At 55.4% G+C, this 57,671-nt stretch carries 51 protein-coding genes (1 of these 51 running past the window's edge); 33 read left to right on the forward strand and 18 right to left on the reverse strand.

All coding sequences use genetic code 11. The features are described from left to right. Positions 1–1,399 carry the 5' portion of a hypothetical protein gene (locus tag IEW06_RS05665; protein WP_188547659.1) on the reverse strand. Its footprint begins 14 nt before the window's first position, so 1,399 of the gene's 1,413 nt are visible here — the first part of the coding sequence; it begins with the start codon at positions 1,397–1,399; its stop codon lies off the left edge, out of view. A gap of 205 nt (positions 1,400–1,604) precedes the next feature. On the opposite strand from IEW06_RS05665, the gene IEW06_RS05670 reads away from it, so the two are divergent. The 4 genes from IEW06_RS05670 (at position 1,605) to IEW06_RS05685 (ending at position 7,518) form a co-directional block, all read left to right on the forward strand. Further along, the gene (locus IEW06_RS05670) at positions 1,605–2,033 is read left to right on the forward strand and encodes a ribosome-binding factor A (protein WP_187733519.1); all 429 of its coding nucleotides are present in this window, start codon (positions 1,605–1,607) and stop codon (positions 2,031–2,033) included. A gap of 98 nt (positions 2,034–2,131) precedes the next feature. Further along, the gene (locus IEW06_RS05675; RefSeq protein WP_187733518.1) at positions 2,132–2,941 is read left to right on the forward strand and encodes a class I SAM-dependent methyltransferase; all 810 of its coding nucleotides are present in this window, start codon (positions 2,132–2,134) and stop codon (positions 2,939–2,941) included. A 215-nt stretch (positions 2,942–3,156) separates the two neighbouring features. Next, the gene (locus IEW06_RS05680) at positions 3,157–4,386 is read left to right on the forward strand and encodes an FtsX-like permease family protein (RefSeq protein WP_187733517.1); all 1,230 of its coding nucleotides are present in this window, start codon (positions 3,157–3,159) and stop codon (positions 4,384–4,386) included. 135 nt (positions 4,387–4,521) lie between these two features. After that, on the forward strand, positions 4,522–7,518 hold the full coding sequence (locus IEW06_RS05685; RefSeq protein WP_308421996.1) for a DEAD/DEAH box helicase: 2,997 nt from the start codon (positions 4,522–4,524) through the stop codon (positions 7,516–7,518). 37 nt (positions 7,519–7,555) lie between these two features. Here the strand turns inward: IEW06_RS05685 and IEW06_RS05690 are convergent, their stop codons facing one another. Together IEW06_RS05690 and chrA are read right to left on the reverse strand one after the other, a co-directional pair. Beyond that, positions 7,556–7,993, reverse strand: coding sequence for a hypothetical protein (locus IEW06_RS05690; protein WP_187733516.1), 438 nt, complete (start codon positions 7,991–7,993; stop codon positions 7,556–7,558). A gap of 249 nt (positions 7,994–8,242) precedes the next feature. Further along, complete coding sequence (chrA, locus tag IEW06_RS05695; RefSeq protein ID WP_187733515.1) at positions 8,243–9,436, reverse strand: chromate efflux transporter; 1,194 nt, start codon at positions 9,434–9,436, stop codon at positions 8,243–8,245. 261 nt (positions 9,437–9,697) lie between these two features. Between chrA and IEW06_RS05700 the strand changes: the two genes are divergently transcribed. Continuing rightward, positions 9,698–10,306, forward strand: a complete 609-nt coding sequence (locus tag IEW06_RS05700) for a TlpA family protein disulfide reductase (RefSeq protein WP_188547660.1) — start codon at positions 9,698–9,700, stop codon at positions 10,304–10,306. Between the two features lie 8 nt (positions 10,307–10,314). On the opposite strand, the gene IEW06_RS05705 is transcribed toward IEW06_RS05700, so the two are convergent. Continuing rightward, positions 10,315–10,722: a BLUF domain-containing protein gene (locus tag IEW06_RS05705; protein ID WP_187733514.1), complete on the reverse strand. Its 408-nt coding sequence runs from the start codon at positions 10,720–10,722 to the stop codon at positions 10,315–10,317. Positions 10,723–11,150: 428 nt separating this feature from the next. Between IEW06_RS05705 and IEW06_RS05710 the strand changes: the two genes are divergently transcribed. Both IEW06_RS05710 and IEW06_RS05715 read left to right on the forward strand, forming a co-directional pair. Next, positions 11,151–11,363, forward strand: a complete 213-nt coding sequence (locus tag IEW06_RS05710; protein ID WP_133274492.1) for a hypothetical protein — start codon at positions 11,151–11,153, stop codon at positions 11,361–11,363. Between the two features lie 368 nt (positions 11,364–11,731). After that, positions 11,732–12,157 (forward strand): hypothetical protein, encoded by a 426-nt coding sequence (locus IEW06_RS05715; RefSeq protein ID WP_187733513.1) that lies wholly within the window; start codon positions 11,732–11,734, stop codon positions 12,155–12,157. A gap of 19 nt (positions 12,158–12,176) precedes the next feature. Here the strand turns inward: IEW06_RS05715 and IEW06_RS05720 are convergent, their stop codons facing one another. Further along, positions 12,177–13,046 (reverse strand): TolB-like translocation protein, encoded by an 870-nt coding sequence (locus IEW06_RS05720; RefSeq protein ID WP_187733512.1) that lies wholly within the window; start codon positions 13,044–13,046, stop codon positions 12,177–12,179. A gap of 114 nt (positions 13,047–13,160) precedes the next feature. Between IEW06_RS05720 and IEW06_RS05725 the strand changes: the two genes are divergently transcribed. After that, the gene (locus IEW06_RS05725) at positions 13,161–14,690 is read left to right on the forward strand and encodes a M20/M25/M40 family metallo-hydrolase (RefSeq protein WP_188547662.1); all 1,530 of its coding nucleotides are present in this window, start codon (positions 13,161–13,163) and stop codon (positions 14,688–14,690) included. 13 nt (positions 14,691–14,703) lie between these two features. Here IEW06_RS05725 and IEW06_RS05730 read toward each other — a convergent pair whose 3' ends face one another. Beyond that, complete coding sequence (locus IEW06_RS05730; protein WP_187733511.1) at positions 14,704–15,156, reverse strand: GNAT family N-acetyltransferase; 453 nt, start codon at positions 15,154–15,156, stop codon at positions 14,704–14,706. A 102-nt stretch (positions 15,157–15,258) separates the two neighbouring features. Further along, entirely contained in the window at positions 15,259–16,899 is a 1,641-nt protein-coding gene (locus IEW06_RS05735) for a hypothetical protein (RefSeq protein WP_187733510.1), read from the reverse strand. A gap of 166 nt (positions 16,900–17,065) precedes the next feature. On the opposite strand from IEW06_RS05735, the gene IEW06_RS05740 reads away from it, so the two are divergent. The 14 genes from IEW06_RS05740 to IEW06_RS05805 all read left to right on the forward strand — a co-directional run bounded on the left by IEW06_RS05740 (position 17,066) and on the right by IEW06_RS05805 (position 28,314). Continuing rightward, positions 17,066–17,506 (forward strand): SRPBCC family protein, encoded by a 441-nt coding sequence (locus tag IEW06_RS05740; protein ID WP_188547665.1) that lies wholly within the window; start codon positions 17,066–17,068, stop codon positions 17,504–17,506. Positions 17,507–17,561: 55 nt separating this feature from the next. After that, positions 17,562–18,806 carry a class I SAM-dependent rRNA methyltransferase gene (locus IEW06_RS05745; RefSeq protein WP_188547667.1) on the forward strand — a complete coding sequence of 415 codons (1,245 nt, stop codon included), beginning with the start codon at positions 17,562–17,564 and terminating at the stop codon, positions 18,804–18,806. Between the two features lie 123 nt (positions 18,807–18,929). Further along, positions 18,930–19,280, forward strand: coding sequence for an ArsR/SmtB family transcription factor (locus IEW06_RS05750; protein WP_187733509.1), 351 nt, complete (start codon positions 18,930–18,932; stop codon positions 19,278–19,280). Between the two features lie 28 nt (positions 19,281–19,308). Further along, positions 19,309–19,776 carry a DUF6428 family protein gene (locus tag IEW06_RS05755; protein ID WP_187733508.1) on the forward strand — a complete coding sequence of 156 codons (468 nt, stop codon included), beginning with the start codon at positions 19,309–19,311 and terminating at the stop codon, positions 19,774–19,776. A 96-nt stretch (positions 19,777–19,872) separates the two neighbouring features. Then, positions 19,873–20,976 carry an ACR3 family arsenite efflux transporter gene (gene arsB, locus IEW06_RS05760; RefSeq protein WP_188547669.1) on the forward strand — a complete coding sequence of 368 codons (1,104 nt, stop codon included), beginning with the start codon at positions 19,873–19,875 and terminating at the stop codon, positions 20,974–20,976. 39 nt (positions 20,977–21,015) lie between these two features. After that, positions 21,016–21,810 (forward strand): cation efflux transmembrane domain-containing protein, encoded by a 795-nt coding sequence (locus IEW06_RS05765; protein ID WP_187733507.1) that lies wholly within the window; start codon positions 21,016–21,018, stop codon positions 21,808–21,810. A 45-nt stretch (positions 21,811–21,855) separates the two neighbouring features. Next, positions 21,856–22,281 carry an arsenate reductase ArsC gene (locus tag IEW06_RS05770; RefSeq protein WP_187733506.1) on the forward strand — a complete coding sequence of 142 codons (426 nt, stop codon included), beginning with the start codon at positions 21,856–21,858 and terminating at the stop codon, positions 22,279–22,281. Between the two features lie 23 nt (positions 22,282–22,304). Then, on the forward strand, positions 22,305–23,372 hold the full coding sequence (locus IEW06_RS05775) for an ArsO family NAD(P)H-dependent flavin-containing monooxygenase (RefSeq protein WP_187733505.1): 1,068 nt from the start codon (positions 22,305–22,307) through the stop codon (positions 23,370–23,372). Between the two features lie 12 nt (positions 23,373–23,384). Continuing rightward, positions 23,385–23,960 carry a sigma-70 family RNA polymerase sigma factor gene (locus IEW06_RS05780; RefSeq protein WP_187733504.1) on the forward strand — a complete coding sequence of 192 codons (576 nt, stop codon included), beginning with the start codon at positions 23,385–23,387 and terminating at the stop codon, positions 23,958–23,960. Between the two features lie 73 nt (positions 23,961–24,033). Further along, positions 24,034–24,459 (forward strand): ArsI/CadI family heavy metal resistance metalloenzyme, encoded by a 426-nt coding sequence (locus tag IEW06_RS05785; protein WP_187733503.1) that lies wholly within the window; start codon positions 24,034–24,036, stop codon positions 24,457–24,459. A 215-nt stretch (positions 24,460–24,674) separates the two neighbouring features. Then, positions 24,675–26,186: a 1-hydroxycarotenoid 3,4-desaturase CrtD gene (gene crtD, locus IEW06_RS05790; RefSeq protein ID WP_229743052.1), complete on the forward strand. Its 1,512-nt coding sequence runs from the start codon at positions 24,675–24,677 to the stop codon at positions 26,184–26,186. Positions 26,187–26,276: 90 nt separating this feature from the next. Beyond that, complete coding sequence (locus IEW06_RS05795) at positions 26,277–26,966, forward strand: carotenoid biosynthesis protein (RefSeq protein ID WP_187733502.1); 690 nt, start codon at positions 26,277–26,279, stop codon at positions 26,964–26,966. Positions 26,967–27,041: 75 nt separating this feature from the next. Then, positions 27,042–27,653 carry a TetR/AcrR family transcriptional regulator gene (locus tag IEW06_RS05800; RefSeq protein WP_187733501.1) on the forward strand — a complete coding sequence of 204 codons (612 nt, stop codon included), beginning with the start codon at positions 27,042–27,044 and terminating at the stop codon, positions 27,651–27,653. A gap of 67 nt (positions 27,654–27,720) precedes the next feature. Continuing rightward, positions 27,721–28,314 (forward strand): arylesterase, encoded by a 594-nt coding sequence (locus IEW06_RS05805; protein ID WP_187733500.1) that lies wholly within the window; start codon positions 27,721–27,723, stop codon positions 28,312–28,314. Between the two features lie 125 nt (positions 28,315–28,439). On the opposite strand, the gene glgP is transcribed toward IEW06_RS05805, so the two are convergent. Both glgP and IEW06_RS05815 read right to left on the reverse strand, forming a co-directional pair. Next, positions 28,440–30,089, reverse strand: coding sequence for an alpha-glucan family phosphorylase (gene glgP, locus IEW06_RS05810; RefSeq protein ID WP_188547671.1), 1,650 nt, complete (start codon positions 30,087–30,089; stop codon positions 28,440–28,442). A 147-nt stretch (positions 30,090–30,236) separates the two neighbouring features. Next, the gene (locus IEW06_RS05815; RefSeq protein WP_187733499.1) at positions 30,237–30,689 is read right to left on the reverse strand and encodes a ferritin-like domain-containing protein; all 453 of its coding nucleotides are present in this window, start codon (positions 30,687–30,689) and stop codon (positions 30,237–30,239) included. 360 nt (positions 30,690–31,049) lie between these two features. On the opposite strand from IEW06_RS05815, the gene IEW06_RS05820 reads away from it, so the two are divergent. From IEW06_RS05820 to IEW06_RS05840, 5 genes are all read left to right on the forward strand, one after another. After that, positions 31,050–32,960: a glycoside hydrolase family 13 protein gene (locus IEW06_RS05820; protein WP_188547673.1), complete on the forward strand. Its 1,911-nt coding sequence runs from the start codon at positions 31,050–31,052 to the stop codon at positions 32,958–32,960. A 168-nt stretch (positions 32,961–33,128) separates the two neighbouring features. Then, positions 33,129–33,836, forward strand: a complete 708-nt coding sequence (locus IEW06_RS05825) for an SDR family oxidoreductase (RefSeq protein ID WP_187733498.1) — start codon at positions 33,129–33,131, stop codon at positions 33,834–33,836. 104 nt (positions 33,837–33,940) lie between these two features. Then, positions 33,941–35,779 carry an alpha-amylase family glycosyl hydrolase gene (locus tag IEW06_RS05830; protein ID WP_188547675.1) on the forward strand — a complete coding sequence of 613 codons (1,839 nt, stop codon included), beginning with the start codon at positions 33,941–33,943 and terminating at the stop codon, positions 35,777–35,779. A gap of 89 nt (positions 35,780–35,868) precedes the next feature. Further along, positions 35,869–37,287: an MFS transporter gene (locus IEW06_RS05835; RefSeq protein WP_229743053.1), complete on the forward strand. Its 1,419-nt coding sequence runs from the start codon at positions 35,869–35,871 to the stop codon at positions 37,285–37,287. A 256-nt stretch (positions 37,288–37,543) separates the two neighbouring features. Next, positions 37,544–38,641, forward strand: coding sequence for a glycosyltransferase (locus IEW06_RS05840; RefSeq protein WP_187733497.1), 1,098 nt, complete (start codon positions 37,544–37,546; stop codon positions 38,639–38,641). Positions 38,642–38,712: 71 nt separating this feature from the next. On the opposite strand, the gene IEW06_RS05845 is transcribed toward IEW06_RS05840, so the two are convergent. Next, a complete protein-coding gene (locus IEW06_RS05845; RefSeq protein WP_187733496.1) occupies positions 38,713–39,135 on the reverse strand; it encodes a hypothetical protein in 423 nt (140 codons plus the stop codon). A gap of 314 nt (positions 39,136–39,449) precedes the next feature. Between IEW06_RS05845 and IEW06_RS05850 the strand changes: the two genes are divergently transcribed. Beyond that, on the forward strand, positions 39,450–42,476 hold the full coding sequence (locus IEW06_RS05850; protein WP_187733495.1) for a M16 family metallopeptidase: 3,027 nt from the start codon (positions 39,450–39,452) through the stop codon (positions 42,474–42,476). A 108-nt stretch (positions 42,477–42,584) separates the two neighbouring features. Here IEW06_RS05850 and IEW06_RS05855 read toward each other — a convergent pair whose 3' ends face one another. The 5 genes from IEW06_RS05855 to thrA all read right to left on the reverse strand — a co-directional run bounded on the left by IEW06_RS05855 (position 42,585) and on the right by thrA (position 49,505). Then, positions 42,585–43,847, reverse strand: coding sequence for a protoporphyrinogen/coproporphyrinogen oxidase (locus IEW06_RS05855; protein ID WP_188547677.1), 1,263 nt, complete (start codon positions 43,845–43,847; stop codon positions 42,585–42,587). A 36-nt stretch (positions 43,848–43,883) separates the two neighbouring features. Continuing rightward, on the reverse strand, positions 43,884–44,573 hold the full coding sequence (locus tag IEW06_RS05860; protein WP_187733494.1) for a c-type heme family protein: 690 nt from the start codon (positions 44,571–44,573) through the stop codon (positions 43,884–43,886). Between the two features lie 86 nt (positions 44,574–44,659). Beyond that, complete coding sequence (gene thrC / locus IEW06_RS05865; RefSeq protein WP_187733493.1) at positions 44,660–45,952, reverse strand: threonine synthase; 1,293 nt, start codon at positions 45,950–45,952, stop codon at positions 44,660–44,662. Positions 45,953–46,010: 58 nt separating this feature from the next. Beyond that, positions 46,011–46,934, reverse strand: a complete 924-nt coding sequence (locus IEW06_RS05870; protein ID WP_187733492.1) for a homoserine kinase — start codon at positions 46,932–46,934, stop codon at positions 46,011–46,013. A gap of 123 nt (positions 46,935–47,057) precedes the next feature. Beyond that, positions 47,058–49,505, reverse strand: a complete 2,448-nt coding sequence (gene thrA, locus IEW06_RS05875) for a bifunctional aspartate kinase/homoserine dehydrogenase I (RefSeq protein WP_188547680.1) — start codon at positions 49,503–49,505, stop codon at positions 47,058–47,060. Between the two features lie 408 nt (positions 49,506–49,913). Here thrA and prfA point away from each other — a divergent pair, with 408 nt between their 5' ends. The 3 genes from prfA (at position 49,914) to IEW06_RS05890 (ending at position 53,041) form a co-directional block, all read left to right on the forward strand. Further along, positions 49,914–50,984, forward strand: coding sequence for a peptide chain release factor 1 (gene prfA, locus IEW06_RS05880; RefSeq protein ID WP_166073832.1), 1,071 nt, complete (start codon positions 49,914–49,916; stop codon positions 50,982–50,984). Positions 50,985–51,092: 108 nt separating this feature from the next. Next, a complete protein-coding gene (locus IEW06_RS05885) occupies positions 51,093–52,601 on the forward strand; it encodes a right-handed parallel beta-helix repeat-containing protein (protein ID WP_187733491.1) in 1,509 nt (502 codons plus the stop codon). A gap of 8 nt (positions 52,602–52,609) precedes the next feature. Further along, positions 52,610–53,041, forward strand: a complete 432-nt coding sequence (locus IEW06_RS05890; RefSeq protein ID WP_223284773.1) for a secondary thiamine-phosphate synthase enzyme YjbQ — start codon at positions 52,610–52,612, stop codon at positions 53,039–53,041. A gap of 90 nt (positions 53,042–53,131) precedes the next feature. Here the strand turns inward: IEW06_RS05890 and IEW06_RS05895 are convergent, their stop codons facing one another. From IEW06_RS05895 to gpmI, 3 genes are all read right to left on the reverse strand, one after another. After that, positions 53,132–54,265 (reverse strand): glycoside hydrolase family 43 protein, encoded by a 1,134-nt coding sequence (locus tag IEW06_RS05895; protein WP_187733490.1) that lies wholly within the window; start codon positions 54,263–54,265, stop codon positions 53,132–53,134. Between the two features lie 169 nt (positions 54,266–54,434). Beyond that, the gene (locus IEW06_RS05900; protein ID WP_229743054.1) at positions 54,435–54,914 is read right to left on the reverse strand and encodes a hypothetical protein; all 480 of its coding nucleotides are present in this window, start codon (positions 54,912–54,914) and stop codon (positions 54,435–54,437) included. 91 nt (positions 54,915–55,005) lie between these two features. Beyond that, positions 55,006–56,556, reverse strand: a complete 1,551-nt coding sequence (gpmI, locus tag IEW06_RS05905; protein ID WP_187733488.1) for a 2,3-bisphosphoglycerate-independent phosphoglycerate mutase — start codon at positions 56,554–56,556, stop codon at positions 55,006–55,008. 155 nt (positions 56,557–56,711) lie between these two features. On the opposite strand from gpmI, the gene IEW06_RS05910 reads away from it, so the two are divergent. Both IEW06_RS05910 and IEW06_RS05915 read left to right on the forward strand, forming a co-directional pair. Continuing rightward, positions 56,712–57,110, forward strand: coding sequence for a DUF4783 domain-containing protein (locus IEW06_RS05910; protein WP_188547683.1), 399 nt, complete (start codon positions 56,712–56,714; stop codon positions 57,108–57,110). Positions 57,111–57,155: 45 nt separating this feature from the next. Then, entirely contained in the window at positions 57,156–57,554 is a 399-nt protein-coding gene (locus tag IEW06_RS05915) for a DUF4783 domain-containing protein (RefSeq protein WP_187733486.1), read from the forward strand. Positions 57,555–57,671 lie beyond the last annotated feature (117 nt).

Here is a 57,671-nt window from a genome sequence, read left to right on the forward strand (position 1 = left end):
ACACGCGCGGCGTGCTAGTGGGCTGGTAGCGGCCAAAGATGGCGGGCAGCTTGTAGCGTAGCTCCGGCAGCAGGCCAACCTCATCGATAAGGTATGTTGGTGGCTGGGGGGCAAAATTCTGCGACAAGCGGAAGATGGCGGCATATTCGTTGAGGTGGCCGAAATCAGCCTGTGCTAAGCGCCAGTCGAGGTAGGGCGAGGCGAGGCTGTTTTGCACATACGGGCGCCGGTCGGGGCCAAGCACCAGGAGGCGCTGCCCCTGCACGGCCGTGTATGCCGGGTGCGGCCGCATGGCATAGGTGCTTTCAGCCGGAATCTGAACCAGCTGCTCCAGCTCCAGTACGGCCCGGTAGCGGATTACTAAAATGCCCCCCAGCACGACCAGCAGCAGCACATCGGGCACCCAGGGGCGGGGGGCTTTTTGCCACAGAAATAACCCGAAATAGGTGAGCGGCGGCAAAGCCAGTACCAGCGTGCCGGGAGCTACCCCACCGCCAATGGCCATCATCAGCCCCGAGGCCAGCAGCCAAACCAGCATCAGCTGCCGGAATTTTACCTGAAATACCAGCCCCAGCGACGTGGTGAAGGCCCGCCCCAGCGCGAGCAGCAGAATAGCGCCGGGCAGAATCAGCAGCCGCAACTGCACCCACAGGGGTAGCCCATCGGTGCCGGCTACCAAACCCTGCAGCGTAGGCCGCAGATGAAACTGCACGAAGCCGGGAAGGCTTTCGGTGTAAAGGAAAAAGGTGGCGACGACAACATACGGAAAGAAAAACCCGCACAGCAACAGCAAAAAGCTTCGGAAGGAATTGGCAGCGAAGATGATAACGGCGAACAGGCCAACCAGCAGAAACAGCGCCAGCGGCAAATAGCACAGCGCCGCCAGCCCGGTCAGAAATCCGGCCCGAAACAGTCGGCGATTGTCGTAGCCCTCGCGGGTGGTGGGCAGCAAAGCACTCAGCGCCGTCACAATAAAGGTGTGGCCCAGCAGCAGCGGCGAAAGCGTATCAAGCTCGGCCGTAACGCTGGCTACGAGCAGATAAGTCAGGGCCGCTACATAGCCCCGCTCCGGATGCACATCGGCGCGGTTGAGCACCAGGTTAAGCCGCAACGCCTGAAATAGAAGGAGCGCCAACGCCAGAATTCGGTACAGCCACAGCGGCCGACTGGCAATTAAATCGAGGGCAGCGAAAACGACGGCTGACAGAGGCGCGGTGCTGTCGTAGAGGTCGTGGTAGAGCAGGGCGCCCGCGTGCATGCGCTCCCCAATCAGCAAAGCCCGCAGCTCGGCGGCCGTAAGCGGCACGCCCAGCCAGAGCAACGGCAGCCGAACGGCCAGCACCAGCACCAGCAGCGTGATCAGTCGGGTAGAAAGCGGACTTTTAAAAAAACGCAGCAAGGCGAAGCGTGGGCAAAAAGTTTAGTTAAAAGGCAGCCAAAAGCGACGATCAGAATACTCAATCTGTTTTGGCTGCGTAAAGCTAAAACGAAAGCGCGGGAAGGCTTCATCTGAGCCCATTGGCGTTGATTATCGCCCTCGGGTTTGAAGTCTGCTTACGGAGTGTGAACTACTGATTGCCTAAATCTTACCTTTGTCGGCTATTATGGAAAGTAAACGTCAGCAAAAATTCGCCAGCTTGTTGCAACAGGATCTGGCCGCCGTCTTTCAACGCGACCTGCCTCACCTGTTCCCAGGTTTGCCCCCCGGCATCAGCACCGTGCGCGTATCCCCCGATCTGGGCGTGGCCCGCGTGTATCTGAGTCTGCTATTGGTTAAAGACAGTGAGGCCGTATTGCGCGACATCCGCGACAATGGCAAAGCCATTCGTCAGGCCTTAGCCAAACGGATTCGCAAGCAGGTGCGCGTCATCCCGGAGTTGAATTTCTTTCTCGATGACAGCGCATCGTACGCTGCCCGGATGGATGAGGTGATCAATACCCTGCATATTCCGCCTGCGCCGGCTCCCGACGACGAAGCGGATACGCCGCCCGAGAGCAAGCGTCCCAAGCTATTTGCCGACGAAGACGAGTAAAGTCCGGGATAGGCAAGCGTGAAGCCTTATGCTTCACCGAAAAAGCCCCCAAACTACTCTAAGCCGGCAACCGACTATTCACAACAGGTAACAGAACTTTGTATTACGACCCGATTAAAAAGTCGCTGGGGGAGGTGTTTAACCGCACGCCCTGGCTGCGCCGCCTCTTCTATTATCTGCTCGATTTATTGTTGCTGCGCACCTGGCACGTGCACCGCGAGTTGCGGCAGTGGGCCAAAGGTCGCACCGATGAGGCTCTGAATATTCTTGATGCGGGCTCCGGTTACGGGCAATATACCTACTGGCTTTCGGGCTTGAGCAAGAAATGGCAGATTCTCGCCGTCGATGTGAAAGACGAGCAGATTGCCGATTCCAACCGCTTCTTTCGCCAAATCGGGCGGGTGAATGTGCAGTTCGCGGTGCAGGACTTGGTGCTTTATCAGGAGCCGAACACATTTGATCTGGCGTTGTCGGTGGATGTGATGGAGCATATTCTGGAAGACGTGGAAGTGTTCACGAACATTCACGCCTCGCTGAAAGACGGCGGTATGTTGCTGATCTCTACCCCTTCTGACCAAGGTGGCTCCGACGTACACGGCGACGACGAAACCAGCTTTATTGAGGAGCACGTGCGCGATGGCTACAACATCCACGAGATTCAGCAGAAGCTGCGCACCGCCGGCTTCGACCGCATTGAGGCCCAGTACAGCTACGGCGAGCCCGGCCAGATTTCGTGGCGCCTGAGCATGAAGTACCCGATTCTGATGCTGGGCGCGTCCAAATGGTTCTTTGTGGTATTGCCGTTCTATTATCTCATCACGTTTCCGTTCTGCTTGCTTCTAAACTGGATTGATGCCAGCTCCAAGCACGATTCCGGCACCGGCCTCATCGTGAAAGCCTGGAAATAGCCCCCCAGCGCATCGCCTTTCCGCGAAGCCGCGTATCTTGCCTAACTTCTTTGCTTTCGCCGTCTCGTCTGCTCCGGTTTGTAATGCCTGATAAAAACGACTTCTCTGAGCTTTCACACAACCACGAAGAGCGTCTGCGCCGCTTGGATGAATTTATGCGTTGCGCCAGTTAAATCCGTGATAAGCCCCGTTGTCATTCCCCGTTTGCGCCCCGCATGAACGTTTCGTTGCTCATAGCCCGGCGTTACTTTTCGTCTAAGAAAAAGCGCAACATCATCAGCATCATCTCCAACATCTCCATGATTGGGGTGGCGGTGGGTACCATGTCGTTGATTATTGTGCTGTCCGTGTTCAATGGGCTCGAAGATTTGGTGCGCACCCTCTACGGCAAATCTGACCCCGATTTGTTGATCACGGCGGTGGAAGGCAAGTCATTTGAGGTAAACAATACCCTGCTCAATCGTCTGCGTACCGCGCCCGGTGTGAGTCTGGTGACCGAAGTAATCGAAGATAACGCCTTGCTCCAGTACCACGACCGGCAGATGGTGGTAAAGATGAAGGGCGTAACCGGCAACTACTTCGCCCAAACCAATATCGACTCGTCCATTGTGGAGGGCGACCATCGGCTGCGCCGCGGCGGCGAAGCGTATGCGCTCATCGGGGCCGGCGTGCAGCACGAGCTGAGCATCGCCCTCGACAACCGCTTCTCGCCCTTGCGCTTACTGTACCCGCGCAATACCGGCAAACGCACGCTGTCCATGAACCCCGAAAATGCCTTTTCTGAGCAGTCTATTTTGGCGGGGGGCGTTTTTCTGATTGAGCAGCAAATTGATAATAGCTATGTGTTTGTGCCCCTGGATTTTGCCGAGGAGTTGCTGCAGTACGGCAACCGGCGCACGGCGCTGGAAGTGCGCGTAGCCGAGGACCATCCGGTGGAGGAAACCCAAGCCGATATTCAGCGCCTCATTGGCCCCAAGTTTAAAGTGCTGAACTCCGATGAGCAGCACGTAAGCCTGCTGAAAGCCATCAAAGTGGAGAAGATGTTCGTGTTCATCACCTTCGCCTTCATCCTGCTTATTGCCTCGCTCAATATTTTCTTCTCGCTGTCTATGCTGGTCATCGACAAGCGAAAAGACATTGCCATTCTGATGGCGATGGGGGCCACCAACCGCACCGTGCGCAATGTGTTCTTGCTGGAAGGCGCCATTGTCGCCTTTGTCGGGGCTATTGTCGGGCTCATTCTGGGCATGACAATTTGCTGGCTTCAGCAAACATTTGGCTTAGTTTCCATGGGTATGGCCACCAGCGTTGTCGATTCGTACCCAGTGAAAATGCAATCTTCTGACATTGTACTGACGAGTATTGCCATCATCATTATCACCATTTCGGTTTCTATCCGACCCGCGCTGAATGCCTCGCGCCTCGATGTGCGCGAAAATCTGTAACGCCAGAGCCCTTATCGGAGTATGCATGCTATAAACCCGCCGGAGTGCTATAACCGGTGGAACGGTAGTCTGTGCTCATCTTAATTAGTGACAGATTATACTTTGCTTTTCGCCAGAAAAGTTAATATTTGATGTTTGTCATTGATTTCCACGCCGTTGCCGGCGCTGATTATGAAGGTCTCTACGTCGCAGCCATTTCAAATTGTTTATTCGCTGCTCGAACACGAATACTTAGGTTATTTATTTGAGTCTTACGTAGTTCAGCGCAATCCGCGCGGACAGCTTACCCTTCAGCATCAGACTGTTTCGGTTAAGAACGCTCCTGAGTTTGCCGCCGGCCTCGACGCAATCGATTTCGAGCTGATTGCCCTCACCGACCAGATTCAGCAAGACTGCGTCATCAAAGAGTTTTGGCCCAAAAAAACCACGCCGGCCGATTTTTTCTTTAAAATATATGACCCTGAAAAGGGCGATAAAAGCTTACAGGAGCAGATAGCCCGCTACGTGCAGGAGCGCATGGGGCAAATTCTGGCGCGTCTGGGGGGCAAATGTGTCTTCATTATGGGCAAAGACGGCGAGCCCACCTGGCGCGAGATCAGTATGGCCGATGAGCCAGCCTCGGTGCTCTTTCACTTCCGTCGCAATGAGGATAATACCCACTATTTCCCCACCATTCAGTACAAGGGACAAAAGCTTGATTTTCAATTCAAAAACGCGGTAGTCGTATGTGCCCAGCCCGCGTGGCTGCTGGTGAGCGACGTGCTCTACAGCTTCCGCAATGACGTGGACGGCAAGAAGCTGCAACCCTTTCTGAATAAGAAGTTTATCGTTATTCCACGGCAGGTAGAAGACAGCTACTTTCAACGCTTTGTGGCCCCGCTGGTCGAGTCGTTCGACGTGCATGCACGCGGCTTTGATATTCGCTCGGAGCGCTACGTGGCCCGGCCCCAGCTTACCTTCTCTGATGTGCCCGGCGCACTGGTCGTGACCGAAGACGCAGCGCCCCGCGCTGGCGCTCGCAACGGAAATTTGCCCCCCAGCGCCTCCACTACCGTTTCGTCCGGCCACATTCACTTCGATCTGTCGTTCCGCTACGGCGACCACACCGTGCCCAACAGCTTCGATAAGCGGGTGAGCGTAAAGCTGGAAAAAACGGCCGACAGCTACATTTTTCATCGCCTCATTCGCAATATCGACCACGAGGAGGCCATGATTCAGGAACTGGCCGATCGGGCGCTGGAAGTGCGCAACGGCCGCGCGGTGCTCGAAAAAGCCACCGCTTTTCGCTGGCTCCACAGCCATGCTGAAGATCTGTCGCGTCTGGGCTTTACGGTGCAGCAGAGCACTACTTCGGGCAAAGACTACTTTATCGGTGCCATTACGGTAGAAGTCGGCATCACCGAGTCCAACGACTGGTTTGATGTGCATGGCACCGTGCGCTTTGGCGAGTTTGAAATCCCGTTTGTGAAGCTGCGCTCCTACATTCTGGGGCGCCGCCACGAATATCGGTTGCCTAACGGCCAGATTGCCATTATTCCGGAAGAGTGGTTTTCGCAGTATTTGGAGCTGTTCGCGTTTTCGGAGGAAACCGATAATACGCTTACGCTGCGCAAACACCATTTGGCCTTGGTCTCGGACTTGCAAAATGGCAACTTGGCTACCGTTACCATGTCGCGGAAGCTGGAAAAGCTGCGCGGCTTCGAAACAGTGGAAGAACAGGCTATGCCAGCCGGGTTTAAGGGCAAATTGCGACCCTATCAGAAGGCGGGCTACGATTGGCTGCACTTCGTGAAAGACTATGGCTTCGGTGGCTGCCTGGCCGATGACATGGGCCTTGGTAAAACCATTCAAACCCTGGCTTTGCTGCTTCAGCGCAAAGAAAGCGGCGATAGTTCTGGCTCGGCTTCTTTGCTTGTGATGCCTACCTCGTTGGTTTTCAACTGGATGAGCGAAGCCTTTAAGTTTGCGCCCAGTTTGCGGCTTCTTATCTACACGGGCACCTACCGCGACAAAAACGTAGAGCAGTTCTCGGATTACGATGTGGTGCTGACCAGTTACGGCATCGTACGCCTCGACGCGGAGCTGCTCAAAACCTACAAGTTCGACTACGTGATTCTGGATGAGTCGCAGGCCATTAAAAACCCTTCCTCTACCACGTCGCAGGCCGTGCGGGGGCTGCACTCTCGCCATCGTCTTATTCTAACTGGTACGCCTGTTGAGAACAGCACCATGGATTTGTGGTCGCAGATGTCGTTCATCAACCCCGGCTTGCTGGGTTCACAAGCATTTTTCCGCAAGGAATTTCTTAAGCCCATTGAAAAAGGTAAGGACGAAACCCGCACCCGGAAACTTCATGCGCTCATCAAACCCTTTATTCTGCGTCGCCATAAGGCGCAAGTAGCTAAAGAGCTGCCGGACAAAATAGAGCACCTTAGCTACTGCTCCATGACAGACGAGCAGACGCAGTGCTACGAGGAAACCAAGAGCTTTTACCGCAACAAGATTCTGCGCAATATTGAGGAGCACGGCACGGCCAGCACGCAGTTTATGCTGTTGCAGGGCCTGACGAAATTGCGCCAGATTGCCAATCATCCGCGCATGGCCGACGAAACCTACGAAGCGGAGTCGGGCAAGCTGCGCGAAGTTGTTCGCATGATTCGCAGCGTGGTAGCCGAGGGGCACAAAGTTTTGGTATTCAGCCAGTTCGTGAAGCACCTGGATATTGTGCGGGCTTCCCTCGACGAAAAGCAAATCGAGTACGCTTACCTCGACGGCAACACGCGCGACCGGCACAAGGAAGTTGCCCGTTTCCAGGAAACCGAGGACTTGCGGGTATTTCTGATTTCATTGAAAGCCGGCGGCGTAGGGCTTAATTTGACCGCTGCTGACTATGTGTTTATCCTTGATCCGTGGTGGAACCCTGCCGTGGAAGCGCAGGCCGTTGACCGCGCCCACCGCATAGGCCAGCAGCGCACGGTATTTACCTATAAGTTTATCTCGAAGAACACGGTAGAAGAGAAGATTCTGGCGCTGCAGAATAAGAAGATTCAGCTTGTCACGGACTTAATCTCAACCGACGAGACAATTATCAAAAGTCTGACGAAAGAGGATATTGAGGAGCTGCTGGGCTAGGCGCAGCAGTACAACTGGTTATTTTGCCCCCCACGAGTTACTGTTTGGCAGCTTGCCAGGCTTGATGCGGCTGATCGGTGGTTAAGCCACTAAAATCTCCTCGCAAGGCTTTAAGTGCATATTTCTCCGTGTCAATTTCCCGGCGGCTTCGGTAGCCTAGCTTGCGAAAAACGGGTAGCGGCGGGCACCAGCCTTGGATTGCGTGCCACAGTAAAAACGATGCAACAACCCCGGGTAAGGCAATCCAGCGCCGATCAACGGTACGGCTGGCGGCAAAGCCCAGCAACGATAGCACAGAGGCATTCGCCATTAGTGTGCGGTCGATGTCCCACTCTTGATCCAACTCCTGTATTCGTCTTTCCAAAGCGGCAGGTCCGGCTTGTGCACAAGCCCGCACCCGTCCGGCTGCGTCCCGGTCTAGTTCAGCGTTGATTTCATCAGAGGTACTGCGGCGGCTAGGGTCGTGGCTAGACATAAAGTGGGAGCGTATAGAAGTGAAATAGCGCCTTCCGTTCTACGCCCCAACTTTTAATCTGTTACTAAAAGCTAATTGTTTGATACTGAGACTATCGATTAATGTAGCCTGATGGCCTAAAAAGCCCCCCATCAGCATGGAAAGCCGCACAGCTACCAAATGGCTTTTTCGGTTGGCGATGAGTACCCGCGACTATTCTTCGCTGTACGCGTCTATGTTATTAGCAATCAGGTTATTACTCATTGTACTTTATCCTGCCAAAGATAACGCTTGCAGGCCATAGCCAACTACGGCCCCACCCAGCACCAGCCACGCCGAGTTGACCTTATACCGGAGCAGCAGCACCGCGCTGACCACGACAAGCATTACGGTAGGCGCATCCACAACCGCGGTACGGGCAAGCGTGAATGAAACGGCGGCCATAAGTGCCCAAGAGGCGGCATTAAGGCCGTCGAGGAAGGCACCGGCTAAGGGCGACTGTCGCAAACGCTTCAACAGTGGGATACTGAAACCAACAAAGAAGAAAGCGGGCAGAAAAATGCCTCCCGTAGCCACCAATGCCCCCGCCCAGCCCAACAGCACGTAGCCTACGAAGGTAGCCGTCGTAAATACCGGCCCTGGCGTGACCTGTCCGACCACTACTGAGTCGAGCAGCTGCACCTGCGAAAGCCAGTGGAAGCGTTGTACTAAGTCGGCATCGAGGAAGGCGAGCAGCACGTAGCCGCTGCCGTAAAGCACGGAGCCAATTTTGACGAACACCAAAAAAAGTGGCCCCAAACCGAGCGGCGCGCTACCGGCCGCGTCGCTGGGCTTTAGTCCGAAGACCATTGGTAACAACGCCAGCGCTGCCACGGCGCCCATCAATAACAGTAGCGCCGGGGGCACGCGTTTGGTTTCCAGCGTTGGCCAGCGCAGGGCGCCCGTCGCTATGCCGGCACCAAACAGGAGCAGCAACTCATCCACTCCCAATAGCGCCAATGCCAGTCCAGCGCCAGCCAACAGCTGCAATGTTCTGGTTTTGAGCGCCGAGCGCCCCAGACTCCAGAGTGCCTGTGCTACCACCGCCACAATAACCGGCTTCACGCCATAAAGCACGCCGCTCATGGCTGGTAAGGTGCCGAAACGCACGTAGGCCCAGGCAAAGGCCATAACAATGAGCATTGCCGGCAGAATAAAGCAGATGCCCGCCACCAGCAGCCCCGCCCAGCCGCGCCGCTCATAACCAATATGGATGGCCAGCTCAGTGGAGTTGGGGCCAGGAATGAGGTTGGCCGCGCTAAGCAAATCCAGAAACCGCTCCTGCGTAAGCCAGCCCCGTCGGCGCACTACTTCTTCCTCCATCATGGCAATGTGCGCCGCGGGTCCGCCGAAGGCAGTAGAGCCCAGGCGCAAAAACAGCAGCGCCAGTTCGCCGAGTGAGGTAGTCGTATCTGTCCTATCCATGAGCTCCCCGTTATAAGCGCTCACAGAATCTATCGTTGAGCAGCACGGCTATGCTGATATGAGTGTTGGTAGTAGCGTGGTAAGGCTGGAGCATGCGTTGCAATAACGTAAATGATCAGAGGAGAGGCACCATTTCCCTGCATTCTGATGAGCTGATGGCGACGGCAAGCTGGCTTCCTGTGCAAACCAAGCCTCAGCCCGTTGGAGCATAAAGCGGCAGCTTTTTCTGTTCCTCGCCGTTTTCTTCTTAACTATCCGTCCATGAATCGTAAAAATCTGCTGCAATGGCTGCCTTTCGCCATTCTGGCCCTCGTTCTGCTCACCGACCTGCGTCCGATTGTATTGGGAGGCATGCAGCGCGGGTTGCTGGCCACCGGGCTATGGAAGCCTGATCTGCCGACGTTAGCTACTGGCGCGCCAAAAGATAAAACAACGACCACCGGCGGCGGGGCTTACCCCCACAATCTGACTCTGGTTACGCTGGGGGGCAAAAGTATGAACCTGAGTGAGCTGAAAGGGAAAGTAGTATTTGTGAATATGTGGGCGAGCTGGTGCCCGCCCTGCGTGGCCGAAATGCCGGGCATACACGCCTTGTATGAGAAGGTAGATAAGACGAAAGTCGCGTTTGTGATGATTTCGCTCGACGAAAAACCGGCAAAGGCACAGGCGCTGCTCAAGCGTCGGGGCTATATTTTCCCGGTGTATTTTCCTACGGGTCCGCTGCCGGCACCCTTCAATTCCAGCGCCATTCCTTCTACCGTCATCCTTGGCCCAGATGGGCAGGTAGCGGCCCGCCACGACGGCATGGCCGAGTACGATACCCCGGAGTTTAAAGCAGCGCTGGAAAACTTATTTGTTCCTAATGGCTGAGCATAGCACTACAGCCGTGGACTATGCGCCACAAAGGGCTCCAGCCGGACGCGCAACGACCGGGGCGCGAACTGCTCCGGCTCGTCTGGCAGACACTTTACCAATTCGGCAAACTGTGCGCTCGCCAGCAGGTGCCCGGCCATACCCCAATGCGGGTATTCACGCCGGGGCCGGCGGGAGCGCGTAACCACGGTTACCTGCCGGTGCCGGGTATCGGCTTGAATGCGGGCAAATAAGTTTTCTACCTCTGCTTCCGCTCCTTCCAATATCTGAGCAAAGTGCTCACCATCGTAAAATAAAACCCCCGTGATATGATGGATAGAGTTGAAGTTGCGGGCTTGCGTAACCAAGGACTGCATAGCCTCTGCACTTAGCGGTGCTACAGCTCGGCTGACATAGATTAGTTGATAGAACATAGCGGCCCGCGCGCAACAGGGCTTCGCCGCTAACCACGGCTGGGGTTGCGCTTGGGTAAGAGAAGATACACAATTAGCGGCACTTTATGCTCCTGCAAAAACACCGGAAAGAACGCCGCTGACAGGAATTTGAACGGCTGGCGGCGGTAAATAAGAAAAAAACCCGGACCTTGTATATTACGTTGACGTGTTGCAGGGAGCAGATTTGCCCCCCACGATCAGGCAAACGAAGTACATTACTATCTGAGCCACACCCTATAGCGTTGATGGTATTCTACCGGTGCAGGGGTAATGATGACCACGTAAGGTGTGCCCTTACACGGATCACAAATCGGGTTGTACGCCCTTAGAAGCGCTACTATTCGTAGAAATGAAAATTTAAATTAACCAGACTGACCCTTTTTGGCCAGTCTTGACGTTAGCTGTTTATGTCCACTTCAGTTAAGCGCCCACGGGCGCGCAAACCCATCGAAACTACTGGCCCCGCAATGTCGCATGCCGATCACCTGCTTTCCCTGCACACGCGTGAGCAAGGCAAAACGGTAATGTACAAACAAGACGCCTGGGGCCATGTTGAAACGCGCTTCGTGCGCACTCAAAACGTGCCCGTTTGGGAAGCTAAAGGCTTCACAGTTCGTTAATACTTAACTCCCCTTCCAACTTCGCTTCCTGATTCTATAGCTGATCAATAGCTGAACCAGTAAAGCCTTGTCTGATAGCCTGCACTCCCAAAGTGCGGGCTTTGTCATGTTAGGCTGTTTAGAAATTGTGTAGTGCCTTGGTTATCACAAGGCAAAAACCATAGGCTGGGGGGCTTTTTTTATCATCCACAGTTGCTCAACCGCACGTTGCCGGTGCGCGCTCAGCAGGAGCAGATTCTGGTAAAATGCGGGCTCAGCCAGCACCTACGCCTTTCGGCCCAATTTCTGTTTCTTGCGTTGGGGCCGCGACGGCGATGCTACACTCTCTGGTTCCACTTGTGATTATCCGCAGCATTCCCCACTTCTGTTTGCAATACGACCAAGTGCTGAGTGTGCTGCGCCTGGAGTGGATAAATGGCCCCGATATGAGCGGGCTTCATACCAGCTCTCAGCAGCTGCTGGGTCTGATCCGAATGTTGCAGGTGCGCCACCTGCTGATCGATATGAACACCGTACCCGACTTATCCCTGGCCGACCAGGTATGGCTCGGCGACCATTGGATGCCCGAGCTGGTAACACTGACCCTCGAGCGGCTGGTGCTGGTAATCGATAGTTTTCGGGTGCACAATCAGCTGGCTATCGACGCCTTACACGATCTGGTGCAGCCAGGTATCCGCTTCGACGCGCAGTACTTCACCGACTCAGAGGCGGCTTTGCACTGGCTTACTGATGGATCACGCCGTCTGCCCGCGCTGGCAGCCGAGTGGGACGCGCGCCACAGGCTGGCCCGCTGAAGCCAGTGGCGCGCGTCGTTCATTCACTGACCACGACAGCCATCTGATTATTGGCCGCATTAATGGCCAGCCGACTAACTTTATTCAGGCCGGGTGCTGTTCCCGTCATCTTTACCGGCTTCCAGCCATCGCGGTGCCCAGGCCGGCAGGCGTAAATCTGCTGTCCATTGCTCATTAGCATCAAACCATTTTTTGTCCAGGCCAGATCTTCGGACCCCTCCAGCGCCGGCCCCAGAATGCTGATAGCTTGGGTGTTGGTATCAAACCGCTTAATCAGCCACTTGCCTTCCGGCGTTTTCTCCAGAAAACTAAGGGCCGTCTGATTGGGGATTTGTTTCAGCGAGCGGCCAATGTTGCGGGCAATGATGGTGTCGCTGTTGGTTGTCAGGTTGAGGTAGTGCAGCTCGCTGCTGGGCGTTGCTAGCGCGTACACCAGCAGGCGAGATTGGTCAATCCAGACATGATATCCCACTTTCAACTTGTCCACCAAAATAATAGGCGGGCCACCCTTCAGGGGGTATTTGCCTAAGTCCTGCTGCCCATTGTCGCGCTGGATAATGCAGGAGAGAAACTGTTGATCGGCCGTGAGCAGGGGCGAATATTCCCGCTCACGCGTAGCCGTAATCTGCTGCGTTTGGGCAGTTTTATAGTTGTAGGATTTCAGGTCGGTGCGGCTGCTATCCGTGCTAGACGAGTAGTAGAGCAGGGGCAAAGCGGGGTGGAAAAAAGGCTGGTTATCGTAGCCTTTGTGCGGAGTAATGTTGCGCGGATTAGATAGTACCACCGTATTGCCTTTCACCGACAAGTCAACTAGATAAATGTCGGTGTCTGCCTGCGCCGAGGCCAGGAAAGGGAAAAGGCAGCAGAGAAGGAGGGCTAGTCGGTTCATCAGGGGAGGGGGCTACGAAAAGTGAAAGTAAGACTAGTTCATGAAATATGGCTTTTTGCCTGGAGCCGCTTACCTTGTTCGTGGCTGCGCCCACTTTGTGCCCGGCTAGTTGTTATGAAAAAACAATACGCGGCGAGTCTGATTTTGCTCCTGGCACTGGTAGGATTTGCGGGCCCCGATTCGGGAGTGCATAAGGTGCGGCGCTACCGCCAAACCCATGAACTGACTCTCTTAACGGAGTATATGCAGTTTCTGGCCATCCCAAATGTGGCCGCGGATAGCGCCAATCTGCGCCAGACGGCCAGCTTTATTCTGGGCATGATGCAGAAACGGGGTATTAAAGGGCAGCTATTGCCAGCGAAGACCCCAGGCGTGCCGCCCGCCGTGTATGGCGAGGTGCGTACGCCCGGTGCCAAGCGCACCATTGTATTTTATGCGCACTACGATGGTCAGCCGGTCAATGCGGCGCAGTGGGCCAGTGGGCTAAGTCCTTTTAAGCCCCAGCTAACCAGCGCTGCCTTGACTCATGGGGGGCAATTTATCCCGATGATGCAGGCTGGGGAAACGTCCGGGCCCGACTGGCGCCTCTACGCCCGTAGCAGCTCCGATGACAAAGCCGGCGTGATGGCCATTCTGGCGGGCTATGAAGCTTTGGTGCAAAGCAAGCAGCGGCCCGGTGTCAACATCAAATTCTTTTTCGAAGGCGAAGAAGAGAAAGGCTCGCCGCACCTAAGCGAGATTGTGGAAGGTAACCGCGCCCTGCTCGCCTCCGACCTCTGGATTATTTGTGATGGGCCGGTACATCAGTCGGGGCAGAAGCAGGTGGTGTTCGGCGCTCGGGGCGACGTAAATGTGGGCCTCACCGTGTATGGTCCGAAGCGGCCTCTGCACAGCGGGCACTACGGCAACTGGGCCCCCAATCCGGCGCTGGCGCTGGCACAATTGCTTGCTTCTATGAAGGATAGCACCGGCCGCGTGACCATCGAGGGCTTTTACGACGACGTAATTCCCCTTACTGCCAAGGAGCAGCAGGCCCTGAGCCGCGTGCCTAACCTCGACGCGGCTATCCAGAAGGAGCTCAGCTTTGCCCGGGCCGATGGTGGGGGGCAAAATTTAAGCGAATTAATCAATCAGCCTTCGCTGAACATAAACGGTATGCGCAGCGCAAATGTGGGTGCGCAGGCGGCCAACGTGATTCCCACCACCGCCGAGGCAACCCTGGATCTGCGTCTGGTGCTGGGCAACGACTGGGAGCGGCAGGTAGCCAAAGTAGTAAGCCACATTCGGCGCCAAGGCTTTTTCGTGACAACTCAAGAACCCACTGACGCCGAGCGGGCCCGCTATCCGCGCATCGTGCGCCTAACGCCTCACACCGGCTACAATGCCGAACGCACTTCCATGGATCTGCCTCTGGCTCAGGAAGTAGTGGTAGCCGTGCAGCGCACAAGCACGCAGCCGGTGGTGCAGGTACCTACCTCAGGCGGTAGCCTGCCGCTGCACGTGTTCAAGAAAATAAACGCGACCACGCTCACCGTACCCGTGGCGAACTACGACAACAACCAGCACGCCGAAAACGAGAATATCCGATTGGGCAACCTCTGGGACGGGATGGAAACCATGGCCGCGATTATGCAGCTGAAGTAGCGCGGTTTCATAACTATATCAGCCCTTTCTGCATACACACGCTGTTTTCACCGCCCACATATTGTCCATAATTGGGGATGCGCTGATAACCACTTCTTTCGTAAAGGCGGATGGCTTCTGGTTGCTTCATTCCGGTTTCCAGTACACAGCCTCTGTAGTGTAACTCTCGGGCCCATTGCTCCAACTCCGTCAGGACTGACGCTGCGACGCCCTGGCCGCGCAAGGCTGGCTGCATATACATGCGCTTGATTTCCACCAATTCGCCGGTAAATTCCTTGAAAGTTCCGCAGCCCACTGGCTCGTCGTGCTGATAGGCTACCACTGTGTGCTTAATTGCTTCAACCTTATTGAACTGGGCGTAAAAGGCATGGTCGGCGCCGTCGCGCGCTCCCAACTCGTGGTCGAGCAATTGTACTAGCGCCCGAAAGTCGGGGTTGTCGGAGCTTGTTCGGATGAGGCGTAGCATGGAAGTTTAGGTTGCTATCGGGCGAAGCAGTTGTATCAAAGATTCTCCCCCAGCTACAAAATACCATGTGATTAGGATTTTACTTGTTTTTATTTTTGAATACTAAAAAATATTTACACCATATCCTTCTCTTCCTTCGGCGCAAGTGCTTATATCTGATGATAGATTTGTAGTGAAATACGCTTTAGCATCTTCAAAGTTTTTTAGTATAAAGTATTTTTCAGTTTGGTTGTTATATATTATTAAATATTGATTATAAGCATAAAAATTCTTTTTTCCATATGTGATAGTTGTTAATCCTTTTTCGTTATAACTTAATCTGTTTGTCCGGACATCCGCTTTTATATAGGTATTTTTATAAATTTTTTGTAACGCTCCAGCTAGATCCCACTCACAATCAAATATAGGAGCAGGACCTACATATGGGCATATGCCGTCTAATATTAATGTGTTTTTTGTGGTGAGTTCTGGACCCCTTCTCTGTAGAGAATCAAGTATCTTTAGTTGGCTAATGTACGACCTTGAAAAGAATGTGCTGATTGCGTAGTTAGCAATGTATCCGGATCCACACAAAACGGAAACGGGAAAAGCAAAAATGAAAGTTTTGATGTTTTTATTCCTTATATGAAAAGATGCTAATCCAATTGATCCAAAAAAGCATGCTGATACTCCTATTGCAGCCGCAGTTGTAACCCTGTTGTTAATTCCAGTAGGAGTAGGTGACAGATTATTGGCAGTTAAGAATATAGAATACCCCATTAAGTAAATCACTGCTCCTGATAAAATTGTAAGCAGCCAAAACCTTCTTGTATAAGCCTGAATTTTAAATTGGATAAGGTACAAAAATATTATTAAAGAAAGAGAAAGGGCAATAAAATATGTATTTCCGCTAGTGCGAGTTTGAAACAAATGCCATATGTGCTTAGGTAATTTAAATCCATATGTATAAAAGTCATTTATGGCAGCCGATTTAAAAGCTTGTGTAATACTTATTAAATAATTAGAATTATATCCACCTATTCGCGTAGAGTAATGAACTTTGAATAAAATACACAATAAATATATTAGAACGCTTAAAGAAATTATACCTGCGCATTTTAAACCCTTGCTACGGCATTTCCACCATGTTATTAAAAAATTCAACACGAATAGTGGTACTATAACTTCATACGCCAATATTGAAATTGCTAGGCTAGCTAAGCTTGTCAATAGCCATTGCCAGCTACTCTTGCCTTTTTCTAATGATTCTATATATTTCATATTAGCATATATGTTAATAAAGAAAAAGCATGTACTAACATTAATAGTAAAACTTGCTACCCACATTCTAGTTGTAGAGTAATGAGGTAATAAAGTGTATATAAGAGGTATTGTGAACGCTGCAATACGCGGAGCATTTAATTTGTTTAAACTTAAGTAAAAATATATAACTAAAAGGGATAAGAAAAACAAATTACTAATATGATAGCCAAGCGGCGATGTGTCAAAAAACCAATATAATGAAGACAATTGTATGACTTGGATGGGGCGAGTTATAAGTATGTCTTTATATATTATAAAAAAATCGTATATGAACGTCAATAATCCGCTCGATTTAATATTTGATAATACTCCCAAGAATGCCCAGTCATCACTATAAAACCCTAGGTCAAACAAAAAATAAATTTGTAACGAAATTGTGGCTGCTAATAAGAAAGCTATGTCAATAAGCCGATGATTTTTAGTGATAAAGTATTTTTGCATTTAAGTGGCTTTAATTTAATTGTGACTGTGATTTTAATGATAATCTCATATGCAAACTACATCTTTGTGCGCTCTAAAATACATACTTTTTTTGCATAAAAAACTAACACTAATCTTACTGGTAAAGCTGCAAGACAACTAACCGCGCAGCTACCTGTTTGATGCTATGCACCTTACTCTCCGCACCCACGTAGCCCAGTCGCCGGCTCAGGTCATGGCCGGCTTCACCCGGGAGCTATTCATGCAGCTGGCGCCGCCTTTCCCCCGAATGCGCCTGCACCGCTTCGACGGCAGCCGCCGCGGCGACCAGGTGGAGATTGAATTAGTGGTAGGACCCATTAGCCAGAGCTGGACCAGCCTGATTACCGATGATGGCGTACTGCCCAACGGCACTCATTTTTTCGTGGATGAGGGCCAAAAGCTCCCCGGCCCATTGCGCTTCTGGCGCCATCGCCACCTGATGCAGCCCAGCCCCGATGGCGGCACTGATATCATCGATGCCGTAGAATACCGAACGGTTTCGCCGGTGCTGGATGCGCTGCTCTATCCGGTGATGTGGGCGCAGTTTGCGTGGCGCCGGCCTATTTATCGTCGGCTGTTTCGGTGAGGGGGCGCGGATTGGCGTACTTTTGCTCCCCAGTTCCCTTTTATTCCTTGCCGCTATGCCCGCCATCGTCACCCTCAAACCTGGTAAAGATCAATCCTTACGCCGCCTGCACCCATGGGTGTTTTCGGGGGCTATTGCCCGTATGCAGGGCCAGCCGCAGGAAGGTGAGGTGGTGATTGTACAGGCCTCCAACGGCGAACAGCTGGGCATGGGCCATTATGCGCCGGGCTCCATTGCCGTGCGTATGCTGGGTTTTGGCCCGGAGGCTACAGAACCAGATGCCGCCTTTTGGCAGGGAAAGCTGCGCAACGCCTACCAGTTGCGCCAGCGCTTAGGCCTGACAACGCAGAAAACAAATGCGGAGCAGCCAACTAGGAAAAAAGCCCCCCAGTCGGCCGACAGCCATGCTACCGACGTTTACCGCCTGATCCATGCCGAGGGCGACGGCCTGCCGGGTCTGATTGTGGACGTGTACGGCGACGTGGCCGTATTGCAAGCGCACAGCGCCGGTATGTATCTGGCCCGCCCGCAAATTGCGGAAGCTTTAAAAGCCGTGCTGGGTGATAAGCTACGGGCCATCTACGATAAAAGCGCTGAAACCGTACCCGCAAAAGCCGCCCCCGACGCGCAGAACGGCTACTTGCTGGGTTCTTCCACCGGCACCGAGCATCTGGTACACGAAAATGCTCACCCATTTGCCGTTGATTGGGAAACCGGCCAGAAAACCGGCTTTTTCATCGATCAGCGCGACAACCGCGATCTGCTGGCCCGCTACTCCGCCGGCCGCCGCGTGCTGAACACGTTTTGCTACACGGGGGGCTTTTCGGTGTACGCCCTGCAAGCCGGCGCTACGCTGGTGCACTCCGTGGACAGCTCCAAGCGCGCCATCGAGCTAACTGAACGCAACGCGGCCCTCACCGGCCTGGAAGACAAGCACGCGGCCTATGCCCAGGATGTGTTCACGTTTATGAAAGCCAGCGAAGAGCAGTACGACCTTATCGTGCTCGATCCGCCGGCCTTCGCTAAGCACCTCTCAGCCCGGCACAATGCCCTGATGGGCTACAAGCGCCTGAACGCGGCCGGCCTACGCCGCATCGCGCCGGGGGGCATTTTATTCACCTTCAGCTGCTCGCAGGTAGTTAGCCGTGAGCTGTTTCAGGGTGCCGTGTTGGCTGCCGCTATCGAGGCTGGCCGGCAGGTGCGGGTGCTCCATCATCTCACCCAGCCCGCCGACCATCCGGTAAGCTTGTTCCATCCCGAAGGCGAGTACCTGAAGGGTTTAGTGCTGGCGGTAGAGTAAGGCAACGCTGTTTTTACAGCTCTGACCAAGGCTAAGCGCATCACCTCGTAGATAAAAATTATCTGTGTCGTAAACATATGTCATACTATGTCGTATATTTACGTTATACTTCATAGTTAGTGTATGACCTACGCCAAAACCACCGCCTTTACCGAGGAGCAGCAACAGCTGGCCCGCGTGGCCAAAGCCCTGGCTCACCCGGCGCGGGTGGCTATTATTCAGTTGCTGGCCTCCAAAAGAACCTGCATTTCCGGCGACATCGCGGCGGAGCTGCCACTTTCGCGCACCACGGTTTCCCAGCACTTGCAGGAGCTGAAGGCCCTGGACCTCATTCGGGGCGAGATTGACGGACTGACCGTTTGCTACTGCCTAAATACTGCCCTGCTGCAACAGGTACATCAGCAGTTTACCGGCTTTTTTAATGAGGCTACCACCGGCGCCGCATGCGGACCGGAAGATGGGTGCGCCTGCTAGTATTTTTCACCTCACAAAGTAAGAAAACATGAAAATCTCTGAAATGAAGCAGTCTTTGACAGGGCTGGAGGCTATTAATTTCCGTCTGCCCAACGGTGAATATCTCCCCTCGCATTTCCACGTGACGGAAGTGGGTTTGGTAACCAAGCATTTTATTGATTGCGGCGGTGTAGAGCGCAAGGAAACGGTGGCGAACTTCCAGCTCTGGGAAGCCGGCGACTACGACCACCGACTCGCGCCGCAGAAGTTTCTGCACATTCTCAACCTCTCGGAGAAGATTCTGGGCCGCGACGATCTGGATATCGAAGTGGAGTATCAGCAGGATACCATTGGCAAGTTCGGGTTGACATTCGATGGCCAGGATTTTATTCTGACGGCCAAACAGACTGCTTGCCTGGCTCAGGATGCCTGCGGTATTCCGGCGGCCCAGCAGTTTGCGCTGCCCCAACTGCAAGTAGCCGGCTCCTGCTGCGCGCCCGGCGGCGGTTGCTGCTAAGGCGGTATCTGTGTTAGCTTACTCCAGCTTCTGCTTGTTCGCTTGTAGCCGGCTGACTCTGGGGGGCTTTTTTAAACTTCTGCTTAGCGTCACCCCATGACCCCAACTCACCCGATTCATCCGAGTCCACCGCCCGAGGCCATAGCCCAAAAAAAGCTCTCCGGCCTCGATAGAGGACTGACGCTTTGGATATTCCTGGCCATGGGTCTGGGTGTGGCCTTGGGCTACTTCGTGCCGGGCGTGGAGCGGGCCGTCGATTACTTTACGGTTGGTACCGTGAATGTGCCCATTGCCATTGGCCTCATTCTGATGATGTATCCGCCCCTGGCTAAGGTAAAGTACGAGCAACTGCCCACGGTTTTTAAGAACACCCGCATCATCGGGCTGTCGCTGGTGCTGAACTGGCTGGTGGGGCCGCTGCTCATGTTTTTTCTGGCCATCTGGCTACTGCCCGATAAGCCGGAATACATGATGGGCCTGATTCTGATTGGTATTGCCCGCTGCATTGCCATGGTGCTGGTGTGGAACGACTTAGCCGATGGCAGCCGCGAGTACGCCGCCGGACTGGTGGCGCTGAACTCCATTTTTCAGGTGCTTTTCTACTCCGTGCTGGCCTGGCTGTTTATCACCGTGCTGCCGCCGTATTTCGGCCTGAGAGGCTACGCCGTAAACATCGGCATCTGGGATATTGCCCAGAGCGTGCTCGTGTATCTGGGAATTCCGTTTCTGGGGGGCTTTTTATCGCGCCTGATACTGCGTCGCCTTAAGGGTGACGCCTGGTATGAGCAGGTATTTATCCCCGCCATCAGCCCGATTACCTTGATTGCCTTGCTGCTGACTATTGTGGTCATGTTCAGTTTGAAGGGCGAGCTGATCGTGCGGATTCCGCTGGATGTGCTGCGCATAGCGCTACCGTTGGCTTTGTACTTCGGCATTATGTTCGTCGTCAGCTTTGCGGCCGGCAAGTGGCTGGGGGCCGATTATGCCGAAAATGCTTCCATCGCCTTCACTGCCACCGGCAACAATTTTGAGCTGGCTATTGCCGTGGCCATCGGTGTATTTGGCCTGAACTCAGGCCAGGCATTTGCCGGTGTCATCGGCCCGCTGATTGAGGTGCCGGCCCTGATTGCGCTGGTTAATGTGGCGTTTTGGTTTCGCCGCCGCTGGTACGCCGGCCGAACGGTAGCCCCGCAAGCTTAATGTTCGTGTTGCGGAGCAGAAGATTTTTCACCATTCGCAATGAACAAATCCATATTCCACATCGCCAACATGGACTGTTCCGCCGAAGAGCAGCTCATTCGGATGAAGCTCGTGGGAAATGAAGCCGTGGAAGGGCTACACTTTGACTTGCCGGGCCGGCAACTGACCATTTTTCACACTGGCGCCGTGGAGCCTTTGGCTAAGACGTTGGAAGGGCTTCGGTTAAACAGCACACTAATCGCGACGGCCGACGCCGGCCTAGCCGAGCTGACCGAAGACGCGCCCGCTGACCGACGGTTGCTTTGGACGGTGTTGGGCATCAACTTCTTCTTTTTTGTGCTGGAAGCCCTGACGGGCTTTCTGGCCCACTCCATAGGCTTGCTGGCCGACGCCCTTGATATGCTGGCCGATGCACTGGTATATGGCTTGGCCTTGTACGCTGTCAGCCGGATTGTAAGCACGCAAAAACGGGTGGCCAAGCTCAGCGGATATTTTCAGCTCGCCCTAGCCGTGGGTGGGTTGGTCGAGGTCCTGCGACGCTTCGCAGTCGGGGAGCAAGAGCCGGACTTTGGCTTAATGATGGGCATCTCGGCGCTGGCGCTGGTGGGCAACTCGGCCTCGCTGTACCTGCTACAAAAGTCGCGCAGCCAGCAGGTGCATATGCAAGCCAGCCAAGTGTTTACTTCCAACGATGTAATTGCCAACATGGGGGTAATCGTGGCTGGCGGGCTCGTGTATGTTACTGGCTCTGCCTGGCCCGATCTACTCATCGGACTTGTGGTATTCGCGCTGGTCGCGCGCGGGGCCTTCCGTATTTTTCAACTCGCCAAGTAGGCTGAATATCAGTAGTTTATTTGTTCTATTTCAACCAAAGCCACGATGCCTGATAAGAAAAACGTGCTGGTGCTGTGCACCGGCAATTCCTGCCGTAGTCAACTCATGCACGGCTACCTGACCAAGTATCTGGGCGAGCAAGCCAACGTGTACAGTGCCGGTATCGAAACGCACGGCGTCAATCCCAAAGCCATTCAGGTGATGCAGGAAGATGGCGTGGATATCAGCCACCACACCAGCAACTATGTAGACGAGTACGCGGACGTGCCGTTCGACTACGTCATCACCGTCTGCGACAACGCCCGCGAGGCTTGCCCGGTGTTTCCATCTTCCGCCACTACGCTGCACCACAACTTCCCCGACCCTGCCAAAGCCACCGGCACTCCTGAGGAAATCCTGAACCAGTTTCGGGCCGTGCGCGACCAGGTGAAAACGTACGCTCAGGATTTCACGCAGCGCTATTTCAGCTAAGCAATAGTATTCAGTAACCCTCTATGGACCCACTTTTTCGCGACGTACTGGTAATTGGAGCAGGGCAGAGCGGCCTGTCGGTGGGCTATTATCTGCGCCGAACCGGCTACTCATTTGTACTGCTCGACGACCAGCCGCAGCCAGGCGGTGCTTGGCCCCACGGCTGGGACTCGCTGCGGCTGTTTTCGCCGGCCGACGTCAGTTCGCTGCCGGGCTGGCTGATGCCGCGCCCCGCTGATAACAGCTATCCTACCCGCGACGCTGTAATTGATTACCTGACTCAGTACGAGCAACGCTATGAGCTGCCGGTACATCGCCCGGTGCGGGTAATTGCCGTGCGACGCGACGCAGAAGGGTTTGCAGTAGAAACTGATAAGGACACCTGGCACACGCGGGCAGTGGTCTGTGCCACCGGATCGTGGTCTAACCCTTACATTCCGAGCTGTCAGGGGCAGTCAGATTTTCGTGGGCTGCAACTGCACTCGGCCCACTACCACACACCAGCGCCTTTTGCCGGAAAGCGGGTGATGGTGGTAGGTGGCGGCAACTCGGGTGCGCAAATCTTAGCCGAAGTCTCGCAGGTTGCCCAAACCAAGTGGGTGACAGAGTATGAGCCCCGATTTCTGCCGGACGACGTAGACGGCCGGGTATTGTTCACGCAGGCCACCCAGCGCTACCAAGCCCAGGGCGGGGCCGCAGCAGCGCCCGCTCCTTCCTTAGGGGACGTGGTAATGGTTGATCCGGTCAAAGAGGCCCGAAAACGGGGAGTGCTGCAGGCAGTGCGGCCGTTTGTTCGATTCACCCCGAGTGGCGTTATCTGGTCTACCGGCGAAGCCGAAGCTTTCGATGCTGTGATCTGGTGCACCGGTTTCCGCCCGGCGCTGGCGTTTCTGGCGCCGCTGGGCGTGCTGCAGCCCGATGGGCGCGTGGCTACCGAAGGCACCCAGGCCACCGCGCTGCCGGGGCTGTGGCTGGTAGGTTATGGCAGCTGGACGGGCTTTGCCTCCGCCACGCTAATTGGTGTGGGGCGTTCGGCCCGGGCCACCGTGACTGAGATTCAGCACTTTTTGTCTACTAGTACTCCTTCCTAATTCCTGGCTGCTATGAATTGCGACGTACCTGCTCTCTGGCTGGCGCATAAGGATGCGCTCCGCAACTACATCCGCAAACGTGTGCCCGATGAGGCGCAAGCCGCTGACTTATTGCAGGATGTATTGCTGAAAGTGTACGGCTTCTGTCAGGCCCGCTCCGGGGTGGCCAATATCCGCTCGTGGCTGTTTCAAATTGCCCATAATGCCATTGTGGACGCCGCACGCAAAAACCGTCGGCTGCGGCCGCTGGATGAAGGCTTTGATGTAGAAGCCGAATCGGAAAGCGAAGCCTATCAGGAAGCCGCAGATTACATTCTGCCAATGATTCAGCTGCTGCCTCCGGCTTATGCCGAGCCCCTGCGCCTAGCTGATGTGGAAGGCGTTAAGCAGCAGGATATTGCCCGGCAGCTAGGCCTGGGCTTGTCGGCCACGAAGTCGCGGATTCAGCGGGGGCGGGAGATGCTACGGGACTTATTTACTGAGTGCTGTTTGCTCGAAACGGATGCGCAGGGGCACTTGCTGGGATTCGCGATTCGGAGTGATTGTGGCTCCTTGCAGACCTACAAACAGACGTTAGAAAAAAAGTAAAAAAGTCTGCGTCTTTTGAGCGGGCTGGTCGTCATGACGGGGAATTTAACCTCTAACCCCACATAAACCGACCATGAAACGCTTCCACGTCAACGTCCGCATCAAAGACCTCACTGAATCGGTAGCCTTCTACACAGCGCTTTTTGGCACGGCGCCCACCGTGTTGAAGGAAGATTACGCCAAGTGGATGCTCGAAGATCCACGCATCAACTTCGCTATTTCACTCCACCCCGAGAATGCTGGCATTGAGCACCTTGGCATTCAAGCCGAAAGTCCCGAGGAGTTAGCCGAAGTATATGGTCGCCTCAAAAATGCCAAGGCCGCTGTCCGCGAAGAAGGCAAGTGCACCTGCTGCTACGCCAAATCGGAGAAAAGCTGGATTACGGACCCACAGGGCGTCGACTGGGAGGCTTTTTATACGTTCGGTTCGGCTACGGTGTACGGTGAGGGCCAGAACGCCCGATCCACTGCCCAGCCGCAAAATGCTTCAGCAGAGTAAAAAAGCCCCCCAGCCGACTTTGTGCGCCACCAGATGCACTTTGGTGAACCCAAAGGCCAGAGTGTTGAGTTAAGATGGGTGTATTTAGTTCTGCTCACCAACAATTCTGGTGCAGTAGCGGTAGAGTTCAGCAGCGTGCCCCGCCAACGTAGGCGGAGCGTGCTGCTGAACAGCTATTTTTAGGCCCATCAGGGCTACGTACACACCCAATTGGCGTGAAGCAAACCAGCATAAAAAAGCGCACCTCCGCTTCTTCTCTCAAGCAACCCGCTGCCATTATCGGGGCGGGCATTGCCGGTATTGCTACAGCCGTGCGACTGGCGCTCAAGGGGCATGCCGTCACGGTATTTGAGGCCCAGGAGTCGTTTGGGGGCAAAATGTACCAGTTTGAACTGCCCGGCGCCTACCGTTTCGATGCTGGTCCGTCGCTGTTCACCTTGCCCCAACTCGTCGACGACCTGTTTCGGCTAGCTGGCCGCGACCCGCAGGACCACTTTCGCTACGAGCGCCTCGACCCCATTACGCACTACTTTTTTGCCGACGGCACGCGCCTGAAAGCCTGGGCCGATGAAGAAAGGTTTGCCGCCGAAGTAGAAGAAAAAATGGGTGTGCCGGCTGCCGACGTACTGAGCTTTCTGCGCCGCAGCGCCTCTGCCTACGAGGCCACGGAAAGTACATTTCTGCATAAATCGCTGCACAAAGCCGCTACGTATCTCAGCCCCGAAGTGCTGCGGGCGGTAGCGGCGCTGCCGGGGCTGGGCCTTACGGGCACCATGCACCAGCGCCACGCCAAGGCCTTCAACGACCCGCGCCTGGTGCAGCTTTTTGACCGCTTCGCCACCTACAACGGCTCCGACCCTTATCAGGCGCCCGCCACCCTTAGCCTGATTCCGCATCTGGAGCACGGAATTGGGGCTTTTTATCCCGTGGGGGGCATTTATAGCATTGCCCAAAGCCTCGTGGGGCTGGCCGAAGAGTTGGGAGTGGAGTTTCGCTACAATGAGCCCGTAGAGGAAATTCTGACTGCCACGGGCCGCGTTACCGGCGTGCGTACGCCCCAGGATGTGTACGACTTCGGCCTGGTAATCAGCAATATGGATGTGGTGCCGACGTATCGCCGGCTGCTACCGAAGCAGCCCGCGCCCGAGCGCACGCTCAGCCAGCCGCGCTCTTCCTCGGCCCTTATTTTTTACTGGGGAATCGCCCACGAGTTTGCCGAGTTGGACCTGCACAACATCTTCTTCTCCCAGGATTATCAGCAGGAATTTAAAGCCATTTTCGAGCACAAAACCGTCAGCGCCGACCCGACGGTGTACGTGAACGTGACGTCCAAAAAAACGCCCCCCGACGCCCCCGCCGGCCATGAAAACTGGTTTGTGATGGTGAATGTACCTCACCACCAAGGGCAAGATTGGGATGCGCTTATTGCTCAAACTCGCCAGGCTGTGCTTGATAAAATAACCCGCACCTTGGGCGTTGCCGTAGAACCTCTCATTCGGGCCGAGCGGGTCTGGGACCCGCGTGGAATTGAGGAGCGCACGTCATCTTTTGGGGGCGCTTTGTACGGCAGCAGCTCCAATAATGCGCTGGCCGCTTTTCTGCGTCATCCTAACTTTTCACGCCAACTGGAGGGCTTGTACTTTTGCGGCGGCAGCGTGCACCCCGGCGGCGGCATTCCGCTTTGTTTGCTCTCAGCCAAAATAGCTGCTGAGCTAATCAAGGGCTGATGGAAGCAGTACGCATTGTTTCTGCTTCTACTACACAACCAAGGCCTGCCAATCGCCGCTATTAGGTTTTAATTGATAATATCTTCCTCTGTGTCTTTTTCCGAATCCACGCAAAGCTTGCCCATCGCGCCGCCTACGGGCACCGATCCAGGGCAACGCCGTTTGCGCATAGCTCAGGGCATTCTGCTCCTGTTTCACGTCACGGGCTTTCTGGGCTTGGCGCTTTCCCAGGATCCCAGCTTTTTCCTGCAGTTCACGCCTCTCAACTTAATACTGACAGCGGCGTTGCTGCTGGCTTTTCACCCCGACCATAGCCCCACATTTATCTGGTTTAGCTTGGTAGTGATGGTGGTGGGCTTTTTTGTGGAAGTGGTGGGCATCAACACGGGCTACATATTTGGGCAGTATACCTACGGCGATACGCTAGGCATAAAGGTATTGGGCGTGCCGCTGCTGATTGGCGTAAACTGGTGGATATTAACGTATTGCACTGGCGTGTTGGCCCGTTACCTGCCGCTGCCTAGCATTGGACGTGCAGTGGTGGCCGCTCTGCTTATGGTGGGCCTCGATGCCTGTATTGAGCCCATGGCCGGCCCGCTGGATTTCTGGCAATGGCAATACGACCTGATTCCGCTACTCAATTTTAAGGGCTGGTTTATCATTTCATTTATTTTACAGATTTATTTCAACCGCACACAGTTCACTAAACGTAATGCACTCGTGCCGTTTGTGTACCTATTGCAGCTACTATTCTTCTTCGGATTAGGGTTGGTGAAATAGAAGGATAAAAAATTAGAAATCATCTTGTTAATGAAGGAATGCGCGCGTATTGCGCGCTTTTCCTGTGGCTATAGTATGTTACAGACTTTTAAGAGCAATCTGCTAAAAGAGGCCCAGTTAGTGTTTGCCCGCTACGGCGTCACCCGATTATCGGAAAGCGAGTTGATAGAGGCTCTGCACGTAGCACCAGCTACTTTCTATGGCATGTTTCGCGACAAAAACGACTTAGTCGTGCAGGCCATGGCCTACGATTTGGAGCGGCAAAAACAGGAGCACCAGGAATTGTTCGCTAATTTCTCGACACCCATCGAGCGTCTATTAGCAGTGTGTACGCACGGCTATAATGAGATCAGTAAGGTGACGGGCAGTTCCCTGCTCGAGGTTCAGCACCTGCATCCCAAAGCCTGGAATATGATGCAAGATCATTTGAAAAACTACGGCTTTCTGATGCTCCGCGACCTCATACAGGAAGGAGTAATTCAGCAGCAGCTGCGCCACGATATTGATATTGGGCTGGTAACCAAGATATTAATGGAGATGCTGAATATGGCTTTAAACCATGAGCTTTTCCCTCCCGACCAATACACCCGCTCAGAAGTGATGCGTAGCGGGTTCTTCTATTACATGCGGGGCCTGTGCACCGATTCGGGCCTGCGCCTGGTGTCTAAGCATTTTGCTAAGCTGTAAAAAGCCCCCCAGCCAATAGCGGGCAGTGGTGCAAACGCTCAAGTAATCAGCGCCTTAACCCGGTTGTATGCAAAACATTATCTTCTTCGGTGATAGCCTCACGGCTGGCTACCAACTACGCGCCAGCGAAGCTTTCCCCGCCCTGATTCAGCAGCGCCTTGATACGTTGAAGCTGCCTTATAAAGCGCTGAACTATGGCGTGAGTGGCGATACCACGGCGGGTGGCCGGCACCGCGTAGCCAGCGTGCTGGCCCGCCAGCCCGTCGATGTGTTTGTGCTGGCGTTGGGCGCGAATGATGGTCTGCGCGGCATTCCGGTTCGCGAAACCACCCAGAACTTGCAGGAAATAATGGACGCTGTGAAGCTTAAGTACCCCGAGGCCAAGATCGTGCTGGTGGGCCTGGAGTTTCCCTTCGACTTAAGTGCCTTTGGCAGCCACCAATACGGCCGCTACGCCGCCGAATTCAAAGCGTCTTTCCGCACGCTGGCCGACAAAAACAGCGTGGCCTTTGTGCCGTTTCTGCTGCAAAATGTGCTCGGCGTGCGCGCCCTGAATCTGCCGGATGGCGTACACCCCAATGCGGAGGGACATAAAATTCTGGCGAATAATGTATGGGCTGTATTGCAAACGGTTATTCAAACTGCAGATCAAGCGAGCTAGTCACAGCAAGGCGCAAAATCGAATTCAATAGACGGTCATGCTTCGCTGCGCTCTGCATGACAGCCTTATGTGAAAAAAGCCCCCCAGATTAGTTCTGGGGGGCTTTTTTGTCAAGCATCGATGAATTACGCTTTGTACATCAACTCGTAGTACTCCGTAGCCATGCGGTGCGATTCGAACGTGGGTTCAACTTCGCGCATACCAGTTTTTACTACTTCCAGAAATTTCTTGGGCTGGTCGTAGTAGAGGGGCACTATTTCATTTTCCAATACCGTCAGCAGGCTGTCGGCTTCGAAGTCGTCCTTGTCGTGCTCGGGGCGGTTGAGCTCGGCGTGGGGGATGATAAAGCCGTTTTCGCCGTGGCGCACAAACTCCGGTATCCAGCCGTCGGCGATGCTGAGGCTGGCGCTGGCGTTCATGGCGGCCGTCATGCCGCTGGTACCCGATGCCTCACGGGGGAAGCGGGGCGTGTTCAGCCAGATATCCGAGCCCTTCTTCATAGCCGCGGATAAAGCCAGCTCGTAGCCGGTGAGCACCGCGCAGTTTTTGAACGGGCGGGTTTGTCGGATGATGTCGTTGAAGAGGTTGATGGCGCCGTAGTCTTTCGGATACGGCTTGCCGGCCCAAATCACCTGCACCGGCCGATCAGGATTGGAAACCAGCTTCTTAAAGCGCTCAAAGTGACGCAGAATCAGGTCGGCGCGCTTGTAGCCGGCAAAGCGCCGGGCCCACACCACCGTCAGCGCGTCGGGGTCGAGCAAGGTGCCGGTTTGGTCGGCTACGATGTCAAACAGCTGCTTTTTCAGCTCGCGCTTACGGGCTTTCAGTGCCACGTCGTCGTTGGCGGCCAAGGCCTCATGCAGCTCCTGGTCGCGCCAGTAAGTGCCGTTTTGGGAGTTGGTGATGGGAATGATAGGGCAGATGCCGGCATTTTCGCCCCACATCTGATTGGCCACAATGCCGTGCACTTTCGATACGGCATTGGCTTTGCGCGAGAAGCGCAGAGCCGTCAGCGTGTAGTTCAGGCGGTCATTTTCTACGCCGGCCACGCGGGTTACTTCCTCGGCGGGCACGTTACCGAAAAAGCTCATTTTGGCGAGCAGCTTCATGTCGTGCTCCTCGTTGCCGGCCAGCTCGGGCGTGTGCGTGGTGAATACTAAGCGCTTCTGTACTTCTTCCAGCTTGCGGCCGTGCTTGTCGTAGAGGTAAAAAGCCAGCGGCAGACCATGACCTTCATTAAGGTGATAGGTGTCAACCTTCACGCCTAGCTCATCCAGCAGCTTGCCGCCGCCCACACCCAGCAGAATGGACTGGGCCACGCGGGCGGCCGTATCGGCGTCGTAGAGGTGATGGGAAATGGTGCGTGAGATGAAGTCGTTCTCCGGAATATCGGTGGTGAGGAAGAACATGGGCGCCGTGCCGAAGGTGTCGGGGGCCAAATACATGGCCTTCACTTTCACTTCTACATCGTGAATAATGATGGGAAACACGAGGCCGGTGTCTTCCAGGAAGGAATAATGCTTCTGGCGGAAGTCGGCGCGCATGGTTTGGTCCTCGTTGCGGCCTTGGTCGTAGTAGCCGAACGACCATAGAATGCCGATGCCAACCAGGTTCTGCTTCAGCTCATAGGCCGAGCGCATGTGGGAGCCGGCCAGGAAGCCAAGGCCACCGGAGTAGGTTTTAAGGGCTTGGTCCAGACCAAACTCCATAGAGAAATACGCGGCCTGGGGGGCAAATTCGGGGGCGGGCGTGTACGGGTTGAATTTGAATGCCATAAGGGGAAAATCGGAATGAAATGGTAGGGGGCGGGCCAAGCTCGGCCTTAGCGGCGGCCAAGGTCAGCATTTCGTTTCAAAAAAAGCGGGAGCCGAACCAATTGTTCGGCTCCCGCTGGTAAGGCAGGATCGGGAGGATGATATGATTTAGGAGTGACTGTGCTCTAGCTTTTTGAGCTTTTTGTGGGTCTTTTCCGAAATATGCAGTTGGCGCTCCACCGCCGTACGGATGGCAGCGGGCAGGGTTTTGTCGTCGAGGGCATCCTGGTAAGCTTTCAGGGCCCATTCTTCGCCGTACACGTTGGAGCCCAGAATGGCTTTCTCGTCGGAGCCGGTGATGAGGGCTTTGGCGTCCATCCAGCCGCGGTAGAATTTGCCCTTGAGCGTGGTGCCGGTTTCGGGCTCGCCGCCCAGCTTGCGTAGATGACCGTTCAGCTCACTGGCAAACTGCTGGCTCTGACTCACCAGCTGTTTATAATAGCCTTGCAGCTCGTGGTCCTTGGTTTCCTCTACCGCTCTTTTGTAGCCTTCGATTCGGTCGTTTACGAAGAGCAGCAGTTCATGCAGCGTGTCGATGGGGTCGGTGGTTTCGGTAGCCATAGTGTTGAGTAGTAAGGGTAAAGAATAAGTTAATGCCCAACGAAGCAGGTAGAAATAGCAAACGGAGACGGGCAGAAAGAGTTGGCATGGTGAGCAGGGCTCTGGCAGGAAGTTGTCTTCCTGACCGGCTCATAAACAGAAGGTAGTACCCAATACCCGACCGCGGGATTAGGAATGCTTCCCGGGGGCCAGCTACCCCACAGGAGCACAGCGTTTTAGAGAACTCAAAAAAGCCCCCCAGCCCAGGTGGGGGGCTTTTTTCTTACCTTAATAGTGCCCATAAGGACAGCCGCTAGCACTAGCGTACTTTCCGAATGTGCTTACCTTGCTGCCCCACTCACGCCTATTCCTGCCAACCATATGAAATTTATTCGCGTTTTGCTTCTGCTCACCTCTGGTTTGCTGGCAGCTACCTCAGCCGCTGCCATCGCCGGGCCCGAGGTAGCCTCAACCACTGAATCGAAGAAAAAAGCTGGCCCCATCACCCGCATCGACCCCACGTTTTGGTGGGTGGGCATGAAGAATCCGAAGCTGCAGCTGCTGGTATATGGCCCCAAAATCGGCGCCAGCAAAGTAAGTTTGAAGTACGACGGCGTGACTCTGGATGGCACCCAAAAGCTGGAGAATCCGAACTATCTGCTCGTTAATCTGACCATAAGTGCCAACACCAAGCCGGGCAAGCTACCACTGGAGTTTCAGGGCGAGAGAAAGATTAAATACGAGTACGAGCTGCGCGCCCGCAGCACCGAAGCTGGTCGTGTACAAGGCGTTACCAGCGCCGACTTCGTGTACCTGCTCATGCCCGACCGCTTTGCCAACGGCGACCCCAAGAATGACGTGGTGAAAGGCACCATGGTAAACCGCGTGTCGCGCGACTCTATGTACGCCCGCCACGGCGGCGACCTAAAAGGTATCGAAGACCACTTCGATTACCTTAAAGAACTGGGCGTCACGGCTATCTGGCCCACGCCCATCGTCGAGAATGACATGCCCAAGGCCAGCTACCACGGCTATGCCCTCACCGACTACTACGCCGTGGACCCCCGCTACGGCACCAATGAAGACTACGTGAACTTCGTGCGCAATGCCCACCGCAACGGCCTGAAGGTGATTCATGATGTGGTGCTCAACCACATGGGCAGCAAAAACTACCTCTACCTGGACCAGCCGGCCAAAGACTGGTTTCATCAGTGGCCCACTTTCACGCGCGGTAACTACCGCGACGGCACCGTGAACGACCCCTACGCGTCGGCCGAGGACCGCAAGCTGTTCAATACCACTTGGTTTGACACCACCATGCCCGATCCGGCCCAGGAAAATCCGCTGGTGGCCACCTACCTCATCCAGAACTTCCTGTGGTGGGTAGAGTACACCGGCCTCGACGGCTACCGCATCGACACATACCCTTATTCGGAGCCTGGCTTTTTGATGAAATGGGGTAAAGCCATTCAGGACGAGTACCCGCAGCTGGGCATGTTTGGCGAAACCTGGGTGCAAGCCGCCGAAGGCGTAGCCCAGCAAGCCTACTGGTCGCGCAATGCTTTTCCGGCCGTCAATGGCTTCAAGAGCAACCTGAACGGCGTCACTGACTTCATGCTGTATTATGCCATTCAGGATGCGCTGAACAAGGAGGCCGGCTGGTCGGAGGGCATTTCCAAGATCTACTACACGCTACAGAGCGACTGGCTGTATGAGAATCCGAACCGCAATGTGGTCTTTCTCGACAACCACGACCTGAGCCGAATCTTCTCGGTGCTGGGCGAAGACGTGAGCAAGCAGAAAATGGCTCTGACCTGGCTGCTTACCTGTCGCGGCATTCCGCAGCTGTATTACGGCACTGAGATTCTGATGAAAAACTTCTCCAACCCCGACGGCCTCGTGCGCGCCGACTTTCCGGGGGGCTTTCCGGGGGATAATGTGAATAAATTCACGGCCGCCGGCCGCACAGCGCCTGAGCAAGAGGTGTTTACGCTGGTAAGCAAGCTGGCCAACTACCGTAAGGCCCACCCGGCTTTGCACAGCGGTAAGCTCATGCACTACATCCCGGAGGATGGCGTGTACACCTACTTCCGCTACAACGATAAGGGCGAAACAATCATGGTGATGATGAACGCCAACAAGCAGGATAAAACCGTGGCTGGGGGGCGTTTTGCCGAGCGCCTGACCGGTTTTACCTCCGCAACCAACGTGGTTTCGGGGGCTACTATACCAGACTTGAAAACGCTGCGTATTCCGGCCCAGACGGCTTGGGTGCTGGAGTTGAAGCGGTAAGTTCTGATGTTTTTAGCCCGCAGAGGACGCTGAGATTTATATGATTGATAGCTAAGAATATAGCTTAATGATCTGTATCTTGAAACTCCCATATTGCGAAAGGTCAAGAGGTTACAACAATAGCCTTTGTCTCAGGCGCCTTCTGCGAGCTAAACCTAACAGAACGATATGACCGACCTCACCGATAAAGTTGCCATCGTCACGGGGGCCAGCCGGGGCATCGGCCGGGCTATTGCGTTGCTGCTGGCCATGCAGGGGGCAAAAGTGGTGTGCGTGGCCCGCTCTGCCGACGATCTGCTCGATGTCGCCCACAAAATCAACGGCCTGGCCGTGCCCGCCGACATATCGGATGAGGACGATGCCCAGAACATCGTGGAAGTGGCCCTGCGCCACTACGGCCGCCTCGATATGATTATCTGCAACGCGGGCGTCGGCAGCTTCGACCTGCTCGAAGACGTGGATGCTGCTGAGTGGGACCGCATCTTCAGCGTAAATGTGAAGGGTACTTTTCTGGTGTGCAAAGCGGCCGCGCCTCACTTTAAGCTGCAAGGCCACGGTCATATTGTGGGCATCGCCTCCGATGTCTCAAAGCGCACCTTTGCCACCGGTGTAGCTTATGGCGCCAGCAAATACGCTCAGGATGCCGTACTCAGCGCCCTACGTAAGGAAATGCGTCCGCATGGCGTCAAGGTTAGCACCGTCTATCCGGGGCTGGTCGATACGTATTTCAACGGTTCTCAGCCCGACGGACCCGAAGCTGAGAAAACCCACCTCCGGCCTATCGATGTAGCCCAAGCGGTACGCTACATCTTGGAAGCGCCGCCCCATGTAGTAGTTGATGAGCTCATGCTCCACCCTCTCACGCAGGACTACTAAATGATTGATAGTCAAAGATGTAATTTGATCAGATAACAGTTGCTTTCTCCGCTACAAGGGCTGTTGTATAGCATCAACTATCTATCTTCCTATCTTGCCTCTCTATGCACAAACTTCTACCTATTGCCGCTTGCGCGCTGGCATTAGCCGCGTTCCAGCTTTCTCCTTCGACATCTTCCATTTCCGTGACCGATACTACTACGCTGCCGGACCCCAATACCACCGACGAAACTCCGCAGGATAACAAACTCGTTATCTACCAGTTACTGCCCCGCTTGTTCGGCAATAAGAAGACCGTGAACAAGCCCTACGGCACCAGCGCCGAAAACGGCACCGGCAAATTCAATGACATCACGGCGCCCGCGCTTCAGGCCATTCGCGATATGGGTGTTTCGCACGTGTGGTACACGGGCGTTATCGAGCATGCTACCATGTCCGATTTCACCAAGTTCGGCATCCCGCTCGACGACGCTGACGTGGTAAAAGGCCGCGCCGGCTCGCCCTACGCTATCAAGGACTACTACGACGTGGACCCCGATCTGGCTGTGGACGTGAAAAACCGGATGAAGGAGTTCGAAGCTCTGGTGAAGCGCACCCACGATAACAAGCTCAAGCTCATTATCGACTTCATTCCCAACCACGTAGCCCGCACCTATAAGTCGGATGCCAAGCCGGCGGGCGTGGTGGACCTGGGCGAAAAAGACGATAAAACGAAAGGATTTGCCCCCCAGAACAACTTCTATTACCTGCCCGGCAAATCCTTGGTCGTGCCGGCTTCCTACAACCCGCTGGGCGCAGCAGCAGGGCCAAAAGAAGATAAGAAGTTTGCGGAGAACCCGGCCAAAGTCACCGGCAACGACGTGTTTTCGGCCACGCCCAGCGTCGATGACTGGTTCGAGACCATCAAGCTCAACTACGGCGTCGATTACCAGAATGAGCGTCAGAAGCACTTCGAGCCCATACCCGATACGTGGAAGAAGATGCGCGACATCCTGATTTTCTGGGCAAAGAAAGATGTGGACGGCTTCCGGTGCGACATGGCCGAAATGGTGCCCATCGAGTTCTGGGCCTGGGTAATTCCGGAGGTGAAAAAGGTGAAACCCGACCTGGTGTTCATTGCCGAAGCCTATGACCCCAAAGTGTACAAGCAGTACATCGCGCAGGGCAAGTTCGACTTCCTCTACGATAAGGTAGGCCTGTACGACGGCTTGCGCCGCCTCATGCGCGGCGAAGGCACCACCGACGATATCACCAAAGTCTGGAAGGAAGAAAGCCGCGGCTTTAGCTCTCATATGCTGCGCTTCCTGGAAAACCACGACGAGCAGCGCATCGCCTCCCGCGACTTTGCCACTGACCCCCGCACGGCCATTCCGGCCATGACGGTATCCGCCACGCTGGCCACAGGGCCCGTCATGATTTACTCCGGGCAGGAAGTGGGCGAGCCGGGCCGGGGCGCGGAGGGCTTCAGCAGCGAGGATGGCCGCACCACCATATTCGACTATTGGGGCGTGCCGGAGCACCAGAAATGGATGAACGGCGGCAAGTTCGACGGCGGCCGCCTCAGCGCCGAGCAGCGCCAGCTGCGTGCGTTCTACTCGCGCCTGCTCAACCTCACGGCCACCTCCGACGCCATTCGGCGCGGCACATTCTATGAGTTGCAGGATGCCAACAACCTCAGCAAAGAGTACGACCAAAAGCAGATCTACAGCTTCCTGCGCTACACCAACAAGCAGAAACTACTGATTGTCGTTAACTTCAGTCGCGACAAAACCATGCAGCCTACCATCCTTATTCCCAAAGAAGCGATGGCGGCTATGGGCCTGAATACGCAGCAGCAGTTCACCTATACCGACTTGCTCAACGAAGCTCCTCCAACCGACAATCTCTACCTGACTTTGGCCCCGCTCAGCGCCTATGTGTTTGAGATTAAGCTCAAGCAGTAGCAATATCTTTCCTTTGTGATGAGGACAAAGAAAGGAGAACCAGGAGTTTCTGAACTAACTAATACGCCCCACCACAATTCCCACCCATCATGGCAAGCAGCCCCGTTGTAGCCACCGCTAGTGCCCGCGACAAACCCCGCCTGAGCTTCTGGCAAATCTGGAATATGAGCTTCGGCTTTCTGGGCATTCAGTTTGGCTTTGCGCTCCAGAATGCCAACGTAAGCCGCATCTTCGAGACGATGGGGGCCGACGCCGACAACATTGCTTTTCTGTGGCTGGCTGCCCCTGTTACGGGCATGCTGGTGCAGCCCATTATTGGCTACCTCTCCGACCGTACCTGGAGCCCACGTTGGGGCCGACGGCGGCCATTCTTCCTGATAGGGGCCATTTTGGCCTCGCTGGCGCTGCTGGCCATGCCCAACGTAACCGCCCTGTGGATGGCCGCTGGTATGCTCTGGATAATGGACTCCAGCATCAATATCAGCATGGAGCCCTTCCGCGCTTTGGTTGGCGACTTGCTGCCTTCGGAGCAGCGCACGACTGGTTTTGCGGCTCAAACCTTTTTTATCGGCGTAGGAGCCGTGGTGGCCTCGTCCTTACCGTGGATGTTTACCAATTGGTTTGACGTACCGAATACTGCCCCCGCCGGCCAGATTCCGCAGTCGGTGAAGTATGCGTTTTATATGGGTGGGGCGGCTTTTTTCCTGGCTGTGCTCTGGACGGTGCTGCGTACGCGGGAGTATCCACCCGAAAATATGGCGGAGTTTGAGGAAGAAAAACGACGCAACGCTGGCTTTTTCAATGGCGTGCGGGAGTCATTCGCAGGCATTTTTGCCATGCCCAAAACCATGCGTCAGCTAGCGCTGGTGCAGTTTTTCTCCTGGCTGGCTTTGTTTTCCATGTGGATTTATACCACGCCCGCCGTTACCAGCCACATCTACGGCACCACCGATGCCACCTCCAAGCTCTACAACGAAGGCGCCGACTGGGTGGGCATTTGCTTTGCCGTGTATAATGGCGTTTCGGCCATTGCGGCCCTGTTGCTTCCTTACCTGGCTCGCGCTACCAGCCGCCGCTTCACGCATATGCTGTGCCTGGTAGCCGGCGGATTAGGGCTGATTTCGATCTATTTTATTCAGGACCCAAATATGCTGCTGCTCTCCATGCTGGGAGTAGGTGTGGCGTGGGCCAGCATTTTGTCGGTGCCTTACGCCATGCTGGCCGGTGCGCTGCCGGCCAACAAAATGGGCTATTATATGGGCGTGTTCAACTTCTTTATTGTGATTCCGCAGGTGGTAGCCGGCCTGATTCTGGGATTTTTCACCAAGAATGTATTTGACGGCGAATCCGTCTATACCCTCATTCTGGGGGGCATTTCCATGATTATCTCCGGCCTGCTCACCCTGCGCGTGGATGATGCCGATGACGTCCGTATTCCGGCTAAGGAGCCCGTTGTACTGGGTACTCCCGCTTACGACGCCCCAGTGGAAACGGATCCGCGTTTGTAAGAGCGTCTGCTCAACTTCATAAAAAAGCCCCCCAGCATGCGTAAAGCGGTGCTGGGGGCTTTTTTATGACAGCTGAGCTAATCGAAGCAGTACCATCTGATGTGCGGCTCCGTATTAGTACGTGAATATCAGGCATTAAAATCAGCATTTACCCAGCAACACTGCCCCCAAAACTGACCGTATTCCTTTAATCTATCCGGCCGCATTCCTGCCCTGTGCAGTTGAGCGCGGCCTGTTTTTATTAAAAGGGTCGTTTATGGTAATTGCTGCGGTTTTCTTTGGGTTGTTTTTCAGTTTATGTGCGCTCATTCTGCTCCGCGTGCTGCGCGTGCAGCCCATTGCCCCCATAAGTACGGCGCGTCCGAAAGTGAGTATTCTGATTGCCGCCCGCAACGAGGAAGCTATTATTGAGCGCTGCCTCACCTCCCTTACCCGCCTCAATTACCCACCCGAGCAGCTCGAAATCCTGATCGGCGACGATGCTTCTACCGACAACACCATGGGCGTCGTGCAGCGTTTTATTGCGGATAAGCCACAGTTTAAGCTACTTCCAATCCGGCACCGATTGGGTACGGCCAAGGGCAAAAGCAACGTGCTGGCTCACCTGAGCCGGGCTGCCACCGCCGATATTTTCCTCATTACCGACGCCGACATGGCCCTGGCACCTGACTGGGTCCAGACCATGCTGGCGGCGGCTCCCGCCGGCGTAGGTGTAGTGACCGGTGCTACTACGGCTGATGGCAGCTTATTTGGTCGTTTGCAAGGCCTCGACTGGCTGTTTGGCTTGAATATCATTCGTCTGCTCACCGAAATGGGCCAGCCCGTAACCGCTGTGGGCAACAATATGCTCGTCACCCGTGAGGCTTACGAATCAATTGGCGGCTACGAGGCGCTGGCGTTCAGCATCACGGAGGATTTACAGTTGTTTGCCCAAATCGTAGGGCAGGGGTGGGGCTACCGCAACCTCATGGACCCGCGCACGCTGGGCGTATCAGTGCCTCAGCCGACGGTCATGCACCTGCTGAGGCAGCGTAAGCGCTGGATGAAGGGTGCCACGCGCCTGCCCTGGCAGCTGTCAGCGCTGTTTAATTTGTACGGCCTGTTTTATATGGTCCTGTACTGGCCCGGCTTCCTTGCTCCCGCATTGATTGCCAGCCTGTTTACTGCCAAGCTTGTGCTACAGACGCTATTCCTGCACATCACCTTGCGCCAGGTCGGACGCCGCGAAACGTTGGCGGTGTTGCTGCTCTACGAGCTGTACCTATCCGTGATGTCGGTGGCTGTGCTGACTTATACACTGTGGCCGAGCTACATACAGTGGAAAGAGCGGCGCTACCGGTGGGCTGAAGGTTAGGCCTCACTCCAATCAAATGGCGCGGATTACACGTTTGAAAACCGCGCTGGGGGGCAAAATCCGGCCTTGGCTTAGACGCCGCCCATATGCAGCCATTGCTGCGCGGGGTGCTCTTCGGTAAACACTTGAATAACAGCGCCCTGCTGTAAGGCCAACGGAAAAGTTGGCTCCAGCAAAGCCAGGCGCTCCCGGATAAGCTCGCTATGATAAGGCGTTACCAGATAAGCAATGCGGCGCGGAACATGCGGCAATGCCGCTCCCATTCGGCTCCGGAACTCCGTTAAAACCCAAGAAAATTCTTCGGCCGAGGCCAGGCCCCGGCTGCGCAAATCAATCAGCCACCGCCCCGCACTGGCCGAACGCGCCAGGTGCAGCGCGGCCGTATAGCCATGCTGATGCTCGGCGGTAGACACGGGCCGCGTCCACCGCAGAAAAAGCAGCTGTAAATCGGGCCGGTAAGAGAGACGGAGAAAGTCGAGGTCGAGGGAAAGCATAGCGCCAGATAGCCTGCGAAGATACCGGCATATCCGCGCTTGTCGGCTCTTAGCGGCCACAATCCACCAAAATATTATGGCCTCTGCGCCTGCATATCGCCGCTCCGGCTTTTACGCAATAAGCTCATCCGAAGCGGCTGAAATAGAGCTTGGCCTACAGAAAGTTATGAGCAAAAAGCCCCCCAGAATAGTGTCATTTGGGGAATATGGTAAAAAACAGGTAATCTTGGATCAGAGTACGTGCGTCCTTCCGGCACGGCACTGTGTCTTTGCTCACCCATCCTTTTTCTCACACGCAGTAGAAAGTACTTTTTATGACCCCAAAATCATTTTGGCTGCTGGGCCTGGGCCTCACACTGGCGATAAACCCAGTGGTGGCCCAACAAACCCCGGCACCTAAGAAAATCACCAAGCCCGCGGCCGCAACCGGTGGCACCAAGCTGGTGGAAAAAGTAACCCGCAAAGGGAGTGAGCTGGTAATTCCCTACGAGAAGTACCTGCTGCCGAATGGCTTAACGCTGCTCGTGCACGAAGATCACAGCGATCCGCTGGTACACGTCGACGTAACCTACCACGTAGGTTCGGGACGGGAAGAGATCGGCAAGTCGGGCTTTGCCCACTTCTTCGAGCACATGATGTTTCAGGGCTCCGACAACGTAGCCGACGAGCAGCACTTTAAAACCGTGACGGCTTCGGGCGGCACGCTCAACGGCTCTACCAACCGCGACCGGACCAACTATTACGAAACCGTACCCAGCAATCAGCTCGAAACGGCCCTCTGGCTGGAGGCCGACCGCATGGGCTTCCTGCTCGATGCTGTAACCCAGCAAAAGTTTGAGGTACAGCGCTCTACCGTAAAAAATGAGCGCGGCCAGAACTACGACAACCGCCCTTACGGCTTGGCCGGCGAGAACGTATCCAAGAACCTGTACCCGTATGGCCACCCTTATTCCTGGATGACCATCGGCTACCTGGAAGACCTGGACCGCTCAGACGTAAACGACCTCAAGAACTTCTTCCTGCGCTGGTACGGCCCCAATAACGCCACTATTACCGTGGGCGGCGACGTGAAGCCGGCGGAGGTAGTGAAATTAGTGGAGAAGTATTTTGGCTCTATCGGCCGGGGACCGGCTGTGGAAAATATGAAGCTGCCTGCGCCCAAGCTCACCGCCGACCGCTACGTGAGCTATCAGGACAACGTGCGCTTCCCGATGCTGCAAATGGTATTCCCGAGCGTGCCGCAGTACCACCCCGACGAAGTTGCCCTCGATGCTTTGGCCGAAATCATGGGCCAGGGCAAAAACTCGTTGATTTATAAGAACCTGGTAAAGACCCAGAAAGCGGTGCAGGCTTCGGCTTCCAACCGTTCTTCGGAGCTGGCTGGCGAATTCAACATCACAGCCCTGAGCTTTCCTGGCAAAGGTCTCGACAGCACGGAAGTACTGGTGCGCCAGACCCTGGCAGAGTTTGAAAAGACCGGCGTAACCGACGAGCAGGTGCAGCGCTTTAAGTCGAGCACTGAGGCCAGCGTAGTGAATAGCCTGGCGAGCGTGAGCGGCAAAGTGTCGCAGCTGGCGGCTTACCAAACCTATACCGGCAACCCGAACCGTTTGACCGAGGAACTGAAGCGTCTGCGTGCGCTGACCAAGGCCGATGTCGTGCGGGTATACAACCAGTACATCAAAGGTAAAAAAGCGGTAATTCTGAGCGTAGTGCCCAAAACGGCCCCCAACCTGCTGGCGAAGGCTGATAACTACACCATCTCCAAAGAAGGCTATACGGCCCCGGCTGACATCTACAAAGGCCTGACCTACGTGAAAGCGAAGGACACCTTCGACCGCAGCCAGCAGCCCAAGAGTAGCACAAACCCAGTCGTGCAGGTGCCCGCCGTATGGCAGGAGCAGTTTAAGAATGGTCTGCGCGTGATGGGTACGCGCAACACTGAAATTCCGTCGGTGACCATGCTGCTCACGATTCGGGGTGGCCACCGCCTGGAGCAAGCCGACCGCACCAAGGCGGGTATCGCGTCTTTGACGGCCGCCATGCTCAACGAAGGCTCGCAGAAATACACGGGTGAAGAGTTTAGCGCCGCCCTCGACCGCTTAGGCAGCACCGTGCAGGTAAGCGCCGGCGCTGACAACACGACGGTATACATACAGTCGCTGACCAAAAACCTGGACCAGACCATGGCCCTGGTGGAAGAGCGCCTGCTGCGCCCACGCTTTGATGCGGCCGACTTCGCCCGCATCAAAAAGCAGACCCTGGAAGGCATTGCCAATCAGAACACCCAGCCCGTGGTCATTGCCGACAAGACCTATAGCCGCTTGCTCTACGGTAACGATGATATCATGAGCATCCCGGTGAGCGGCACGCAAAACTCGGTGCAGAACATCACCCTGGAGGACGTCAAGCAGTTTTACGCCAAAAACTACGCGCCTAATATCTCCCACCTGGTGGCGGTAGGCGATGTGGACCAGAAAGCGTTGATGCCCAAGCTGAGCTTCTTGGAGAACTGGAGCCGCAAGGAAGTAAACCTGCCGGCGGTTACCGTAGCTTCCAAGCCCGACAAGACCAAGCTCTATTTTGTGAATAAGGATGGCGCGGCCCAATCGGAGATCCGCATTGGCTATTTGGCCTTGCCTTACGATGCGACCGGTGACTACTATAAGGCGTATCTGTCGAACTACATTCTGGGCGGCGCTTTCAACTCGCGCATCAACCTGAATTTGCGCGAAGACAAAGGGTACACTTATGGGGCCCGTTCAGGCTACTCGGGTAGCCGCTATGCCGGGCCGTTTACGGCTTCTGCTGGCGTGCGCGCTGATGCTACAGCCGCCTCGGTGAAGGAGTTTGTGAAAGAAATTGACGACTACCGCAAAAAAGGCATTACCGACGAAGAGCTGGAATTCCTGAAGTCGTCGGTGGGCCAGAACGATGCCCTGCGCTACGAAACGGGCCAGCAGAAAGCCGCTTTCCTCGGCCGCTTGCTCGAGTACGATCTGACGCCGGATTACTTGAAAAAGCAGACGGATATCTTGAAGGGTCTGACCAAGGAGGATGTGAAAGCCAGCGCAGAGAAGTATCTGCCCCTGGAAAGCATGGTACTCGTGGTAACCGGCGACAAGACGCAACTGCCTGAGCTACAGAAGCTGGGCTACGAAGTAGTGGAGCTGGACCTGGACGGTAATCCCGTGAAAGCGGATATGTCGGCTTCCTACAATGTGGTAGCACCTGCTGACCCTGAAGCAGCTCCCGCCACCGACAAAAAGTCGAAGCGGAAGATGAAATCGGAGGATGGCAAGAAGATGAAAATCAAGGAGAAGCGCGAGAAGGCTGAATAAGCACGCAGCATCTTCCATTATCAAAAAGCCCGGTTTCGTATGGAACCGGGCTTTTTTATTGGGGTAATGTTAGATCGAGTAGCTCGTCACCGGGAACTGGCAAGCAGACTATTGAACGGCCAAAATCATCTCAGCCACTTGCCGACCCGTAGCCAGCGCCGCGTTCTGCGAAGGATAGGCGGCGTAATCGCCACAGCGATACAGCCCTTCCGCTACCCGCAGCTCCTGCTGTGGCGCCTGACCTGCCGCATATACCGGCAGCGCATACGGAATTTGATAGGTCCGCAAATGCTGCCATTGGGCCGCATCGGGGCCAAACCAAGCGGCTAGCTCCTGACGCAGGCGCTCGGTAAGTGTATTCTCATCGAGGCCGTGCTCGCCGTGGGTGCTTACCGATACCAGCGTGCGGCCGTGGGGGGCAATTTCGGGCGCTATATCGCTCGGGAAGCTGACATTGTGCGCCAAAGAATTGGAAGCCGCATTCAGCCGCAGCAGACCGTCGCCGCGGCCGGGGGAGTGGTCGGCGGCAAAGTAAGTACAGGTGGTGCGCCGCCAGGCTACAGCTGGAGCGCTGTGCTGGCTAGGGGGCAAAAGTCGGGCAGCGGCCTCGCCATCGGTGGCTACTACTACGGCGCTGGCTTTCAGAGTTTCACCGCCCCTGAGTTGCACAAAATTGCCCCCCACGGCCTCCACCAGCGTATTCAGGCGCACGCTGGCCGCGGGCAGGCGAGCGGCCAGCTGCTCCGGGATTTGCTGAATGCCCAGGGCCGGCACCACGGCTTCGCCAATGACGAATTGCTGAAACACGAACTCAAAGAAATTGCTGGCCGTGCTCAAAGAGCGGTCGAGGAACACTCCACCGAAAAAGGGCCGGAAAAACGAGTCGATTATCTGCTCGCTCCACCCATAGCGCCGCAGAAAAGTAAGCGTGTCGGTGGCGGGCTGGCTTAATAGCTGCTGGCTGGTTTGAGAGCGCACCTGTAGCACCAGCTGCATAATCCGCAGCTTATCGGTGAGGGAGCCAATGGGCGAAGTAAGAGCGGTAAAAGCGGCAAGCGGCTGCTGCAAAGGGTTTTGCAGCGTGGTTTCACGCCCATCGGCCAAGCGAATGACTGCCCCGGAGCGGAAGGCCCTTAAGTCGGCCGCGCCGTAATCGAGCAGGCGCTCTACTTCCGGATAGCGCGTCAGCAGCACCTGAAAGCCCCGATCAAGCCGGAAGCCTTCGGGCGTGACATCGGTGCGGACCCGGCCACCTACCGCATCGGCCCCATCCAGTACAAGCACCGGCCGACCAGCGCGGTGCAGATAATTGGCGCAAGCCAAGCCGGCCAGGCCAGCTCCAATAATGACAATAGGGTCGGAGGTTAACATAAGTTGCTGAAAAGTAAGGCTGGGGGGCAAATTTGGCTAAAACAGCTTGGGACGCGGCTTCATGATCTTGCGGGTTTTCATGGTATAAAACTCCGCGACGCCGGTGCGCTGTAGCTGCACCCGCCAAACGCCCATCGGCTCACCCAGCCGGAATCCCGTGGACTTATCAGCCGGATACCGCTGCTTAATCAGGGCATAATCGGTGGCGCTCAGGTCTTTGCCTAGTTCGCCGTGGCAGCGCAGACACATTTGGTCAGTCAGGATAAGGGGTCGCTGGTAGCTAAACTGCTCCGTATTAAGCCGACTCACCAGCCGCGCGGTGTCGGGCCGCAGCTGGCTGGGGGGCAAATCTGCCTGATTTTGCGGGTTGCGCGGCCGCTGGCTTAGGCGGCGCGGCATAGCTTCCAGCACTTTCGCCACCGAATCGACGGAAGCAAACGTTTCGGGGCGGCAGTAGGGCAGGGCCGCGGCTATGCCGCCGCTGTCGAGCTTTTCGGTTAGCACGCGGCGCAATTCGCGGTCGGCGTGGGCCGTGAGCGAGTCGCCGGCCCAGCGCGTGGCGCGCAGTAGGTCGGCGGGCATAATGCGCTTCACCGCCATGTTTTCCAGCTTAATAGCGATTTTCTTTCCGTCTTTGATGTGCTCAATCTGATCGGAGCTACAGGCGCTCAGCAGTCCGAAAAGTAGCAAAAGAGCCCCGGTAAGCGGGCAAAAACCGTAGCGCATGAGGAAAGGGTAAGTAGGCACCGCAAAGAAAGGATAACCAGCGCACTAACTACCCGCTACCCCGCCTCCAGGTTTCGCCGGCAGCTTTATCTAAGCAAAAACTCCTGCAAGGCAGCGTACTCAGGCTCCAGAAGAATGCTGTGCTTGGTTCGGCTCAGCAAGCCCTGCACGGCCTCCGGCACCGGCACCATCCGCCCGATTACGGGCTCTACCACTTCCGGAAACTTTACCGGGTGCGCGGTTTCCAGAAAAATGCCCTGATCGGTAGGATGGTCAGCCAGATAATCTTCCAGGGCCTTGAACGCCACCGCGCCGTGGGGATCCAGCAGATAGCCTGTTGCCTGATGCACGCGCCGGATGGTTTCCTTCGTCTGCTGGTCGGAAATAATAGCCCCACTCACGAGCTGGCTGACACCAGAATGGCTTTGCCCAAACAACTCCAGAATGCGGCCGAAGTTGCTGGGGTTGCCTACGTCCATGGCATTAGAAAGCGTAACGACGGCCGTGCGGGCGCTAAACGTGCCCGTGCGCAGATAGTCGGCTACGGCTGAGTTGGCATTGCAGGCCGCCACAAAGTGCCCGATGGGCAGCCCCGACGCGTGGGCGAGCAGGCCGGCGCAGATGTTGCCGAAGTTGCCGCTAGGCACCGCTACCACTGGGGGGCTTTTTTGCGTCCATTGTTGCAGGGCGTAGCAGTAATAAAACTGCTGAGGCAGCCAGCGGGCCACATTGATGGAATTGGCAGAGGTAAGCTGCCGGTGCGCCGCTATGTGCGGATCGAGGAAAGCCTGCTTCACCAAACGCTGGCAATCGTCGAAGTTGCCGCGTACTTCCAGCGCCGTAATGTTCTGGCCTAGGGTGGTCAGCTGCAGTTCCTGCAACGGACTTACTTTGCCCGACGGATACAGAATAACGACTTCCACGCCTTCTACGCCCAGAAATCCGTCGGCTACGGCCCCACCGGTGTCACCGGAGGTTGCCACCAGCACCGTGACGGGCTCTTTTTGCTGCCGCGAAAAGTAGCCCAGGCAGCGGCTCATAAACCGGGCGCCCACATCCTTAAACGCCAGCGTAGGGCCATGAAACAGCTCCAGCGCGGCAATTCGCTCGGTTACGGGCACCAGCGGAAACTCAAAATCCACCGTTTCTGCGCAGATTTTTTGCAGCACATCTTCCGGAATCGTATTGCCCACGTAGGGCCGGATAACCTCGAAGGCCACTTCCGCCCGCGGCATGGTGCTGAGATTATGGAGCAGATTGGGGGAGAACTTTGGTATCCGTTCCGGGAAATAAAGCCCCCCATCCGGTGCCTGGCCGGCAATGGTGGCCGTTTGAAAATCAACGGCCGGCGCTTGCTTATTAAGGCTATAGTAACGCATACTGAAGGAAGAAATCGGTGGGAGTGAGCGGCGCTGAAACCGCTTCTGAAGCAATTTGCTAGTGCTTGAATCGCACGCCGACGGGGTTAATGGTACTGACGTGGATACGAAAGTCAACGCCCAGCTTCTCGTATACCGTCCGCATGGCAGTGGCCACGGCCTGGGCTGTGGCCTCAGTTTCGCTCAGCATAAAAATGGACGGACCAGAGCCCGAAATTCCCCCACCCAAAGCACCCGCTTCCAGACTACACGACTTCACGGCCGCGAACCCCGGAATGAGAATGCTGCGGACTGGCTCTACTACAACGTCTTCCAGGGAGCGGCCAATCAGCTGATAATCTGCTTGTAAGAGCCCGGCCACTAAGCCGCCCACATTGGCCCACTGCCGGATGGCGGACTTCAGCGGCACCTCCTGCTTCAGAATCTGGCGGGCATCGGCGGTGCGTATCTCGATCTGCGGGTGCACGACCGTAGCGTGTAGCGGCGGCGCCGACAGCGGCACGATATCCAGCGGGTCGGTGGAGCGAATAAGCGTGACGCCGCCGTAAATGGCGGGCGCGATATTATCGGCGTGCTGAGCGCCCGAGGCCACTTCTTCCCCAAACATAGCGAACCGAACCAGCTCTTCCGGCGAAAAAAAGCCCCCCAGCAGCTTGTTGGCTCCTACCACAGCCCCCGCCGCGCTGGCCGCGCTACTCCCAATTCCGCTGCCCGGCAGGATAGCTTTGTTGATGCGCACCTCGAAGCCCGTGCCCGCTGGCGCGGCTTTCAGCAAAGCCAGTAAAGCGGCCCCGGCCACATTGCGCGCTGGTTCGGTGGGCAGATGAAAGTCATCCTCGTGCACAATCTGCACGCCCGGCTCATCGGTGAGGCGCATGTGCATGGTGTCGTAAGGAGCTTCCAGGGCAAAGCCCAGAACATCGAACCCGCACACCATATTGGCAACAGTAGCCGGCGAATACAGCGTCAGAAAATCAGCCATAAGAGAGTTGTAAAGACGCGCATGTGGTTTCACCGACCTTCGGTTCGCATCTGGTCGTTGCTGAGGTTAGTTGTGAGAAATGCGCGGTGTTGGTTGTTCAGCGTAAGACGCAAATATGCGTCTCTATGCCCGGGCGGCCCGGATGATGTCAGCGAAAACGCCCGAGGCCGTGACATCGGCGCCAGCGCCGGCGCCTTTCACTACCAGCGGCTGCTCCGAATACCGATTGGTGAAGAACAGCACCGCGTTGTCTTTGCCCTGCAACACGTAGAAATCGTGGCCCGGCGCCACGCCCTGGAGCCCCACACTGGCCTGCCCGTCGGCGTAGCGAGCCACGAACTTCAGGCGCTGGCCCTGGGCCGCTGCCGCATCATACAAACCACGGAAATGGGCTTCGTGCACGGCCAGCTGCTGGTAGAACGCTTCCACGTCGCCTTCCAGGCAAGAGGCCGGCAGGAAGGATTCGTTGTGAATATCAGCCAGCTCCATTTTCTGACCGGCTTCACGGGCCAAGATCAGAATTTTGCGTGCTACGTCGGTGCCGCTGAGGTCGAGGCGCGGGTCGGGTTCGGTGTAGCCTTCGGCTTGCGCTTGGCGAACCACATCGGCGAAAGGAACGGAGCCATCGTAGTGGTTAAAAACGAAGTTGAGCGTGCCAGACAGCACTGCTTCGATGCGCCGCACCTCGTCGCCGCTGCGCAGCAGGTCGTTGAGCGAGCCAATGATGGGCAGGCCCGCGCCTACATTGGTTTCAAACAAAAACTCCGCATTGAACTCCCGCGCTAACTCTTTCAGCTGGGCGTAACTCGCATAGTCTGAGGAGCAAGCCACCTTATTGCAGGCTACCACCGCCACGCTTTTCTCCAGCAGCGCAGCATAAATCTGAGCTACGTCGGCGCTGGCTGTTACATCCACAAAAACAGTATTGCGCAGATTCAGCTCGTGCAGTTGCCGGACAAGCTCCGATAAATCAAGCGGCTGCCCTTGCTCCAGCGACGCCTGCCACCCGTCGAGCGCAATACCGCCGTTCTCGGTCAATGCAAAGCGCTGGCTATTAGCTAGCCCTACCACGCGCAAGTTCAGCCGCAGCTTCTCGCGCAGCCATTCCTGTTGGCGAGCCAGCTGCTCTAATAATTTGCCCCCCACATTGCCTACACCCGCTACAAACAGGTTGACCTGCTTCGCCGTAGCCTCGAAAAAGGCCTCGTGCAGCACGTTAATGGCCTTGCGCACATCAGCAGCCCTAATTACGGCCGAGATATTCCGCTCCGACGAGCCCTGCGCAATAGCCCGGATATTCACGCCATTCTGGCCCAACGCGCTAAACATTCGGCCGCTGATGCCGGGGTGATTGCGCATATTATCGCCCACCAACGCCACAATAGCCAGGTCGTCTTCGCAGCGCAAGGGCTCTACTTTGCCGGTGGCGATTTCGGTGGTGAACTCCTCATCTACAGCCTTTTGTGCCTGCTCGGCATCGGCGGCGCGGACGGCCACGCAGATAGAGTGTTCCGAGGAGCTTTGCGTAATCAGAATTACGTTGATGCGCTGCTGAGCCAGCGCCCCGAACAGCCGCCGCGAGAAACCCGGAATGCCCACCATGCCGCTGCCCTCCAGGTTGAGCAAAGCCAGCTGGGCAATGCTCGACAGGCCCCGAACCACGTCCTTATTGGCCGGCGGATTCACTTCAACCAGTGTGCCTTCATCCTGGGGGGCAAATGTGTTCTTGATCCAGAGCGGGATGCCCTGGCTTCTTACCGGCTGAACCGTAGGCGGATACAAAACCTTCGCCCCGAAGTGCGACAGCTCCATGGCCTCCTGATAAGAGATGCGCGGGATAGGCCGGGCCAGCGTTACGAGGCGCGGGTCGGCGGTCATCATGCCGCTCACATCCGTCCATATCTCCAGGCGCTCCGCGGCTAGCGCGGCCGCAAAAATAGCGGCCGTATAGTCGGAGCCGCCACGGCCCAGCGTGGTGGTAACGCCCTGCGCATCGCTGCCGATAAAGCCCGGCACAACATAGATCTGACAGGGCTGCGCCGCCACAAATGCCTGAATCTGCTGGTTGGTCGTCTCGCTGTCCACGGTGGCGAAGCCGTGGCGCGAATCGGTGCGGATGAGTTGGCGGCTGTCGTGCCAGAGGTGCGCGACGCCCTGCGCTTTGAGATAGGCCGCCAACAGCCGCGACGACAAGATTTCGCCGAAGCTCATCAGCCGGTCCAGTGTGCGGTCAGACAGCTCACCCAACGCAAATATGCCATCGCAGATGCTATCCAGCTCATTGCAGTGCGTTTTGACCAAACTTAGCACCGCGCTTTGCTCCGAAATTGGCAGCAGATCCCGCACAACTCCCAAGTGTCGGTCTTCCAGGCGCTGCAACTGCGTGCGATAGTGCGCCGAGCCTCCGGCAGCTAGGCGTCCGGCTTCAATTAGCGCATCGGTAGTGCCGCCGAGCGCCGATACCACGACCACCGTAGCCGTGTGCTGCGCGGCGGTTTCGACGAGTTGCGCCACGCGCTGAAGATTGGCCGCCGTGGCCACCGACGTACCTCCAAATTTGAGAACCTGCATAAGACAGAAGCTAAAGGACACGAAAAAGCCCGTCGGGACCGGCTTGGCTTCGGGTCAGGAAGCTGCCGGCGACGGGCTGCGAACATCAAGGCAAAGAGAGGTAGCGCAGCCCGTCTAGCGGGTTGTAATACCTGTGGTGTAGCAAATAGTGGGCGCGGGAAAAAAGCCCCCCAGAGCAGAAAATACGTCGTTTGGACTCGAAAGTGTGGTCATTGGTGCAGACTTACAGCAGTAAAGTAGGCATTTTCTGGAAAGGATAATATCCCGTGAGCTTTATATTATTGAAAAAGAAGCAGGTTGTACCTACTGTTGTCGCGGCTCCATTCGCAGTGCAATGCAACTTGTGGTGCGCGCGGCCTGTTTGTTTTCAGTACCTTTGCACTCCCAATATAATTCTCTGAAGGCAAGATGCTAGAAAAACTGGAGGCCATTCGCCAACGCTACGACGACGTGAATGAGCAGCTAATGCAGCCCGAGGCGATGAGCGACATGAAGCGCTACAAATCCCTCAATAAAGAATACAAAGACCTTGGCCGCATTGTAGCTGAGTATCGCAGATACCAGGAGGTGCTCTCGAATATTGAGGGTGCGCGCGCCGTTATATCTACGGAAAAAGACGAAGATTTCCGCGAGATGGCAAAGGCCGAGCTCGATGAGTTGCTGCCCGAGCAGGAGCGCCTCGAAACCGTAATCAAAGACCTGCTGCTGCCCAAAGATCCCAACGATTCCAAGGATGTCATCATGGAAATCAGGGCCGGGGCCGGCGGCGACGAGGCGGCCATCTTTGCCGGCGACTTGCAGCGTATGTACATGCGCTACGCCGAAAAGCAAAACTTGCGCATGGATCTGATTGACGCCACCGAAGGCACCAGCGGCGGCTACAAAGAAATTATTCTGTCGGTGAAAGGCGAGGACGTGTACGGCAAGCTCAAGTTTGAGAGCGGCGTGCACCGCGTGCAGCGCGTGCCGGCCACCGAAACACAGGGCCGCATTCATACCTCTGTTGCCTCTATTGTGGTAATGCCGGAAGCAGAGGAGCTGGACGTAGAAATCGATATGAACGATGTGCGCAAGGACCTGTTCATGTCATCGGGTCCTGGGGGGCAATCTGTAAACACGACCTACTCGGCCGTGCGCCTGACCCACTTGCCCACGGGCTTGGTGGCTCAGTGCCAAGATCAGAAGTCGCAGCTCAAGAACTTTGATAAAGCTTTGCAAGTGTTGCGCTCACGCATTTACGAAATAGAGCTGGCCAAGAAAAACGAAGCCGAAGGCGCTCAGCGCAAAAGCATGATCGGAGGCGGCGACCGTTCCGACAAGATTCGCACCTACAACTACCCACAAGGTCGCGTAACGGACCACCGCATTGGCTACACGGTGTACAACCTGGCCAGCGTAATGGAAGGCAACATCGACGACTTCGTAGAGCAATTGCGCATCGCGGAAAGCGCCGAGCGCCTGAAAGAAGGCGTATCCTAAGCGTGCAAAAAAGCCCGTTGGCGAGTGCTTTCTATCTGAAAAGCACTCGCCAACGGGCTTTTTAAGCGTACTGAGACAGCTCATTACTTGTTACTTATCTATCGATTCGTGCGCTTATTTCTTCCCATACTGCTCATCATTATCAGCTTTGCGGCCCTGCTGCCCGGCTGCGAGCCCAAGGAGGAAATTGTAACGCGCGACTCAAGCGCCCGCCTGGAGTTTTCGGCCGATACACTCGTTTTCGACACCGTATTCGTGCAGACGGGTACCGTCACGAAGCGTCTGTGGGTGTACAACCGCAACCGCCGCGCCGTGCGGGTAGAACAAATCGGACTGAAAACCGCCAACTCACCCTATACGCTGACTGTCAGCGGTGCTACCGGGCCATTAGCACAGGACGTAGAAATTCGGGGTCGTGATAGTCTGCTGTTGCTGGTTAAGGCGAAACTAGGGCCGGGGGCGGAGAACACGCCGTTTTTGGTGGAAGACCAGGTGCAGTTTCGCACCAACGGCAACGAGCAGCAGGTAGCGCTGGTAGCTTATGGCCAGAATGCCTACTTCCATACTGCCGAAACGTTGGCTTGTAATACCGTCTGGCGCAATGACAAGCCGCACGTTATCTATGATTTTGTGCGGGTTGATGCGGGTTGCACGCTTACCATTGAGGCTGGCGCCCGCGTTTATGTGCATGCCGGCTCGGGTATTGTTATCAAAGGACGACTGCTGGTAAACCCGGATTTGGCCCCCGGCGAGGAGTTGAAGCCCGACGACCCGCGCTTCGTGCGCTTCGCTGGCGACAGACTTGAAGCCGCGTACCGTGAAATTCCCGGCCAGTGGCGCGGCATTCAGTTTGACGCTACAAGCCAGGGCAACGTGGTGCGCTACGCCGAAATCAAGAACGCCGGATTTGGCCTGCTGGTATTCAACCCCGAAAATCGCCAGCCGCGCCCTAATGTGCTGGTGGAGAACAGTATAATCAAGAACATTTCCGGGGCCAGCCTCAACTTTGCCAGCGGCAGCGCCAGCTTCGATGGGGCAGGCATTCTGAGCTTTTCCGGCGATTTTACGTTGCGCAACTGTCTGCTTACCAACTGCGGGGAGTTTGCGGTGCGGGGCTTGCAGGGGGGCAATTTTGCGCTCAACTTCTGCACCATCGCTAACTATACCCGCGGCTTTGTGCGGCCCAATCCTTCGCTGGTTTTTTCCGATGTGCTCACGCTGGCAAATGGTCAGCCCGGCCCGTCGGTGCTGCCCACGGTCAGTATTCTGAACTCCATTGTTTGGGGCGATAAGGAAGATGAGATAGGCTTTGAAAACGTGAGCCGCTATGCCAATCAAATTACGGTGCGTAATAGCCTGCTTCGTACCTCCACTTATAGAGAAGCTGGCACAGCTACTCAGCCAGGGTTTGGAAGAAGCGACAATATCTTTACCGACCCCAAGTTTATCAGCACGCCCGACCTGCCCCGGGGCAATCGTTTCGACTACCGCCTCGATACGCTTTCCCCGGCCAGCAATCGGCCGCTGCTTGCTCCACTGCTCGCCCGCGACTTGCTTAATAAGCCCCGCGCGGCTACCACTCCCGACCTCGGTGCCTACGAGCGCCAGAATCCGTAGTTTGTGTTATGATCTGGTTTCAAAAACGTCTGCGCCTGCCCGCCGTGCGGCGGGGCTTCCATCTTATTACGGACTTGCTCATGGCCGAATTGCCCGAGCTGGAAGGAATTGAGGTTGGCACGGCGCACTTTTTCATTCAGCATACTTCCGCCAGCCTCAGCATCAACGAAAACGCTGACCCCACGGTGCGGCAGGATTTCGAGTCGTACTTCAACCGGGTAGCCCCCGAAAATGCCCCCTACTTCCGCCACACCCAGGAAGGCCCCGATGATATGCCGGCTCATTTGAAAGCGGCACTGCTGGGCACCACCGTGAGTGTGCCCATCACCGGTGGCCGGCTGGCTTTAGGAACCTGGCAGGGAATATATCTCGGCGAACATCGCAATGACGGCGGGCGCCGGTGGGTGGTAGCCACCCTGATGGGCAAGGCTAGCAAGTGAGTGACGCATATACCTTCTTGCTCAAATACGGAGTCATAAAAAAAGCCCCCCACTAAGTTGTGGGGGGCTTTTTTTATGAGTAAGCAGAGCTTACGGATTGATTGTTTCGATGCTGCCGTCGGGCTTGCGCTTGAGCTCCGTGACTTTCACGTTGCGCAGCCAGGTTTTACCCGACAGCTCGGTATCGTGGTAGAAGATGTACCACTTGCCGTCTACCTCCACAATGGAGTGATGCGTTGTCCAGCCTTCTACGGGGTTCATGATAACGCCCTGATAGGTGAAGGGGCCGTAAGGCGAGTCGCCGGTAGCGTACGCGAGCAAGTGGGTGTCGCCGGTGGAGTAGGAGAAATAGTACTTGCCGTTGTATTTGTGCATCCAGCCGCCTTCGAAGAAGCGGTGCTTATTATCGCCCGCCAAAAACGGCTTGCCATCTTTGCCCACAATCTTCACTTCCTTTACGGGCTCCGCGAAGCTTAGCATATCGTTGCTCAGGCGCGCTACCCGCGGACCTACAGCTTCCTCGTTCGGGGCGGGTTCCTGTTCTTTGGGCTTGCTGCCGTCGTATTTGCCGGTGCGCCAGCGCTGAAGCTGGCCGCCCCAAATGCCCCCCACATACATATACGACTTGCCGTCGGTATCCGTAAACACGGCTGGGTCAATGCTTAAGCTGCCCTCCATGGGCTTGTGCTGCGCCTTAAACGGGCCCGTGGGCGACTTACTGGTGGCCACGCCGATACGGAAGATATCCTGCTTATCCTTTACCGGGAAATAGAGGTAGTACGTGCCGTTTTTGAACGCCGCATCCGGGGCCCAAAGCTGCCGCCCGGCCCAGGGAATATCTTTAATATCAAGCGCTACGCCGTGGTCCGTGACCTTGCCGCCAATGCTGTCCATGGACAGAATATGGTAGTCGCGCATGGCAAAATGGTCGCCGTTGTCGTTCTCCGGCATATTTGTCTCAATATCATGCGACGGATAAATATAGATTCGGCCGTTGAAGACGTGCGCCGACGGGTCGGCCGTATAGATGTCCGAGATAAGCGGCTTATTCAAGTATTTCTTCGAGCCGGTAGAATCGGTGGAAGCAGTAGTGGTTGAGTCAGCTGAAGTAGTTTCCGATTCGCTGGTGGAAGTGTTGCTCTGGCAAGCGCTGCCTACTGCCAGTGGAAGCAGGAAAGCAAGCGTGCGCCACGATGGTAGCAAGAACTGGGGGGCTTTTTTCATAGATGATGGTTTGGCCGGAATGGAAGTGAGTAGTGATGAAGATGCGTACGGATGCAATACAGAAGCAGTATAGCAGTTCCTGCTTCTATGGCAAAGAAAATTAATTCTAAGATTTAGGGCCCGTGCTCAAAAACGCTGAGCACCAACGCGCAAATTTTGCCCCCCAGCACTAATCCAGCACGCGTCCGGCCGCCGAATAGCGCAATGTGTCGAACAGCACCAGCTTTTGTATGCCTGTCACTTCGTATTCTGAAAGCCTACCATTATGCAAACGCAGCAAGAGCCTCTTTTCAGAATAGAAAAGCGGGTTATCCTGCTGAATAGTAGCGGTTAGCAATTGCAGCTTATCAGCTTTAGTTTCTATGAAGAGCCTAGTTACAGGTGCTTCATCATCCCTATCTGCTTGATACACCGTGCGGGAAACGCCTTGCCATTTATCTTGACGCATTATTTTATATGCATCACGCAGAGCCGGCTTGTTAATATCAGCCTGGTAAAAGATCTGAAGCTCTTTGCTCCAGTCTACCTCGGGCACACGTGTCGTCTCCATTTGCCCCCCACGCAGCTCCACGCGCTTTTCCACTGCTGGGTTGCGCCGTGTCAGGTCCTGCGTTTGGGCATCCAGAAAAGCCTTGATATCGAAATACATAGGTTTGAGGGCTGCCTTCGCCGGAGCCGGCCCCGCCGCTTCCGACCCACAAGCCGAAACTAGTGCCACCAACCCCAGCAGCCAGAAAGCCCTAAGCATTCGCAGTACTCAGGGCAGTGGGTTGCAGCAGCGACTGACCCGTCATTACAGCCGGTTGCGGTATTCCCATCAGAGCCAATACAGTAGGCGCGATGTCGCCGAGCTTGCCATCGGCCAACGTACCGCGGTAAGTTGTATCTGCCAGGATGCAGGGGACCAAATTGGTAGTGTGCGCCGTGTTAGGAGTGCCGTCGGGGTTGATCATCATGTCGGCATTGCCGTGGTCGGCAATGATAATGCAGGCGTATCCACTAGCTAACGCAGCCTCTATTACATCTTTAGCGCACGCATCTACGGTTTCTACCGCTTTCACTGCCGCCGCGAATACCCCAGTATGGCCCACCATATCAGGATTGGCGAAGTTGAGCACTACAAAATCGGCCGAGCGAGCTAGTAGCTCCGGCACCAGCGCGTCGCGCAGGTCGTAAGCACTCATCTCCGGTTGCAGATCGTAGGTAGCTACCTTGGGGGAAGGACGCATAATGCGGCTTTCACCAACAAACTCCGTTTCACGGCCGCCGGAGAAGAAAAACGTAACGTGCGGATACTTCTCCGTTTCAGCTATACGAATCTGAGTTTTGCCCATTGCGGCCAATACTTCGCCCAATGTGTTATCCAGATTATCCTTCTCAAAAATGGGCGTTACGCCCGTAAACGTAGCGTCGTAGTTAGTGAGGGTGAGATAATGCAGGTTGAGCCGATGCATATTGAAGGCATGAAAATCCTGCTGAGTAAGCGCCTGCGTGATTTCCCGGCCCCGGTCGGTGCGGAAGTTAAAGCAGATAACGACATCACCCTCCTGAATAGTAGCAATTGGCTGACCATCAGCGCCAACCTTAACAATGGGGAGCAAAAATTCATCTGTCACGCCCTCCTTATAGGAGTCGAGCATGCTCTGAATCAGGTTTTGCGATGGCGTGCCTTTACCATTTACCAGCAAGTCGTAGGCTACTTTAATCCGCTCCCAGCGGTTGTCGCGGTCCATGGCATAGTAGCGGCCCACGATAGTGGCAATCTTGGCGCTGTTCCGCTCCAAGTGCTTCTCCAGGTCGTTAACGTAGTTTACACCGCCTTTGGGGTCCGTGTCCCGACCATCGGTGAAGGCGTGAATAAACACTTTGTGCACGTCGGCGTCGTGAGCCAGAGTGCACAGGGCTTTCAGGTGCTCAATATGCGAGTGTACGCCCCCATCGGATAGCAGACCCATAAAGTGCAGGTTCTTGCCGTTGGTGCGCGCGTACTCAAATGCTTTTTCCAGCGCGGGAATGGTGCCCAGCTTTCGCTCCCGGATTGCTTTATTCACCCGCACCAAGTCCTGATAAACCACACGGCCGGCCCCAATATTCATGTGGCCTACTTCCGAGTTGCCCATTTGCCCGTCGGGCAAGCCTACCGCCTCACCTGAAGCCTGAAGCCGACTGTGCGGAAAACGTTGAAAAAGGGAGTCAACGAACGGAGTTCGAGCAGCATCAATGGCCGAAACAGCTTTGTTTTGAGCCAGACCCCAGCCATCCAGAATAACGAGCAGCACCTGTTTGTTCATACCGCAAAGATACAGATAGCGACCCTAACCCTATATTGTGTTCTTCCAGGATCTTTTCAATTAACTTAGGACTGGTGCAAATTAGTGGGGGAATAAATCAATTTGTTGCCTCTTGGCATAGTTTTGGAGTTAACTCTTTCGTACTTTTCCTGTATATGAAACGCAAAGTCTTTCGGGCTTGCCTGTTGGTTTGGCTAGGGCTGCTCTCTGTGGCCATCTATGCACAAAGCGAAGCCTTTGGGGCCGTAAAAGGCGCCATTCGCAATGGTTCGGCCCAAGAGTTAGCCCCTTATCTAGGTCCGAAAGTGGAATTAGGTTACGACGGCGATAAGAAAAGCTACAGCGCTGCTGAAGCCGAATCGGCCCTCAAAGCTTTTTTCACTAAAAACCCCCCTACCGCTTTTGAATTTATTCATCAGGGAAGCAGTAATGAAGGAACAAAGTATGCCATCGGCAAATACACAGGCAAAGCGGGTACCTACCGTGTGTTTGTGAAGATGAAGCCCGGTGGTGGTTCACCTACCATCGACACGATTGACTTCACTCAGGAATAACGGCCGGGCAACCGGCATAGTATAGCCAGACAAAGAATTTTTTATATGAAACGAATACTACTCCAGTTCTGCGCCATTCTGTGGTTTGCTTTGCTGGCTGTTGGAGTACAAGCGCAAGGAGAGTCACTGGGGGCTGTCAAGGGGGCAATTCGTAATGGCTCGGCCCGCGAGCTTTCTCAATTCTTCGGCCCTACGGTAGAGCTCGCCTTCGATGGCGATAAGCAAAGCTACAGTGCCACCCAGGCAGAGTTTGTGATGAAGGATTTCTTTGCTAAGAACTCGCCGGCCAGCTTTGAGTACGATCACCAAAAGACCAGCACCGAAAGCATTCAATATGCTGCTGGTAAATACATTGGCAAAACAGGCTCTTACCAGGTGTTTGTGCAAATGAAGCCGGTTGGTGGTGCTTTAGTCATTGACTCCATCAATTTCACGAAAGAGTAAAAGCATACGTCAGACGCCCTGCCCGACAGGCTTTAGTCATACGTTTCAAGCCCAGCATCCAGCCGATGCTGGGCTTTTGCTTTCGTACTAGTTTGCCATTTTGCGGCGTACACGCAC

It is taken from the genome of Hymenobacter qilianensis (assembly GCF_014638675.1).
Lineage (GTDB): Bacteria > Bacteroidota > Bacteroidia > Cytophagales > Hymenobacteraceae > Hymenobacter > Hymenobacter qilianensis.

Bases quoted from the DNA above. Each gene is read 5' to 3' on its own strand.
- IEW06_RS05770 (WP_187733506.1), top strand. From the start codon at position 21,856: ATGCCTGATAAGAAAAACGTGCTGGTGCTGTGCACCGGCAATTCCTGC.
- chrA (WP_187733515.1), bottom strand. From the start codon at position 9,436: ATGGATAGGACAGATACGACTACCTCACTCGGCGAACTGGCGCTGCTG.
- arsB (WP_188547669.1), top strand. From the start codon at position 19,873: ATGACCCCAACTCACCCGATTCATCCGAGTCCACCGCCCGAGGCCATA.
- IEW06_RS05700 (WP_188547660.1), top strand. From the start codon at position 9,698: ATGAATCGTAAAAATCTGCTGCAATGGCTGCCTTTCGCCATTCTGGCC.
- thrA (WP_188547680.1), bottom strand. From the start codon at position 49,505: ATGCAGGTTCTCAAATTTGGAGGTACGTCGGTGGCCACGGCGGCCAAT.
- IEW06_RS05750 (WP_187733509.1), top strand. From the start codon at position 18,930: ATGACCTACGCCAAAACCACCGCCTTTACCGAGGAGCAGCAACAGCTG.
- IEW06_RS05835 (WP_229743053.1), top strand. From the start codon at position 35,869: ATGGCAAGCAGCCCCGTTGTAGCCACCGCTAGTGCCCGCGACAAACCC.
- IEW06_RS05910 (WP_188547683.1), top strand. From the start codon at position 56,712: ATGAAACGCAAAGTCTTTCGGGCTTGCCTGTTGGTTTGGCTAGGGCTG.
- IEW06_RS05845 (WP_187733496.1), bottom strand. From the start codon at position 39,135: ATGCTTTCCCTCGACCTCGACTTTCTCCGTCTCTCTTACCGGCCCGAT.
- IEW06_RS05745 (WP_188547667.1), top strand. From the start codon at position 17,562: ATGCCCGCCATCGTCACCCTCAAACCTGGTAAAGATCAATCCTTACGC.
- IEW06_RS05705 (WP_187733514.1), bottom strand. From the start codon at position 10,722: ATGTTCTATCAACTAATCTATGTCAGCCGAGCTGTAGCACCGCTAAGT.
- IEW06_RS05785 (WP_187733503.1), top strand. From the start codon at position 24,034: ATGAAACGCTTCCACGTCAACGTCCGCATCAAAGACCTCACTGAATCG.
- IEW06_RS05735 (WP_187733510.1), bottom strand. From the start codon at position 16,899: ATGCAAAAATACTTTATCACTAAAAATCATCGGCTTATTGACATAGCT.
- IEW06_RS05890 (WP_223284773.1), top strand. From the start codon at position 52,610: ATGATCTGGTTTCAAAAACGTCTGCGCCTGCCCGCCGTGCGGCGGGGC.
- IEW06_RS05855 (WP_188547677.1), bottom strand. From the start codon at position 43,847: ATGTTAACCTCCGACCCTATTGTCATTATTGGAGCTGGCCTGGCCGGC.
- IEW06_RS05780 (WP_187733504.1), top strand. From the start codon at position 23,385: ATGAATTGCGACGTACCTGCTCTCTGGCTGGCGCATAAGGATGCGCTC.
- prfA (WP_166073832.1), top strand. From the start codon at position 49,914: ATGCTAGAAAAACTGGAGGCCATTCGCCAACGCTACGACGACGTGAAT.
- IEW06_RS05740 (WP_188547665.1), top strand. From the start codon at position 17,066: ATGCACCTTACTCTCCGCACCCACGTAGCCCAGTCGCCGGCTCAGGTC.
- IEW06_RS05690 (WP_187733516.1), bottom strand. From the start codon at position 7,993: ATGTCTAGCCACGACCCTAGCCGCCGCAGTACCTCTGATGAAATCAAC.
- gpmI (WP_187733488.1), bottom strand. From the start codon at position 56,556: ATGAACAAACAGGTGCTGCTCGTTATTCTGGATGGCTGGGGTCTGGCT.
- IEW06_RS05895 (WP_187733490.1), bottom strand. From the start codon at position 54,265: ATGAAAAAAGCCCCCCAGTTCTTGCTACCATCGTGGCGCACGCTTGCT.
- IEW06_RS05815 (WP_187733499.1), bottom strand. From the start codon at position 30,689: ATGGCTACCGAAACCACCGACCCCATCGACACGCTGCATGAACTGCTG.
- IEW06_RS05710 (WP_133274492.1), top strand. From the start codon at position 11,151: ATGTCCACTTCAGTTAAGCGCCCACGGGCGCGCAAACCCATCGAAACT.
- IEW06_RS05850 (WP_187733495.1), top strand. From the start codon at position 39,450: ATGACCCCAAAATCATTTTGGCTGCTGGGCCTGGGCCTCACACTGGCG.
- IEW06_RS05680 (WP_187733517.1), top strand. From the start codon at position 3,157: ATGAACGTTTCGTTGCTCATAGCCCGGCGTTACTTTTCGTCTAAGAAA.
- IEW06_RS05805 (WP_187733500.1), top strand. From the start codon at position 27,721: ATGCAAAACATTATCTTCTTCGGTGATAGCCTCACGGCTGGCTACCAA.
- IEW06_RS05840 (WP_187733497.1), top strand. From the start codon at position 37,544: ATGGTAATTGCTGCGGTTTTCTTTGGGTTGTTTTTCAGTTTATGTGCG.
- IEW06_RS05720 (WP_187733512.1), bottom strand. From the start codon at position 13,046: ATGAACCGACTAGCCCTCCTTCTCTGCTGCCTTTTCCCTTTCCTGGCC.
- IEW06_RS05670 (WP_187733519.1), top strand. From the start codon at position 1,605: ATGGAAAGTAAACGTCAGCAAAAATTCGCCAGCTTGTTGCAACAGGAT.
- IEW06_RS05900 (WP_229743054.1), bottom strand. From the start codon at position 54,914: ATGTATTTCGATATCAAGGCTTTTCTGGATGCCCAAACGCAGGACCTG.
- thrC (WP_187733493.1), bottom strand. From the start codon at position 45,952: ATGCGTTACTATAGCCTTAATAAGCAAGCGCCGGCCGTTGATTTTCAA.
- IEW06_RS05830 (WP_188547675.1), top strand. From the start codon at position 33,941: ATGCACAAACTTCTACCTATTGCCGCTTGCGCGCTGGCATTAGCCGCG.
- IEW06_RS05860 (WP_187733494.1), bottom strand. From the start codon at position 44,573: ATGCGCTACGGTTTTTGCCCGCTTACCGGGGCTCTTTTGCTACTTTTC.
- IEW06_RS05915 (WP_187733486.1), top strand. From the start codon at position 57,156: ATGAAACGAATACTACTCCAGTTCTGCGCCATTCTGTGGTTTGCTTTG.
- glgP (WP_188547671.1), bottom strand. From the start codon at position 30,089: ATGGCATTCAAATTCAACCCGTACACGCCCGCCCCCGAATTTGCCCCC.
- IEW06_RS05725 (WP_188547662.1), top strand. From the start codon at position 13,161: ATGAAAAAACAATACGCGGCGAGTCTGATTTTGCTCCTGGCACTGGTA.
- IEW06_RS05730 (WP_187733511.1), bottom strand. From the start codon at position 15,156: ATGCTACGCCTCATCCGAACAAGCTCCGACAACCCCGACTTTCGGGCG.
- IEW06_RS05755 (WP_187733508.1), top strand. From the start codon at position 19,309: ATGAAAATCTCTGAAATGAAGCAGTCTTTGACAGGGCTGGAGGCTATT.
- IEW06_RS05870 (WP_187733492.1), bottom strand. From the start codon at position 46,934: ATGGCTGATTTTCTGACGCTGTATTCGCCGGCTACTGTTGCCAATATG.
- IEW06_RS05825 (WP_187733498.1), top strand. From the start codon at position 33,129: ATGACCGACCTCACCGATAAAGTTGCCATCGTCACGGGGGCCAGCCGG.
- IEW06_RS05800 (WP_187733501.1), top strand. From the start codon at position 27,042: ATGTTACAGACTTTTAAGAGCAATCTGCTAAAAGAGGCCCAGTTAGTG.
- IEW06_RS05775 (WP_187733505.1), top strand. From the start codon at position 22,305: ATGGACCCACTTTTTCGCGACGTACTGGTAATTGGAGCAGGGCAGAGC.
- IEW06_RS05765 (WP_187733507.1), top strand. From the start codon at position 21,016: ATGAACAAATCCATATTCCACATCGCCAACATGGACTGTTCCGCCGAA.
- IEW06_RS05820 (WP_188547673.1), top strand. From the start codon at position 31,050: ATGAAATTTATTCGCGTTTTGCTTCTGCTCACCTCTGGTTTGCTGGCA.